Origin of the sequence: Nostoc sp. FACHB-190 (assembly GCF_014696905.1) — a bacterium.
GTDB lineage: Bacteria > Cyanobacteriota > Cyanobacteriia > Cyanobacteriales > Nostocaceae > Nostoc_B.
Genome location: NZ_JACJQW010000015.1, coordinates 1 through 57,671, shown reverse-complemented (window position 1 = coordinate 57,671; position 57,671 = coordinate 1). Strand labels below are relative to the sequence as shown.

The 57,671-nt window shown below is 41.0% G+C and carries 43 protein-coding genes and 1 pseudogene (1 of these 44 running past the window's edge); 24 read left to right on the top strand and 20 right to left on the bottom strand.

Features of this window, described 5'->3' with window-relative positions:
* Nucleotides 1–772: the 5' end (the start) of a tetratricopeptide repeat protein gene (locus H6G28_RS17345; protein ID WP_190672624.1), read on the bottom strand. It extends 1,277 nt beyond the left edge of the window; only the first 772 of its 2,049 coding nucleotides appear in the window; its start codon is at nucleotides 770–772; its stop codon lies beyond the left edge, outside the window.
* A 200-nt stretch (nucleotides 773–972) separates the two neighbouring features.
* A pseudogene (locus H6G28_RS17340) lies at nucleotides 973–1,602 on the bottom strand (Uma2 family endonuclease).
* 561 nt (nucleotides 1,603–2,163) lie between these two features.
* Between H6G28_RS17340 and H6G28_RS17335 the strand changes: the two are divergent.
* On the top strand, nucleotides 2,164–2,313 hold the full coding sequence (locus H6G28_RS17335) for a hypothetical protein (RefSeq protein ID WP_190590548.1): 150 nt from the start codon (nucleotides 2,164–2,166) through the stop codon (nucleotides 2,311–2,313).
* A 78-nt stretch (nucleotides 2,314–2,391) separates the two neighbouring features.
* On the opposite strand, the gene recQ is transcribed toward H6G28_RS17335, so the two are convergent.
* The gene (recQ, locus tag H6G28_RS17330) at nucleotides 2,392–4,548 is read right to left on the bottom strand and encodes a DNA helicase RecQ (protein ID WP_190672767.1); all 2,157 of its coding nucleotides are present in this window, start codon (nucleotides 4,546–4,548) and stop codon (nucleotides 2,392–2,394) included.
* A gap of 136 nt (nucleotides 4,549–4,684) precedes the next feature.
* On the opposite strand from recQ, the gene H6G28_RS17325 reads away from it, so the two are divergent.
* Both H6G28_RS17325 and H6G28_RS17320 read left to right on the top strand, forming a co-directional pair.
* Nucleotides 4,685–5,317 carry a Uma2 family endonuclease gene (locus H6G28_RS17325; RefSeq protein WP_190672622.1) on the top strand — a complete coding sequence of 211 codons (633 nt, stop codon included), beginning with the start codon at nucleotides 4,685–4,687 and terminating at the stop codon, nucleotides 5,315–5,317.
* A 265-nt stretch (nucleotides 5,318–5,582) separates the two neighbouring features.
* Complete coding sequence (locus tag H6G28_RS17320; RefSeq protein WP_190590546.1) at nucleotides 5,583–6,284, top strand: Uma2 family endonuclease; 702 nt, start codon at nucleotides 5,583–5,585, stop codon at nucleotides 6,282–6,284.
* 57 nt (nucleotides 6,285–6,341) lie between these two features.
* On the opposite strand, the gene H6G28_RS17315 is transcribed toward H6G28_RS17320, so the two are convergent.
* The 7 genes from H6G28_RS17315 to ctpB form a co-directional block, all read right to left on the bottom strand.
* Nucleotides 6,342–6,668 carry a type II toxin-antitoxin system RelE/ParE family toxin gene (locus H6G28_RS17315; RefSeq protein ID WP_190672619.1) on the bottom strand — a complete coding sequence of 109 codons (327 nt, stop codon included), beginning with the start codon at nucleotides 6,666–6,668 and terminating at the stop codon, nucleotides 6,342–6,344.
* A complete protein-coding gene (locus H6G28_RS17310) occupies nucleotides 6,652–6,942 on the bottom strand; it encodes a type II toxin-antitoxin system Phd/YefM family antitoxin (protein ID WP_190672616.1) in 291 nt (96 codons plus the stop codon). Before H6G28_RS17310 ends, H6G28_RS17315 begins: the two co-directional genes overlap by 17 nt.
* 551 nt (nucleotides 6,943–7,493) lie before the next feature.
* Complete coding sequence (locus H6G28_RS17305; RefSeq protein WP_190672614.1) at nucleotides 7,494–7,742, bottom strand: hypothetical protein; 249 nt, start codon at nucleotides 7,740–7,742, stop codon at nucleotides 7,494–7,496.
* A gap of 176 nt (nucleotides 7,743–7,918) precedes the next feature.
* Nucleotides 7,919–9,361 carry a tetratricopeptide repeat protein gene (locus tag H6G28_RS36885; protein ID WP_242054606.1) on the bottom strand — a complete coding sequence of 481 codons (1,443 nt, stop codon included), beginning with the start codon at nucleotides 9,359–9,361 and terminating at the stop codon, nucleotides 7,919–7,921.
* A complete protein-coding gene (locus H6G28_RS17295) occupies nucleotides 9,318–10,673 on the bottom strand; it encodes a P-loop NTPase family protein (protein ID WP_242054605.1) in 1,356 nt (451 codons plus the stop codon). Before H6G28_RS17295 ends, H6G28_RS36885 begins: the two co-directional genes overlap by 44 nt.
* Nucleotides 10,674–11,362: 689 nt before the next feature.
* Complete coding sequence (locus H6G28_RS17290; protein ID WP_190672611.1) at nucleotides 11,363–12,331, bottom strand: glycosyltransferase family 2 protein; 969 nt, start codon at nucleotides 12,329–12,331, stop codon at nucleotides 11,363–11,365.
* Between the two features lie 133 nt (nucleotides 12,332–12,464).
* The gene (gene ctpB / locus H6G28_RS17285) at nucleotides 12,465–13,802 is read right to left on the bottom strand and encodes a carboxyl-terminal processing protease CtpB (RefSeq protein WP_190672608.1); all 1,338 of its coding nucleotides are present in this window, start codon (nucleotides 13,800–13,802) and stop codon (nucleotides 12,465–12,467) included.
* A 326-nt stretch (nucleotides 13,803–14,128) separates the two neighbouring features.
* Between ctpB and H6G28_RS17280 the strand changes: the two genes are divergently transcribed.
* Nucleotides 14,129–14,881 carry a YdcF family protein gene (locus H6G28_RS17280; RefSeq protein ID WP_190672760.1) on the top strand — a complete coding sequence of 251 codons (753 nt, stop codon included), beginning with the start codon at nucleotides 14,129–14,131 and terminating at the stop codon, nucleotides 14,879–14,881.
* Between the two features lie 309 nt (nucleotides 14,882–15,190).
* On the opposite strand, the gene H6G28_RS17275 is transcribed toward H6G28_RS17280, so the two are convergent.
* Both H6G28_RS17275 and H6G28_RS17270 read right to left on the bottom strand, forming a co-directional pair.
* Nucleotides 15,191–16,537, bottom strand: a complete 1,347-nt coding sequence (locus H6G28_RS17275) for a pentapeptide repeat-containing protein (RefSeq protein WP_190672605.1) — start codon at nucleotides 16,535–16,537, stop codon at nucleotides 15,191–15,193.
* A gap of 247 nt (nucleotides 16,538–16,784) precedes the next feature.
* Complete coding sequence (locus H6G28_RS17270) at nucleotides 16,785–17,414, bottom strand: TetR/AcrR family transcriptional regulator (protein ID WP_190672602.1); 630 nt, start codon at nucleotides 17,412–17,414, stop codon at nucleotides 16,785–16,787.
* A gap of 477 nt (nucleotides 17,415–17,891) precedes the next feature.
* Between H6G28_RS17270 and H6G28_RS17265 the strand changes: the two genes are divergently transcribed.
* Entirely contained in the window at nucleotides 17,892–18,749 is an 858-nt protein-coding gene (locus H6G28_RS17265; RefSeq protein ID WP_190590574.1) for a tetratricopeptide repeat protein, read from the top strand.
* Between the two features lie 248 nt (nucleotides 18,750–18,997).
* Here the strand turns inward: H6G28_RS17265 and H6G28_RS17260 are convergent, their stop codons facing one another.
* Nucleotides 18,998–19,396, bottom strand: coding sequence for a response regulator (locus tag H6G28_RS17260; RefSeq protein ID WP_190590538.1), 399 nt, complete (start codon nucleotides 19,394–19,396; stop codon nucleotides 18,998–19,000).
* 227 nt (nucleotides 19,397–19,623) lie between these two features.
* Between H6G28_RS17260 and gyrA the strand changes: the two genes are divergently transcribed.
* Nucleotides 19,624–22,146: a DNA gyrase subunit A gene (gyrA, locus tag H6G28_RS17255; protein ID WP_190672599.1), complete on the top strand. Its 2,523-nt coding sequence runs from the start codon at nucleotides 19,624–19,626 to the stop codon at nucleotides 22,144–22,146.
* 510 nt (nucleotides 22,147–22,656) lie between these two features.
* Complete coding sequence (locus H6G28_RS17250) at nucleotides 22,657–22,839, top strand: CAB/ELIP/HLIP family chlorophyll-binding protein (RefSeq protein ID WP_190590536.1); 183 nt, start codon at nucleotides 22,657–22,659, stop codon at nucleotides 22,837–22,839.
* 242 nt (nucleotides 22,840–23,081) lie between these two features.
* Here the strand turns inward: H6G28_RS17250 and rpoD are convergent, their stop codons facing one another.
* Together rpoD and gyrB are read right to left on the bottom strand one after the other, a co-directional pair.
* Nucleotides 23,082–24,257: an RNA polymerase sigma factor RpoD gene (rpoD, locus tag H6G28_RS17245; RefSeq protein ID WP_190590535.1), complete on the bottom strand. Its 1,176-nt coding sequence runs from the start codon at nucleotides 24,255–24,257 to the stop codon at nucleotides 23,082–23,084.
* A 1,863-nt stretch (nucleotides 24,258–26,120) separates the two neighbouring features.
* Complete coding sequence (gyrB, locus tag H6G28_RS17240; protein ID WP_190590534.1) at nucleotides 26,121–28,058, bottom strand: DNA topoisomerase (ATP-hydrolyzing) subunit B; 1,938 nt, start codon at nucleotides 28,056–28,058, stop codon at nucleotides 26,121–26,123.
* A 356-nt stretch (nucleotides 28,059–28,414) separates the two neighbouring features.
* Between gyrB and miaA the strand changes: the two genes are divergently transcribed.
* Entirely contained in the window at nucleotides 28,415–29,308 is an 894-nt protein-coding gene (gene miaA, locus H6G28_RS17235; protein ID WP_190672596.1) for a tRNA (adenosine(37)-N6)-dimethylallyltransferase MiaA, read from the top strand.
* Nucleotides 29,309–29,372: 64 nt separating this feature from the next.
* The gene (locus tag H6G28_RS17230; RefSeq protein WP_190590532.1) at nucleotides 29,373–30,008 is read left to right on the top strand and encodes a type I restriction endonuclease subunit R; all 636 of its coding nucleotides are present in this window, start codon (nucleotides 29,373–29,375) and stop codon (nucleotides 30,006–30,008) included.
* A 3-nt stretch (nucleotides 30,009–30,011) separates the two neighbouring features.
* Here H6G28_RS17230 and H6G28_RS17225 read toward each other — a convergent pair whose 3' ends face one another.
* From H6G28_RS17225 to H6G28_RS17210, 4 genes are all read right to left on the bottom strand, one after another.
* On the bottom strand, nucleotides 30,012–30,689 hold the full coding sequence (locus H6G28_RS17225) for a DUF2834 domain-containing protein (protein WP_190672594.1): 678 nt from the start codon (nucleotides 30,687–30,689) through the stop codon (nucleotides 30,012–30,014).
* 21 nt (nucleotides 30,690–30,710) lie between these two features.
* Entirely contained in the window at nucleotides 30,711–31,448 is a 738-nt protein-coding gene (locus H6G28_RS17220; protein ID WP_190672590.1) for a tetratricopeptide repeat protein, read from the bottom strand.
* 214 nt (nucleotides 31,449–31,662) lie between these two features.
* The gene (hrcA, locus tag H6G28_RS17215) at nucleotides 31,663–32,760 is read right to left on the bottom strand and encodes a heat-inducible transcriptional repressor HrcA (RefSeq protein ID WP_190672587.1); all 1,098 of its coding nucleotides are present in this window, start codon (nucleotides 32,758–32,760) and stop codon (nucleotides 31,663–31,665) included.
* Between the two features lie 448 nt (nucleotides 32,761–33,208).
* On the bottom strand, nucleotides 33,209–33,568 hold the full coding sequence (locus tag H6G28_RS17210; RefSeq protein ID WP_190672584.1) for a rhodanese-like domain-containing protein: 360 nt from the start codon (nucleotides 33,566–33,568) through the stop codon (nucleotides 33,209–33,211).
* A 255-nt stretch (nucleotides 33,569–33,823) separates the two neighbouring features.
* On the opposite strand from H6G28_RS17210, the gene H6G28_RS17205 reads away from it, so the two are divergent.
* The 5 genes from H6G28_RS17205 (at nucleotide 33,824) to H6G28_RS17185 (ending at nucleotide 39,415) form a co-directional block, all read left to right on the top strand.
* Nucleotides 33,824–35,461: a DUF3352 domain-containing protein gene (locus H6G28_RS17205; RefSeq protein ID WP_199332874.1), complete on the top strand. Its 1,638-nt coding sequence runs from the start codon at nucleotides 33,824–33,826 to the stop codon at nucleotides 35,459–35,461.
* A gap of 262 nt (nucleotides 35,462–35,723) precedes the next feature.
* Nucleotides 35,724–36,215, top strand: a complete 492-nt coding sequence (locus H6G28_RS17200; RefSeq protein ID WP_190590527.1) for a hypothetical protein — start codon at nucleotides 35,724–35,726, stop codon at nucleotides 36,213–36,215.
* Between the two features lie 223 nt (nucleotides 36,216–36,438).
* Nucleotides 36,439–36,960, top strand: coding sequence for a CIS tube protein (locus tag H6G28_RS17195; RefSeq protein WP_190590526.1), 522 nt, complete (start codon nucleotides 36,439–36,441; stop codon nucleotides 36,958–36,960).
* Between the two features lie 73 nt (nucleotides 36,961–37,033).
* The gene (locus tag H6G28_RS17190; protein ID WP_190672581.1) at nucleotides 37,034–39,001 is read left to right on the top strand and encodes a VgrG-related protein; all 1,968 of its coding nucleotides are present in this window, start codon (nucleotides 37,034–37,036) and stop codon (nucleotides 38,999–39,001) included.
* A 126-nt stretch (nucleotides 39,002–39,127) separates the two neighbouring features.
* Nucleotides 39,128–39,415: a PAAR domain-containing contractile injection system baseplate protein gene (locus H6G28_RS17185; protein WP_190590524.1), complete on the top strand. Its 288-nt coding sequence runs from the start codon at nucleotides 39,128–39,130 to the stop codon at nucleotides 39,413–39,415.
* Here the strand turns inward: H6G28_RS17185 and H6G28_RS17180 are convergent.
* The gene (locus H6G28_RS17180) at nucleotides 39,328–41,121 is read right to left on the bottom strand and encodes an ATP-binding protein (protein ID WP_190590523.1); all 1,794 of its coding nucleotides are present in this window, start codon (nucleotides 41,119–41,121) and stop codon (nucleotides 39,328–39,330) included. The genes H6G28_RS17185 and H6G28_RS17180 overlap by 88 nt on opposite strands.
* A 359-nt stretch (nucleotides 41,122–41,480) precedes the next feature.
* Between H6G28_RS17180 and H6G28_RS17175 the strand changes: the two genes are divergently transcribed.
* The 10 genes from H6G28_RS17175 (at nucleotide 41,481) to H6G28_RS17130 (ending at nucleotide 57,520) form a co-directional block, all read left to right on the top strand.
* On the top strand, nucleotides 41,481–42,479 hold the full coding sequence (locus tag H6G28_RS17175) for an ankyrin repeat domain-containing protein (RefSeq protein WP_190590522.1): 999 nt from the start codon (nucleotides 41,481–41,483) through the stop codon (nucleotides 42,477–42,479).
* A gap of 237 nt (nucleotides 42,480–42,716) precedes the next feature.
* Nucleotides 42,717–43,118 (top strand): GPW/gp25 family protein, encoded by a 402-nt coding sequence (locus H6G28_RS17170; RefSeq protein WP_190672578.1) that lies wholly within the window; start codon nucleotides 42,717–42,719, stop codon nucleotides 43,116–43,118.
* 49 nt (nucleotides 43,119–43,167) lie between these two features.
* Nucleotides 43,168–45,333, top strand: a complete 2,166-nt coding sequence (locus H6G28_RS17165) for a putative baseplate assembly protein (protein WP_190672574.1) — start codon at nucleotides 43,168–43,170, stop codon at nucleotides 45,331–45,333.
* A gap of 34 nt (nucleotides 45,334–45,367) precedes the next feature.
* Nucleotides 45,368–45,751, top strand: a complete 384-nt coding sequence (locus H6G28_RS17160; protein WP_245894916.1) for a four helix bundle protein — start codon at nucleotides 45,368–45,370, stop codon at nucleotides 45,749–45,751.
* Nucleotides 45,752–45,766: 15 nt separating this feature from the next.
* Nucleotides 45,767–46,840 (top strand): phage tail protein, encoded by a 1,074-nt coding sequence (locus H6G28_RS17155; protein ID WP_190672570.1) that lies wholly within the window; start codon nucleotides 45,767–45,769, stop codon nucleotides 46,838–46,840.
* Nucleotides 46,841–46,885: 45 nt separating this feature from the next.
* Nucleotides 46,886–48,199: a DUF4159 domain-containing protein gene (locus H6G28_RS17150; protein ID WP_313949943.1), complete on the top strand. Its 1,314-nt coding sequence runs from the start codon at nucleotides 46,886–46,888 to the stop codon at nucleotides 48,197–48,199.
* An 80-nt stretch (nucleotides 48,200–48,279) separates the two neighbouring features.
* Nucleotides 48,280–50,448, top strand: coding sequence for a WD40 repeat domain-containing protein (locus tag H6G28_RS17145; protein WP_190672567.1), 2,169 nt, complete (start codon nucleotides 48,280–48,282; stop codon nucleotides 50,446–50,448).
* 74 nt (nucleotides 50,449–50,522) lie between these two features.
* Nucleotides 50,523–53,255 carry a hypothetical protein gene (locus H6G28_RS17140; RefSeq protein ID WP_190672562.1) on the top strand — a complete coding sequence of 911 codons (2,733 nt, stop codon included), beginning with the start codon at nucleotides 50,523–50,525 and terminating at the stop codon, nucleotides 53,253–53,255.
* An 82-nt stretch (nucleotides 53,256–53,337) separates the two neighbouring features.
* Nucleotides 53,338–55,680: a CHAT domain-containing protein gene (locus tag H6G28_RS17135; RefSeq protein ID WP_190672560.1), complete on the top strand. Its 2,343-nt coding sequence runs from the start codon at nucleotides 53,338–53,340 to the stop codon at nucleotides 55,678–55,680.
* An 85-nt stretch (nucleotides 55,681–55,765) separates the two neighbouring features.
* Entirely contained in the window at nucleotides 55,766–57,520 is a 1,755-nt protein-coding gene (locus H6G28_RS17130; protein WP_190590515.1) for a ShlB/FhaC/HecB family hemolysin secretion/activation protein, read from the top strand.
* Nucleotides 57,521–57,671 lie beyond the last annotated feature (151 nt).

Sequence of the window (57,671 nt, the reverse complement as noted above, 5' to 3'; positions counted from 1 at the left end):
TCCCTTGCTGCTGTAAAGCTAAACCTAAACTAGTATGAGCTAATGTATCAGCAGTGGTAGGAGTTCGAGATTTATCTTTTATTAAATTGAAACGCTGATATGATGAGCTTATCACGCTTACACGTGAGATTATACTCAATACATGTGAATATGATACGCCTAGATTGTTGTATGCTGCTGCATAGTTGGGATCAAGTTGAATAGCTTTTTGATATGCTGCTACTGCCTCATCCAGTTGCTTCTGGTTAGATAGCGCAACGCCCAGATTGTTGTATGCTGCTGCATAGTTGGGATCAAGTTGAATAGCTTTCTGATATGCTGCTACTGCCTCATCCAGTTTCTTCTGGTTAGATAGCGCAACGCCCAGATTGTTGTATACTACTGCATAGTTTGGATCAAGTTGAATAGCTTTCTGATATGCTGCTATTGCCTCATCCAGTTTCTTCTGGTTAGACAGTTCAACGCCCAGATTGTTGTATACCGCCGCATAGTTTGGATCAAGTTGAATAGCTTTTTGGTATGCTGCTATTGCCTCATCCGGTTTTTTCTGGTCAGATAGCAAGTTGCCCAGGTTGTAGTATGCACCAGCATTATAGGAATCAATTGCCAGAATGACACGCCAAATTGCTTCCGCTTTAGAATATTCACCAGTTTCTTGGGCAGTATTGCCTTGTTGAAATGGCTTATCAACAGGAGTTTGGGCAGATGCCAATTGTGGTGTTGTCGCTAGAGATAAGCTTAAAAATAAAGCAAGTAGCTTAGGGTTTCTCACAATCCACCCAAATAAATGTAAAACTTCTACTTTTAAGTATATACACTAGGTTTTGCTAAGGTAGCAGTCGTCAATCATCTTTACAACAACAAAATCCCTGATATTTTTGAGGATGCAACTAGCAAATAAGCAGTTGAGCGATAAAAAAGGTTTTCCGCGACATAACTTGATAAAGTCATACATTCTTAGTTAACGCTCTACTACGAAGCTAAATCAAAAATTTGCTGTGCGGTTAAATTAAATTGAGGCAAGGTAGGAGAAACAATAGTCATATTTCCTGTAAAGGTAGTCATCTGATACTCTTTATCAACCAAGTTACAAACAAAAATTGTGGGTTGCTTCGGATTACCAATGAATTTTCTCGCCCCTAGTGCGGTATAATCAATAATCCAATATTCCTCAATCCCCATTTCCTCATAATCCCGAAATTTATCGTAATAATCATCACGCCAATTAGTAGAAACTACCTCAACAATTAATTTGACAGAATCAGGATTTTGAATAATTGATTCGCTTTCCCATCAGGGTTCATCCCCAAGAATTTGTTTATTTAAAACGATGATATCTGGCTCATAACCTGATTTTTCTCGTTTAGGTTTGATAATCGATTCTCTGGGAATAAACCAAACTCCACTAAAGCCTATCTGTCTAATAATTATCAATAGTTGCTCGATTAGGGAACCTGTGAGATTTGAATGTTTTCCCTTTGGCTTTGGCATTTCGATAATTACTCCATCATGCAGTTCGTACCGAACTTCTGAATTTTCAGGATACCATTTGATAAATTCATCGAAACTGTATAATTTGGATTCGATTTGTGCTTGAGTCATATTATCGAACTTATACTTTAAGTGCTTGATGAACAGATAAGTAAGTAGACACAATTATTTAGAAGACGCATTTCGACTTCTCCCCAAGGGAGACGCTACGCGAACGCTCAATGCTCGATCCTTGAGAATAAGAGGGTTGAGCGCAGCGATGCACTGAGCTTGTCGAAGTGTCGAAACCCGGTATTTTTAAGTTAGGTTTAATTTAGTCCTACTACTTAAAATTACTCTAATTACAATTTATTTTAATATTTTTGGATTTTACTGCTTAATCCGTATCTAACATCCACAAATTCACACTTATATATAACTATTACCATACTGGTGAAGTACAGCAATATAAATTTAACCGCCGATTCAAGAGGATGAACGCAGATAAATTTTTACTTCAGCAGAGGAGAATCTGATCGTGGAATATCATTCTGGCAAAATTTTACAAAACTAAATATTGAACTAGCTTATGGAGATGAGAAGAAAATCAAAAGGACTAATGTAGTTCATTTGACAAAATATGTTTCACACTAGGTAAATAGCAAACAAAATTTTGCAAAAAGGGGCATATACATGAGCTTTACAGATGGTTTATTGCTGACATTGGTAAATACTGTGGCTTGTTTGATGTTGCCAAAGCTGTTGTCTGTGATTTTGACTGACAAAACCGAAGCTGAAGCTAAAGTAGCAACTCAACCTGTATCTAGTTCTGAAATTTCCTAAAATCCTGATTGCTGCTGTCGGGCGATCGCTCTGTAGAGAAACATGGAATAATATGTGTTGATGCGATCGCCAAAAAATTTATTTACGCTTTTCTTGTCGCCATTTTTCTTTGACTAAGCGAATTTCATCAAAGGTATAGGCTGTACCCAGTTGTTCTTTTAGCGGGGTGAGGGGAATATCACCGAGAACTTCTAGTACTTGCCAAATTTTTTGGTGATGTTCTAACGGTACAATTTGGTATAAGTCTACAGGCTGATTTTTCTCGATTAATCTTGCGAGATGGCTAACAATTGTCGTTGGGCTGAGTTTGCGTTGTTTGGCAATTTCCGCGACACTTAAACCTTGTTGATGTAAATGCAGTGTTTGTAATTCCGTTCCAGAAATTAAGCTGACTGAAGGTATCACATCAACATCAAAACTAGCTGAACTTTTCGCCTCGCGGTAAGTCCGAATTTCTGCTAAGAATTTTTCGCCATATTGGGCAAGTTTATGACTCCCGACACCAGATAGTTTACCAAATTCAACTAAGGTTTTAGGCTGTACCTGTGCCATCAACTTTAACGTCGAGTCATGAAAAATTACGTAAGGTGGAACAGACTGTTCATCAGCCAATTGCTTACGCAGCGATCGCAATTTATGTAATAATTCTTCAGCCTCAGCAGCTTTGGGACTTTCTTCGATTAAACTTAATTTTTGGGTTGCAGACACAGCAATTTCCACTTTGCGCTGTCGTCGCATCACTTCCCAACTGTGGGCGTTCAATTTTAAGACAGAGTAACCATCACTAGTTTGTTCTAGCAAACCTTGATGTAACAGCGATCGCCCCAAAATTCGCCATTCTTCCACACTTCTATCTTTGCCGATACCGTAGGTAGATAATTTGTCGTGTTCGTATTGAGTAATCTTCTGATTTTTTGCCCCCCGCAACACATCAATAATATGCAGCATTCCAAATCTTTCTTTGCAACGCGCCACACAAGATAAAAACTTCATCGCTTCAATTGTCCAATCTTCCACGGGTTTGGGATGACGACAATTGTCGCAGTTAGCGCAATTTCCGAGAAATCTTTCGCCAAAATAACTTAGTTGAATTGTCCGCCGACAATCTGTCCCCTCAGCATAATCTATCATTTGTCGCAGTTGTTGTTTAGCAATCAACTGTTCTTGGGCATCTGTTTTTTGGTTAATACTCCACTCAATAGTTTTAATATCACCAAAACTAAAAAAGATTGTACAGCGTGAAGGTTCACCATCGCGTCCTGCCCGCCCAGATTCTTGATAGTAACTTTCTAAATTGCGGGGAATATCAAAATGAATTACTAGCCGGACATCTGGTTTATTAATTCCCATCCCAAAAGCGATAGTCGCCACCATCACCCGCACATCATCTCGAATAAATCGCGTTTGATTATTGCTGCGTTCTTCGTCACTTAATCCCGCATGATAAGGCAAAACTGAAACTTTATCATTTTGCAGTTTAAAAGTTAATTCATCAACTTTTTTGCGAGTCAGACAATAAATAATCGCTGAACCGTCAATTTCTCGAATTAATTCTAATAATTCAGCGTAAGCATATTTAGATTTCGGGCGGACTTCGTAATACAGATTTTGCCGATTAAAACTCGCAATGTGAATACTAGGTTGCTTTAACCCGATTTGTTGAATAATATCAGAACGCACACGTTCAGTTGCCGTTGCTGTCAACGCAATCGTCGGGACATTGGGATAACGCGATCGCAACGAGCGCAACTGGCGATATTCTGGACGAAAATCATGTCCCCATTCCGAAACACAGTGCGCCTCATCAATTGCAAAGGTAGAAATCCCAACTTGGTGATGTACTAAATCGAGAAACGGCAAAAACCTTTCACTCATCAGCCGTTCTGGGGCAACATAGAGTAATCTTACCCTACCATTCAGGATGGCTTCTTCACGAGAGCGAACTTGATAAGGATTCAAACTACTATTGAGAAACGTGGCGCTAATATTATTATTTCGCAGTGCTTCTACTTGGTCTTGCATCAACGCAATTAACGGCGATACCACCACCGTCAATCCCTTCTTAATTAACGCTGGTAGCTGAAAGCACAAAGACTTACCGCCACCTGTGGGCATAACTACCAGCAAATCCCGATTTTGTAGCGCATCTTCGATAATTTTTCGCTGTCCCGGACGGAATTGATCATAACCGAAGTGATATTTTAGCGCCTGTTCGAGATTAGGATACTGAAGCATAGCGATCGCTTTTTTGGCTGCATTCCGCGTAGGTAGTTGATACAAAGATTATAAAAGCATAAAATCCTGTCTGCGGTGTGAATTAAAATATGTGCAGGCATGACCCCAACAAAACCTTACCAGGAGAAATCAAATTATGGTCAGTAGCCTGACAGAACTTTTAAACGATCCAGAGTTATCCCAAATTGATGACCCAGAGGAAAAATTTATCACTACTGGCGTAAACTGGCAAATGTATGAAGCATTACTAGCAAAACTAGAAGATAACTCTCATTACCGCGTTACTTATATAGATGGAATATTAGAAATTGTGTCACCGTCTATCAGGCATGAAAATCTTAAAAAACGTTTGGCAATTTTAATAGAACGCTATCTCTACTTAAAAAGAATCCGCTTCAGCCCAATGGGAAGTTCTACTGTTAAAAAACAACTCAAACAAGCTGGAGTTGAACCCGATGAATGCTACGCCATTGGCGAGAAAAAAGATATCCCAGACTTAGCTATAGAGGTAAATATTACTAGTGGTAGCCTGGACAAGTTAAAAATTTACCAACGTTTAGGAGTAGCTGAGGTTTGGGTTTGGCAATTCAATCAACTCAAACTTTATCATTTACGCGAAGAAATACCAACTCAGTTTTTAGATACTCACGGTTATGAACAGATTACTTCAAGTGAAATATTACCTGAACTCAATATTGCCTTATTAGAACAATGCGTTCAGATTTCTGATGATATCGAAGCCATCGACCAATTTGAACAAGATGCGTAATTTCTAATTAAAGATTGATTCTTCGTGGTTTTGCACTTCTGCGTGAGACAAAAATATTTCAGTGCGATCGCTCGCTTGGTGTAGATCCTGATACTTTAATTTATAGCAGTCGAAGTATAGGTTAGGAAATTTAAAAAGCCTGAATGCTAGGTATAGTAAAACTTTTACCTCCTGCCTCCTGCCTGCTTGGTGAGCGAAGCCGAACCACTGCCTCCTGCTATATAAAATAAAAATATACTCATAACAGAGGAACGGGAAATCAATCATGCTAAATTACAATCCGTTAGCTTGTTTGCCTTCATCTGAGGAACTACCAGACTCTGACGATACCCCCGTGGATAATGAATTACAAGATTTAATTCCTGGTTTACTCAAAGCCCTTCTAGCAATGGCTTGGCCAGAACGCATGGATTGGTTTTTTGGTGTAGATATGGGTATTTATTATGACCCAGATTTACCAGCTATAGTCCCAGATGGATTTTTGAGTTTGGGCGTAGAGCGATTTTATGATGAATACCTCCGTCCCAGTTATGTGCTTTGGGAAGAGAAGAAACTACCAATATTAGTATTTGAGGTGGTATCTCAAACTTATCGCGGTGAGTATTCGACTAAGAAAGCCGAGTATGCAAAATTGGGAATTTTATATTATGTAGTTTACAACCCACTGCGTCGCCGTAAACCGCGTTTAGAAGTTTATAAATTAGTGAATAATGCTTATGAATTATTGCATGATGGAAATCATGTTTGGTTGCCAGAAATTGGTTTAGGAATTGGCATCGAAAGAGGAACTTATTTAGGCATTCCCCGCGAGTGGGTGTATTGGTATAACGAACAAGGGGAACGGTTGTTAACACCAGAAGAACAAGCCCAGCAAGCAAAGCAACAAGCCCAGCAAGCCCAACAACAAGTACAATTACTAGCGGAACGGTTGCGATCGCTCGGCGTAGATCCTGATTCTCTCACCTGATTGGTGATTATTTAAGATGCTTGTCAATTACCAGGAAACCATATCCCCGAATTGTTCTCATTCTTCATCCACTTCATCAGATGTTAAGAGTGCTTGTGAAGTATGACGCATGTACAAAATATAAACAGTATCATCACGAATTGTAAAAAGAATGCGGTAGATATTTTTTGACTTGCCATAAAGAAGTTGACGCACTTCTTCAGAAAATATTTCATGTTCTACAGCTAAAGCGCACCGACGAGGTTTTTCTTGAAGAGTTGCTATTGCATTCATCAACCCCCGAAACCACTGATCTGCATAAGCTGGGTTATATTCTTTCAGCCATAAGTATGCTGATTCAATTTGAGCGTCCGCAGTCTTGGTGGTTCTAACTTGAAATACCATATTTCTGCTGCATTTCTTGCTCAAATGCACTTAATGGACGCGTATTTCCTGCTTCTATGTCTTCTAGTCCCTGTTTAATTCCTGCTATTGTTTCTAACTGTTCTAAAAGTTCTAAAAGCTTTTGGTATGATTGAGCATCTTGAACAACTAATTCGGCTTTACCATTGACAGTTAAAACTACAGGTTTTCCTGTCTGCTTCATTTGCTTAATTAAGTCAGATGTGTTGCGCTTGAAGTTTGAGAGAGAGTGAATATCTCGAATAATGTTGAGCATTGCTGTAATTATGCACTTAATTTGCACTCAATTTAATGCTATCATCTGGAACATTAAAAATTAAAGACTCGTGGTAAAGTGCGTAGGATGAGCATCATCGTAGACATCGCTTGGCGTAGATCCTGATTCTCTCACCTAAATTGCTATCAAAATCTATTACAGATAATTTTGAGAAAGCGATCGCTCGATGTAGATCCTGATTTAATCTAAGAGGATGTTTGAAAAGTCCTTAATCATGTATCAAACCACATTCTACACAGCATCTAAATGTGTATACAGGGTAGCTTTCCTTCTAGGGAAAGGGTCTACCGTGTACACACAAGTCGAAAATTTCCAGTCTGAAACCACATCCCGCCTAGAACTAAAGTTCCAGGCTGATAGCTAAAGTCCACAAAGCGTGGACTGGAAGAAATTTTTAGTTGAGTCATCTTCAGATGACTTGCGCTATGAGACTCGGAATTCATTCCGAGGCGGGACAGATGTACTACTCATTAATAGGGTTCAAAGCCTGATTAATGAAGTTCAAAGACTCGCCCACGAGTATCAAACACTCATCCGCGAATATCAAAGACTCGCCCACGAGTATCAAAGACTCTCCCGCGAGTATTAAACACTCTCGCGCGAATATCAAACCCTCGCCCATGAGTATCAAAGACTCTCGCGTGAGTATCAAAGACTCGCCCACGAGTATCAAACACTCGCCCATGAGTATCAAAGACTCTCGCGTGAGTATCAAAGACTCTCCCGTGAGTATCAAACACTCTCGCGTGAATATCAAACACTCGCCCACGAGTATCCAAGACTCGCCCACGAGTATTAAAGACTCATTCACGAGTATCCAAGACTCATTACAGCAACTTTCATTTACCTAAACCACACACTCACCCTCTTCTCTGCGCCTCTGGTTACTGAGCGCAGTCGTTCGCGTTAGCGTCTCCGAAGGAGAAGTATGCGCCTCTGCGTGAGACAAAAATCTTCAAGAATTACCCATCACCCTATCAAGACTCGCCCTCACACCTTCAGCATCCGGTGACTTCAATCGCTGCAAAATCTCTAAAGCTGGTTGCAAATAGGATATCGCTTTAGTGTATTCACCCTGCTGTTCTGCCAAATCTCCTAACCACCACAGAGTCATTGCTTTGCCTTGGACATTTCCAATGCGTTCTTGAATTTCCAAAGACTGATTGTAGAGTGCGATCGCTTGATCCACATCCCCTTTGTTGGCGTAGATACCTGCCAGTTGGTGCAACGTCGCCGCTTTGCCTTGGACATTTCCAATGCTTTCTTCAATTTCCAAAGACTGATTGTAGAGAGCGATCGCTTGATCCACTTCCCCTTTGTTGGCGTAGAGAATTGCCAGTTGGTGCAACGTTGCCGCTTTGCCTTGGACATTTCCAATGCGTTCTGTTATTTCCAAAGACTGATTGTAGAGTGCGATCGCTTGATCCACATCCCCTTTGTTGGCGTAGATACCTGCCAGTTGGTGCAACGTCGCCGCTTTGCCTTGGACATTGCCAATGCTTTCATCAATTTCAAGAACTTGATTGTAGAGAGCGATCGCTTGATCCACATCCCCTTTGTTGGCGTAGAGAATTGCCAGTTCATGCAGAACAATGGCTTTGATTCCTGCTAACTTTTCACCTTCATCAGTTAACTTCAAAGCTTTTTGCAAAAAATATTCTGCTTTCTGTACCTCACCAATACTCCTATAAGCTACCCCTAACTCCCTCAAAATATTGATGCGGGTACGTCCATTTGTTGATTGTTCCATTAGCAAGCGTTCAAGTAAATCAATCCGCTCTTGCCTTTCTGGTAAATCTAAACTTTCTAATATTCTCTCAGACTGAAGAGTTTTTTCAATAGCCGACTCTTGAGTAGACTGGACTGTTTTAAAATAAAATACTCCTTTTCTCCATGCCCAAAAATCTGGGGCATACTTTGCCAAACGTGTTAGTGCATGATCTGGCAAAAATATCAGTATAGGGTGAGGAACACTATCACTAAAAGCATCTCGCACAAAGTTCAAGTCTTGCAGTACAGGCGGATATTCCCCAGACAAGCCAATAGACTTTTCTAAACCGATAACAATTAAAACTAATTTTTTATCTGGTTCTAAATGAATTTCCTTTAAATCACGAACAATCTCATCCCTTAAAAAACGCAAATTAGGATCGGCACAATTGAGAATTTCAAACTGAATCTCATCACATTGAGGATGGTGTTTGAGGATTTCAATTAAATTATCTCTATCTTCAGCAAAATTCACAGCAACAAAACCAATCGTTAACTGCGTATCTGCAAAGTCAATAAAGGTCAACAATTCCGCTAATGACTGCTGATTGATTTCCACAAAAGTTTCTTTATCTAAATCCATTTCAGGGATTACTTGTGGCTGATTTAACTGCTTCTTGGAAAGCATCGATTTCCCTCACAACTGGATTAACATAATTCCAGCGATTTTTGCCGTTGTACTCAAAAACCCAAAGACTGAACAGCATTAACCTGCCGATATCATCTTTAGAAACATCCTTGTTGATATGTACCGCCGCCAAAGCAGAATAGTATTCTGTTGATATACTCCGCTCAAAATTAAACTGCTCTTGCTTAATCGCATAACTTATATCATCCGCAGTCACTTTTTCATGCCCACGAGTTGCGGCTGTAATCAATGCTTTTGATGTTATTTGCATCAATTGACGGATATGTCCACCACTTGCTTTTGCTAAATCTATTAATAGTTGACGCGATTCAAACACTGCGTCTACTTCAACTCTTTGTTCAATTAAACTCGTAATTGCTGTCATTCCATCATCATTATAATTTAGATCGGTTTTATCTTTGGCAAATTCATATATGTTCACCATCGGCACAATATTAGGCGTATCGAAAGTATTAGCCAAATTATTTTCCGAATAAACTATAGAAATTGGTGCTGTATAGATAATCGTACAATGTAGGCTTTGTAATTGAAATGCGTAATCACAAAACAAATGTTTAGCTACATTAGGAGGAACCCGATCTAAATTATCAAAAATAATTAAAAATCCTTTTTCATACTCCGGGTATTTAGATTTAAGCTTGACAAAAGCATCACCTAATAACAAATTTATATCAGCTTGTAAACGACCAATATCTTTTTGTAAATTCTGCCGAACCGTCTTTCTTTGTGTGTCAGCACCTTTAATTTGAGCTTGGATTTTACCCAAAAGCTTTGAAAGAAAGGGAATCTTGATACCTGCTTCTGCTTCCGCCTCGATACCAACTGACCTTTCAACTGTTTGTTCAGTTTCTTGAGTAATTTCTTTAAACCAAAACTCAAAATTATTTAAAAGTTTGGCATCAAAGTTTAATTGCGATTTGTATAAAACCTCAGCAACTTTTTTAATAATTACCAAATATAAATCTGTGTACTCTGCGTCTAATATATCTAATTCAGCGTCAGCTTCAATATAAATAACTTTATATTGAGATTCCCATTCTTGCTGAATTTTCCTTAATTCTGTACTTTTCCCGCATCCCCGATGTCCAGTAAATAAAAGGCTGCAAAATTCTGCTGGTTCCAGAAAATCCAAACGAGTTTTAATAGTATTAATTGCCTCTGTCTTGCGAACTTTTGATAAATCAACATAATAACGTTCAATATCTCTATTACTCACCAAAGGAGCTACATCACAAACACGAAAAGCAGCTTTGAGAGTATTAGCACGATTAAGGGGCAAAGAATTCATCATAGTTATTTATATAAATAAATTTATATATCCATATTTTACAGGAGCAGAATCTTAAAGCTTCTTGGTATTAGAGAACTTTTAGAAAGCACTGACGCTGATTGTCGGGGCTAAGTGCAAGATATGTGATTAGATTACCAACAGAATTGTATTGTGTCTCTTGCTCCTTGGCGAAGTGCGCTGCTGTGGCTGGTGCGTCTTCACCCTCAATTCCGAGATGTCATACCAATTCACAATTCGTAATGACCCTCGCAGGCTCGCTAAGGTAATTAACGCCGTGTGCAACTTTCTCTCAAACCTAACCCCCAACCCCTTCCCTACAAGGGAAGGGGAGCAAGATTCAAAGCCTCTCTCCGCTTGCCTAACGGCAGGCTAACGCCAACGGGGAGAGGTTTGGAGAGGGGTTTCAAGAATAAGTTGCACATCGCGTTAATTAAAAAACTTATACCATTTTGGATTTTAGATTTTAGATTTTGGATTGGGTAAGGGTTGATTGGTAAGCTTTTGAGCCATCCATTTGTCGCAATCATTTTTTAATTTGGTATTAGATGTAGCAAGGATTTTAGGGTTTACATCTGTGTCAGATTTCATGAAATGGTATAACAAGCAGTATTTTAAATAAAGGGACACCCATACAACTTGTCCGTGGAAAGGTTTAGCCACTTACTACAGCAAAAAATTGCCTTTGATTTTTACAACCAAGCAATCATCTTGGCATTCTCTGGTAATTTAGCGTTTTTCTGCCCAGCCGCGCGAGCTTGAATAACAAAGACACTAATAGGAGTATTCAATAAATCTACAAGAGAGGCTTTACCTGCGATCGCCTTCACCGTATTCTGCGGTACTTCCTTAAATATCCAACGTCCTAACCGATGTCCATATTCTGCCAGCGTCAATTCTGGCATCAGTTCTACCCCATGTAATTCATGCAAATAGCGATTTGAACGTCCATAACGTCGCCACTGACTAGCCAGTTCTTGAAGTGTAGAGCGATGGCGGTGCTGTACAGTTGCTTGGGGTGCAAACTCTAAACGCCCAAGATTTTGCCGCAAAATCCGCCAGCAGATGTCTGCATCACCACCAGTAGTTAAGTAAGGACGAAATAAGCCGGCTTTTTCTAAAGCGATACGGCGAATTGCTAAATTGGCAGTTTGTCCATAGGCGCAAAAGGGATGAGCTAATGTGTGCTTTTGCGATAAAACGTCCTGAAGTTCGGCGTATTGTTCTAATAAACTATTACCTGGAAGTGCTGTAATTTCGCCAGCAACAATTACCACATCAGAATTAACAAATGGTTGAATGAGTGATTCTAGCCACTGGGGTTGGGGATGACAATCAGCATCGGTAAAAGCAATAATTTCTCCGGTTGCAGCGCGAATTCCTGTATTTCTGGCAGCGTAGGAACTTTGAATTTGATTTTCGCTTAAAGCACTAATTTTAATTACTGAATTTGCCGCCGCTTCTTGGAGTAAAGCTAAGGTGCGATCGCTACTGTTATTGTCTACCAACAAGTATTCTACTCGGTCTTGGGGGTAGGTTTGCGCCGACAAACAAGCAATCAACGCTGATAAATCTGCTTCAGCATTATAAATAGGAACAACCACCGAAACCATTGGCAAAAATCTGGCGGCGGTGGTTGTATCAATTGACTGATGATTCATAAAAATTAGGGATTTTGGCAATTAGATTACTCATTATTATTCCCAATTCCCTAATTCTATGTAGATTTCATCAGGTAGTTTTTTTACTCCAGCAATTTAGATTAACAAACCCTCATACATGAACCTGAAATCACTAGAACTTCAAGGTTTCAGCACTCGCACTCACAGGCGGGATGTTTTGAATCACAGAAGACTGAGCAAAACTGTTACTAGACAAAGCTGCGATCGCTCTTGCATACTGTGGATCGCTAGAAGTGCCGATTAAACCGGGGTTAGATGCCAATTGACGCTCTTGTGCTTCCGTTAAATCAATCTTGATATCGGGAGTAATACCCTTATGGTTAATATCAGTTCCCAGTGGAGTGTAGTAATGAGCAATAGTCACCGCTAAACCAGAACCATCAGATAGTTCATGTACTGATTGGACTAAAGCCTTACCAAAGGTTTGACTACCAATAACTACGGCGCGTTTATTATCTTTGAGCGCCCCGGTCAAAATTTCGCTGGCACTAGCGGAGTTACCATCTACTAAAATTGCCAAGGGGAGTTTTGTTAAAGCAGTGCGATTTGCTCTGGTTTGTTCGCTGCTACCTTGACGGTCAACTGTGCGGACGATCGCACCATTATCCATCCACATCCGCGCAATCTCAATACTAGCTTGCAACAAACCACCAGGGTTGCCACGCAAATCTAAGACAAAAGCATCAACTTTCTTACCATTTAAATCTCGAATGGCTCGACGCATTTGATCGGCGGCGTGACCACTAAACTCTCTTAAGCGGATATAACCTACACGGCGATTACCTTCTTGCTTGAGGTTATAACTAACAGTCGGGACTTCAATGGTTGCTCTTGTCAGTTTCAAATCAAAAGCACCTTGTCCACTTCTTTCCAAGCGTAATGTGATTGGTGTACCTGCTTGACCACGAATTAGTTTAGAAGCATCATCCACCTTCAGCTTCACAGTGGGTTTTCCATCAATTGCTAATATTTCATCCCCAGCTTTAATCCCTGCTTTCAACGCTGGCGAATTCTCTATGGCTTCGACAACCGTCAGCCGTTGAGTTTTTTCGTTCACTTCCATCCGAATACCAATACCAGAGACTTCCCCAGAAGTTTGACTGGTGAGAGCTTCATACTGTTTAGGGTCCATAAATCTTGTATATGGATCGCCCAATCTTTGTAAAGCTTCGCGGATAGCGATGTAGGCTTCTTGTTTAGAAGCATAATCTTTACTTAATAAGCTCTGCCTAGTTGCTTGCCAATCTTGTTGATTAAAATTACCATCAACATACTCACGATTTACCAGTTGCCACACTTGGTCAACTAAGGCTTTGGGGCTATCTTGTAGGGCGGCACGAACGCAACGAGTCCAAGCAGGGCCGAATACGGACACGGTAGCGGTTGTGGCGATCGCTCCACCAATCATGGCCAGTTGGAGGGGCGAGTAACGTTTCGCAGATTGGTTCATGTATATTAGCTGGAATGGTTGTTTTGTTGAAAGTTTAGCAATCAGACTTTTCAGAGACTTTTAAGTTTTTATAATCTATTTTCAGTTAAGCTTTCTTCATTATTTTCCCCTCGGAATTATCTTGATAATTTTGCCTTACTTACCATTAGTGTCGTAGCCATACTTCTGCTAAATAACTTAGCAGTCTTATCGAGTCCTATACAAGTATTGTGACACTTTTAACCGTGTCATATTTACACCCTATATTAATTTTATAAGATAGCATTTTGTTGAATGGACTGCTGGCATTTTGGATATTATTTAACTTAGCTTTTTTTAGCTATGACATGAGACATAAATTTACTCGTATTTCATCAATTCTTGACCAAAGAAAAATCAGACAATGGTTGCAATTGTTACAAAAAATATTACGTACTTTATGCTTAATTTTGGGCTGCTGGCTAATTTTCATCACTATAACCTTAGTTCCGGCATCCTCCAAGCCAGTGGACGCTTTATTTGTCCTTGGTGGTAGCATTCGCCGTGAAATCTATGTTGCCCAACAAGCCAAAGAAAATCCCAAAATTCCAATTTTAATTTCTCGTGGTTCGCTCGACCCTTGTATAAAGCTGATTTTTGAAAGGGAAACAGCAGATTTAGAAAACGTGTGGTTAGAAAATTGCGCCAATTCCACCTTTGATAATTTCTATTACGGCATTCCGATTCTCAAACGCTGGAAAGTACATAAAGTTAAGTTAATTAGTTCACCAAGTCACTTTCCGAGAGCCAAATGGATGGCGCAGATCCTTTTAGGGGCGCATGGTATTTGGGTAGAACCAGAAGTCGTCAAGGAAAAAGGTCGTCCCGCAAATCAGGAATATTGGTGGAAAACAGTATTTGATATTACACGCAGTTTATTTTGGGCTGTGATCAGTCAATTTTTCCAACCACAATGCTCATCTGTCATTGAACTCACCGATGTAAATATGCAGTTTTGGCAACGCCAAGGTTTTGTCTGTGAACGACAAGGCGATTTGGGAGGCAGAGGGCGAGGAGGTATTGGGGGTGTAGGGGAAGGGGGGACAGGGGAGATAAGGTAGATAAGGGAGGAGATGAAGTTTGACTCAGTAAGTTGGTGCAATAAGAATAGGGAACAAAGATTGTCGGTGAAGAATGGGTGTAAGGGTTTGAGGGTGTGAGGGTTTTGAACACCTACACCCGCATTTCTCACAAGCTTCAGGCGTTTGATGGGGCAGAGGTGCGGAGGGGCAGGGGAGAGAGTACCTTCATTCTCCCCTGCTCCCCTGCACAGGCTTTGAAAGGTGTGGTGAGAAATCCGTGCTACACCCCTACGGAGAAGCCAAAAGATAGAGAATTTTTGACTTTTAACTTTTGACTTTTGACTTGATTTATCTCCCCAATAAGTTGGGAATACCTTCACAACCGCCGGGAATGGTGGCTCTAGTTGCTTCTCCACCCCAAGCACAGCAGTAGTAACGGTTAGTTTCAGAAATTCTTTGGGCGTTGGTGAAGTCGGCATTTTCAATAACAGCGCCTGTGTGTTCACCAGTTTCGTAGTTGGGTGGTTCTGAGCGGCTACGGGGTGAGGCTTTCTCTAGGGAGCCATAAAATAAACGTACTCCATTGAGGTCTGCGCCCCTAAGATTGGCATTATACAAAATGGTGCGCGAGAGGTTGGCTTTTACCAAGTCGCAATCACTCAGGTTGACACGGACTAAATTCGCTTCACTCAAGTCAGTCCAGCGTAAATCTGTTGCGGAAAGGTCGGCTGCGGCTAACATTACACCTAAGTCAATTACACGCACACCTTCTAGGCGGTCTTCTTCATAACCACCCATACCGTTGAGAATGGCTCGACCTAAGCGCCGATCGCGTTTTAAGGGTGTGAGTAGCTTAGAACGGGATAAAAAGCGGAGAATTTTGGCTTTACCACTACCATCAACACTACTAAAAATGGCTGCTGTGCGACCTTCTGCGATCGCTCTTTCTTGGGGCCAGTCCTCTAGTAAGCCTTCTTCATCTAACACCAAGTCAGAAACGCCCTGGAAATAAGAATCTATGGTCTGCTGTTGAGTAATGATATTTTGTTGAACTGTCAGCAAATTTTGTTGAATGGTCAGGTCTTTGGAAATTACATACTGTCGCCAAGCTACATAAACAGCAATAATGGCAATTAAAATTTGCCCCAATGCTCCAAACCATTCTGCTAATGTACCAGAAGCTTCCCAGTTGATTTTTTGCCCAAACATCAGTAAGCGATCGCCTGTACCAGAAAATTTGATCAAGCCTACCAATGCAGCGATTAATCCCAAAAAACCAACAAACAAGGTTCTGTCTTCTGGTGTAAACCATTCTTTGAGGACATATTGCAACCAAGGCAAGAGCATCGCTAGAGATAATACCAAAGTCACCAAGGTTCCCAAAATTCCAATTATCCAGTTATTGATGATCACTCCCAGCAAAGTCATAGCGATCGCTGCTACCGTGACGATTAATGCCCTGGGTTTAACTGTAAAGTGCGGAATAGAGCGTTGTAGTACCTGAGAACGGGCTTGCTGCATAACGGCATTATTTTGCGATGATTGCAAAGATGAAATCGCCGCTAAAGCTTGTTGTGCCGTCAGTGCTTCGGGATTGACATGATTATCCATCAAGCCATGATCGAAATCGTTTGGTTCCTCTTCGGTTAAAGGTTCTGGGTTTTGGGGTTTGGGTGAGTTTGATTCAATGGACATGCTTTCTATTCTGCCCCAGTAGACTCAGTTCAACAGCTGTTTTATGTTAACTGCTAACAGGTAGAATTCGGCACAGGGCGATCGCTAGTATAGTAATTTGGTGTGATTATCTGTGCAGGACGGGAGTTGGGAGTGGGAAGTGTGGGAGGATGGTAAAGAAATCTTTCCCCCCACACTCCCCACACTCCCCACACTCCTACACCCCTACACCCTTGATTTTCATCTCACCGCCTAAGCCCTATTTGGATTAAATCGGTGCAATCCCCAACCAAATTGCTTCTATCAAACCCTGTACAAATGAAAACTCTACTTTTGGTTGCTGTTTTAAATCAAAGTCTGGAATAGCTTCTGTTTGGCAATGATTTGGCGAGAAATGTAGTTGTTCTGAGAGGGCGTAGTTCATCAGAGTTCCTACTAAAATATGAGCAATTATTTTGGCATTAACTGGACGCAATCTACTGAGACTAATTTCTTGTTCTAGAAAATCAGTAAGTACTTTTACATCTTGTACTGGCCCTTGTTCTTTGGTCATACAATTTTCTGGAATGGCATTGCCACGAGAACGCAACATCATAAACCGGGGTAGGACTTCACTGTAAAATTCCAGAATTTGAAAACAGACCTGAATCAGATTTTCTTTGAGATTACCCTTGCCGCATAAGTTTTCCAATTCTTTCATCCACAAAGCCTTTTCTGGAAGCCCCATTGCCGCAAAAAACAATTCTTCTTTTGTAGAAAAACGCTTGAAAATTAAAGCCTCAGAAATACCAGCCAACTGAGCAATTTCGATTGTGGAACCACTAAAACCTTGCTGAAAGAAAACTTGGCGAGCAGCTTCTAAAATTTGCTGATTAGTAATTTTAGGTTTACGAGCCATACAGAAGTAACTACATACTGATGAATTTATGCTTGGTTCATGCTGATGTCAATACTGGGGAGATAGGGAATGGGGAGTAGGGAATAGGGAAGGGTGCATCCACTTTCAGCACATAGCCCTCAGACTGAAGTCTGGGCTGGGGTTATACAAACTAAACTCGCCTGCGCGGGTTTTTAGATAGTCCTCGAAGTGTGTTCACTGAGCGAACTTGTACTGAGCGCAGCCGAAGTAGCCGAAGTGCGGTCACTGAGCGAAGTCGAAGTGTGGACTTTGTTTGTGTGCAAGATAAACGGCGATTTCCAATCGTCTGGTGTTTCTCCCTAACCTTCACCACTCCCAACTCCCCACTCCCAACTCAATTAAGCTAAGGTGATGAATACAGCCATTGCTAACGACTGTAAACTTGGCCTGTCAGCTAAAGTGGAGATCGTTTAAGCTAACTGACAGATGATTCGATTTGTGGTAAGAGGCGGTAGTGTGCCTAAACACGTTGGTTTGATTTCATTTCTGGTTGCCTGTAGTTTGTTGAGTTTACCCCAAGTAGCTCATGCACAGGCACTCGTTCCCCATACCCTGCAACTAGATCCAGCAAAACTGGAGAAGCAAGGTTTGGCTTTAGCTCAAGAAGCAGCGCAACTCGCTCAGTTTCAGCAGATTGATTTAGCTTTACCAAGAGCGCGGTTGGCCAGCCAACTGGCTCCCAAAAATGATAAAGTTTGGTTGCTGTTGGGTGGTTTGCATTTACAAAATCGGGAATTTGAGCCGGCGCTTGCAGCTTTGAAAAAAGCACAATCGCTCAACCCTAAAAATGCCGATGTTTTTTTTGCGATGGGTTCGGCTAATTTTCAACAGAAACAGTATGATGCGGCAGTTACTAATTATCAAGCAGGTTTAAAGCTCAAACCCAATGACCCAGAAGCTTTGTTTGATTTAGGTAATGCCTACTATATGCTGGGTAAATTACCAGAGGCGATCGCCCAATATAATCAAGCTGTTGCCCAAAATAAAAAATTCTGGGCGGCAATTAATAACATTGGCTTAATTCAATACGAACAGGGTCAAACTGATGCTGCCATTAAGCAATGGCAAACGGCTATATCTATCGATAAGCAAGCGGCTGAACCTTTATTAGCTTTAGCAGTCGCACTATATACTAAAGGCGATCGTCAACAAAGTTTGACATTGGGAGAAAACGCTTTACGTATTGATCAGCGTTACGCTGATTTAGATTTTTTAAAAGAAAATCTTTGGGGTGAACGTTTACTAACTGATACTAAGAAATTTTTAGAACTGCCCCGCATTCAAGCAGCTCTACAGCAACAGCCAACGCAGTAAGGAGTGCTGAGTGCTGAGTTGAAAGTGCTGAGTCAAAAGACCGCTACGCGGTGTAGGGCATTTACCAAATATGATGGTTCTGATGATTAATCTCGACTCTTACTCAGCACTCAGCACTTTTTTCTCACTACTACTTGCGGAAAAACGTATCTTATAGTACACATATACTAGATAAAAGGAAAATATTCGCCCAAAAACACTGTGCTTTCGGGCGAATATTTTCACAGAGTCTAGTTAATTCCTAGCGGTCATGAATGGGGAAGCAGTGCCATGATTTGGTCAACAAATTGTTGGTGGTCAACAACAGGCTTAGAGATGTAACCGTCAGCGCCGCTTTGCTTGAGGAAGTTCTCGCGATCGCCTTCCATCGCGTGTGCAGTCACTAAAATGATCGGTAATTTGGCTGTTTGTGGATCAGCCTTTAACATTTGGGTAATTTTGATACCATCAACAGATTTACCTTGATAGACACTTCTAGACAAAGAAACATCCATTAAAATTAAGTCGGCGTTCCCAGACTGAGCAATTTGGATTACTTCTTCGACATTTTCGGTATGTTTTACATCTAGTCCACCGCGCTTAGTCAAAATTTTGGAAAAAACGCGAGCATTAATTAGATCGTCTTCAACAATTAAAACTGTTTTCATGAGAATTTTATTAATAGAGGTTAAGGGAAGAATGCACTGAGCAGCAAAGTTGTCTAGCTCTTTTTTAATCACTAATGTATGTTCCCGTCATCAAGGATAATACTACTGCCGTTTATCCTGTGGCTAACAAGATTGTGTTAGGAATGTCTTTTCATCCGTTATGCTGTGTTTGCTGCATTGTTCAGTTATAGAGATTTTTGTGTAGTTAACTTTCAGGGAAAAAACTCATGGCAAAACAGTTAAACCTTCTCTCAACGGGACAGGTAATTACAACAGCCTTGCACACCGAGATGCAAAGGTCTTATCTAGAATATGCCATGAGTGTGATTGTTGGGCGAGCTTTGCCAGATGTCCGCGATGGCTTAAAGCCTGTGCATCGGCGCATTTTATATGCCATGCACGAACTAGGTTTAACACCAGACAGACCGTATCGTAAATGTGCGCGTGTGGTGGGTGATGTACTAGGTAAATACCACCCCCACGGTGATCAAGCAGTTTATGATGCTTTGGTGAGGTTGGTGCAAGATTTTTCCAGCCGTTATCCTTTACTAGCAGGACATGGCAATTTTGGCAGCGTGGATAATGACCCACCAGCCGCCATGCGTTACACCGAAACTCGTTTAGCATCCATTAGCCATGAGGGGATGCTGACAGAAATCGGTGAAGAAACTGTAGAATTTATCGGCAACTTTGATAATTCCCAGCAAGAACCCACAGTATTACCTGCACAGTTACCCTTTTTGTTACTCAATGGTTGTGCGGGAATTGCTGTGGGTATGGCCACGAATATTCCGCCGCACAATTTGGGGGAAATTGTTGATGGCTTAATTGCTTTAATCGACCAGCCAGATTTAGCGGATGAAAAGTTATTAGAGTTAATTCCAGGGCCAGACTTTCCTACTGGTGGGGAAATTGTGGGTGATGCAGGCATTAGAGAAGCATACACCACAGGTAAAGGTGGAATTATCTTACGGGGTGTTGCCCAAATTGAAGAAGTTGCTGGCGGGAAGGGAACAAAGCGCCGGACAGCCATTGTAATTACGGAATTGCCTTATCAAGTGAATAAGGCTGGCTGGATTGAAAAGGTCGCAGAGTTAGTTAACCAAGGACGCTTGCAGGGTATTTCTGATATTCGTGATGAAAGCGATCGCGAAGGGATGCGGGTAGTCATTGAACTCAAACGTGATACAAATCCCCAAGAAGTATTGCAACATTTGTATCATCAAACTGCTTTACAAACTAATTTTGGGGCAATTTTACTGGCAATTGTCGAAGGACAACCCCGGCAATTAAGCCTGCGTCAATTGTTACAAGAGTTTCTCAATTTCCGAGAAGCAACCCTCAACCGTCGCTATAGTTACGAATTAGCTAAAGCTGAAAGTCGCTTGCATATAGTTGAGGGTTTACTCAAAGCCTTATCTCAAGTCGATGAAGTGATTAGCATTTTGCGCCAAGCTGCTGACGGTAGTACAGCCAAAATGAATTTGAGTAGCCAGTTAAATTTAAGTGAGACGCAAGCAGACGCAATTTTAGCTATGCCTTTGCGGCGCTTAACAAGTTTAGAACAACAGAATTTGCAGCAAGAATTTGAGCAACTCACTTCACAAATTGCCTTATTGCAAAACTTACTTAGCGATCGCCGGGAATTGTTAAAGTCACTGAAAAAAGATTTGCGATCGCTCAAGCGCAAGTATAATGATCCGCGACGTACTAAGCTAGGTCTCAGCGTAGCCGAGGAATTCCCAAAAAGCAAAACAGCAGAAGGTTCTAGAAGTCGTAAAACCGAAGAAACTGAAGAAAGTCCCGCCATCGAACAGCCTGCGGAAGACGCAATTCTGGAGTTTACCCAACGGGGTTATGTCCGTCGCCTAGCCACCACTGGGAAAAAATCAAAAGTAGAAAATGGTCTACCAGACAATGATTTCCTCATCCAAACGGAATTAACCGATACAAACCAAGATTTACTCATTCTGACCAGTGGTGGCAAAGTTTATCCTGTGCGAGTCGGCGACATTCCCTTAACTACGGGTCGTTCTCCACGGGGAACACCATTAATTACCACACTCACCACTACAGCCCAAGGCAGTCAAGAACCTGTTGTCAGCCGCTTTTTATTACCAGCAGATTTCGACTCCAAGCAAATGATTCTCCTGACAAAACAAGGCAGAATCAAGCGGTTATCTTTGGCAGAATTTACTAACCTGACTCGTCGCGGAATCACAATTGTCAAACTCAAAGACGATGATGAATTGTTATTTACTCAGTTCACCACCACAGGAGAACATTTAATTTTAGCTAGTTCCGGTGGGCGATTATTGCGGTTTGCTGTCAATGACGAACAGTTAACCGTTATGGGTAGAACCGCGATGGGTTTGCAAGCCTTTCGACTGTTGCGAAATCAGCAGATGGTTGGCTGTGCAACTGTGGGTAAAGATGACCAATTGCTGTTAGTGACTCAACAAGGATACGCCAAGCGAATGCCCGCAAGTCAATTAAGAGCAGCGAACCGTGGCGATTTAGGTACACAAGCACTGAAGTTTGCGAGTAAAACCGACAACTTAGCCAGTATGCTGAAGGCAACTACCCCAGAAGTCGCACTCATCACCAATAAAGAGCGTGTAGTCCGGCTAACTGTAGATACAGTCCCGGTTTTGACTAGAGATACAACAGGCGAAAGCATTCTGCAACTCAATCGAGATGAGAAAATTATTGCTGTTGTTGATGTGCGCTCTCATCTGGTTCAGTCTTGATTCGTAAGAATTCAGTAGTCAAAATATAGGAAAAATCAGAAAAAATTATTGAAGAAGAACTCAGCAGTCAGAATTCACAAATCAGAACAAGAGTGTGTAGCGGATTTATGATTGCGGAACTCCCATAGCAGTGCTAAATCATTCGTGAAATTTCCTTTCTTTTCCTTCCTCTCTTTCTTTGTGTCCTTTGCGTCCTTTGCGGTTCGTTAAAAAGAATACTTTTTCACAACTCAGATAGGATTGCTATATCAAATTTACAGATTAATGATCAACCGGAAGAGAGATTTTTCCGGTTATTTGTTTTGTTAACTAATACATAATCTGCCCCATACCTTCATTGTTTATCAGAGCAAACAGTTTTTTGTCTCTACACAATTTATTGGTATGAGAATAGTTCGGTGCGATCGCACTTTGGTGAATATCAACAAATGTTGCATTTCTTAAAAAAGTTGTTATATTAGTTTACATAAGGCAATAAATCTTGAGTAAATCCAGTTTGGAGTTTTAACAATGACTAACACAACCACAAAAATCACCGCTCCTGTAGTTGAAGATCGTAATGCTTGGCGTTGGGGTTTTACTCCACAAGCAGAAATTTGGAATGGTCGTTTAGCAATGATTGGCTTTTTAGCTGCGGTGTTGATTGAATTATTTTCTGGTCAAGGCTTCCTACATTTCTGGGGAATTCTTTAAGTTTTAAGTAACGAACTCACTTTTTTAAGAATATGAAAAATAAAAACCTGGTAGCAATTAACTACCAGGTTGTTTATTCTTGTTATTTGTCCTTAGTCAATAGTCATTTGTTAGAAACTGATGACTATTAATTGTTGAATCTCCAAATTTGAGATTTTAAATTTTGGACTTTGGATTATTAGTTCAGACCCCTTTCCTTGGAGTTGGAGTAAATCTAAAATCCAAAATCTAAAATTGGTTGACTACCGAATATATTCCTTGAGGACACTATTACGGTTGGGGTGGCGTAATTTGCGGAGGGCTTTGGCTTCAATTTGACGAATACGTTCGCGGGTAACGTTGAAAATTTGGCCAATTTCTTCCAGGGTTTTCATCCGTCCATCATCCAAGCCGTAACGCAGTCTAAGAACATCGCGTTCGCGGGGGCTGAGGCTATCCAGAACTTTTTCTAAATCTTCCCGCAACAAGTTCTTAGAAACTTGATCTTCTGGGGTTTCACCATCAGATTCAATAAAATCACCCAAGCGAGAATCTTCTTCTTTACCAATGGGGGTTTCTAAGGAAATTGGTAGCTGTGCAGATTTAGCAATAAAGCGCAGTTTCTCGATGGTCATTTCCATCCGAGTCGCAATTTCTTCTTCTGTAGGTTTGCGACCCATTTCTTGAGAAAGTAGCTTGGTGGTTTTCTTAATCCGGGATATAGTTTCGTAAAGGTGAACTGGTAGGCGGATAGTCCGAGATTGATCAGCGATCGCTCTGGTGATGGCCTGACGAATCCACCATGTAGCGTAGGTGGAGAATTTATAACCTTTTTCGTGGTCGAATTTTTCCGCCGCACGAATCAAACCAAGGCTACCTTCTTGAATTAAGTCTTGGAATGATAAACCACGGTTCATGTATTTCTTCGCAATCGAAACCACCAACCGGAGGTTTGACTGCACCATTTTATCTTTTGCTCTCCGGCCAATGTGCAGACGATAACGAAAAGCTGGCAACGGCAATTGTACTGCTTCTGCCCATTCACTATCACGGGGATCGCGATCTAACTGTTCTGAGAGTCTTTCTCTGACTCTTTCTAATTCCAGTAAATCGGCGATTTTCCGTGCTAATTCAATTTCTTCATCAGCCCGCAATAAGCGAATTCGCCCAATTTCTTGCAAGTAAAGACGAATTGAATCTTCGGTGTAATGCTTTTTCTTGCTTTGTGTGCGACGACGCGATTTAGCGGCTTTTCCAGACTTTGCGTCGTCCTCATCAGACTGAGGCTCTAAAAATTCATCCATGTCGCCGTCATCAACGAGAAGCAAGTCATCCTCTTCTTCGATCAGGAGGTCTTCTAACTCCTCGAAATCAGGCTGATTTATTATTTCTAGGTCAGGCTGATAATTGCTTTCGAGTACGTTGTTAGCCTGGTTCATGCCGCGTTCCTCATGCTCCTTGCAGAATCAATTACTTCAATTACTCAAGATGTATTTAGCACTCTTTTGGCGAGGGCTATTTAACAACCGAAAAATCGGGTTTTAGGCTGTTTTCCCTGAAAACTTTTCGGTGGTTTTACTCCATTTTGGAGGAGTTATTTATTGAAGTGTGAAAAGTCGCGTTGACTGCTGACTTACTCACTTTATTAATAGTCGCGTGTTGCTGTCGCACACAACTTTTAACTTGTTTGTTTAAAACAGGACTTGTCTTTGTGTTGCTCAAAAATTCACCACTTCATATAAACAATTATGATTGCTGGCATATTTTCTTACAAAGACTGTTCCGATTGTAGCCTGTTTCACAAAAATTGCACTCTTTTTGTGTGTTAATCATGAAGTCATTAAGTAAGTTAAAGCCACTATTATCAAAAAGATATAAGAAAGGCTAGGTATTCCCTTAAATTTTCTTTAAACCTTTTTGGAATTACAGTGGACTCATCTTTACATTCAAAGGAAATTACTCTCACCTTCACACAATTTTAGGTATTAACTACAACATTAATTACCGAGAAACAGTGTGTTTTATATTAACTTAGGCAAGAAGTCTTGAGAGGCATATTTTTACATTTCCTTTATAAATGACTCATCCCAAACAGTTATGCAGTCATGCTAGATAAAGCAGTCATAAAGATGCTGCTAATATCAAGACACTAAACTTTGGTTGATGCCAGTTACCTTAACTGAGGAGTTGAGAGTAAGGCAGAATCTGCCAGATGGCGTTCAATAAAGTTTTAACTGAGTTGGTCTTATTCACACATTAGCGCACAGATGAGATTTCAACCCTATGAATCTTGACAAACTGCTCCTATTGTATACAAGGATATTTTAATCAATTTATAAAGAATTTGACAGTTGCTAATTTAGATATTTATCTGTTCACGGCAAAAGTTTATTGGATACAGACAAATTAGCTATGTTAGCAAGACAACATCAAGATGTTTGCATGTACTATATTCCACAAATTTTTGCCGCTAGTAACTGGTAAGTTGAACATAGGTGAAGTTAGCGCCTTGGTGGAGAATCTAGTTAGTTAATTTTGCTCACGTACGCATATGTTAAATATACTACTGGTTTATGAAGAAAATGATGACTTTGTGTAATCTTCAACATCCTTAAACACTTAACCAATTTTGTTGGTATACAAGATGAAGCTTCGCACCTTAAGGATAACAAATGCTTTTCCGGCTAGAAGGAAATTTGACTACACAAATTCTTGATTAGGGATTTTGAATTTTGGCTAAATGCCAATGAAGTTGGGATTTAGGTATTAATCCCACTTGACCACTAACTTGACAAAAAAAACTTTTTATGCACTTTTATGACAAAAAGAAAACTAATAACCTTATTAATTAATAATTATGTATTTTATCAAACAACTTTTAGAACCAGGAAATAATACTTATCACAAATTTACGTAGGGATAGAGGCTAGAGGCTAGAGGTTAGGGGCTAGGGGATAGAGGCTAGAGGTTAAAACTCTCTAATGGCCTGCTTTTGGTCGTCGGGTCGAGGTGCTACCTCCGGTTCTGTCTTAATGATAAGTCTTTCCGCAACACGATATAATCCAATAAAGTTCAGTTAAGAGAATAGTAGGTTGGGTGTAGCGATCGCGGAACCCAACAAAGTATGCGTGAATGTTGGGTTCCGTTCCTCCACCCAACCTACACCAGTCTAAGTTGTTGCCTTAACTGAACTGTATTGGGATATCGTCAGCCAGAATCTGATCGGACATAAAAAAAGGTAATGAGCGATCGCCCATTACCTACCATTACTGCACATCAGGATAATTGATATTAGCTTGATATTATATATCAAGTTCTGCTAAATTGAGTTTAGAACCGTAAGTTTCGATAAACTCGCGTCGAGGTGCAACGCGATCGCCCATTAAAATGGTAAAAATGCGATCAGCTTCGGCAGCGTCTTCAATTTCAACTTGCTTGAGGGTGCGGGTTTCTGGGTTCATTGTGGTTGTCCAGAGTTGTTCGGGCATCATTTCACCCAAACCTTTGAAGCGTTGAATGGTATAGTTCGCATTAGCCGGGAACTTGGCAATTGCTTGTTGTAGTTCTCGTTCGCTATAGCAATACTCGTGATTTTTGCCGCGTTCTACTTTATATAAAGGAGGACAAGCGATATATATGAAACCTTGCTCAATGAGCGATCGCTGGTATCTGTAGAAGAATGTTAACAGCAATGTGCGGATGTGCGCCCCGTCTACGTCCGCGTCGGTCATGATAATAATGCGGTGATAGCGCAGCTGGGTAGAGTCGAATTCTTCACCTTTTACGCCTAAACCCAAGGCTGTGATTAGTGCCTGAATTTCGTTGTTTTTATAGATTTTAGAATCGTCAGTTTTTTCGATGTTCAGGATTTTACCACGCAGGGGGAGGATGGCTTGAGTGCGGCGATCGCGTCCTTGTTTGGCGCTACCACCCGCAGAATCACCTTCCACAATATAAATTTCAGATTCGCTAGGATCGCGGGAGCTACAATCTGCTAATTTACCAGGTAATGGCGAGGATTCCAGTACAGATTTACGCCGTACTAACTCCCGTGCGTGGCGTGCGGCTTCTGCGGCTTTAAAAGCTTGGATGGCTTTATCTAAAATAGAGTCTGCTATCCCCGGATGAAATTCGAGGTATTCCGTGAGAACTTCGCCTACCAAAGAATCAACAATCCCGCGCACTTCAGTGTTACCAAGTTTGGTTTTGGTTTGTCCTTCAAATTCAGGATCAGGGACTTTGACAGAAATGACTGCGGTTAAACCTTCACGGACGTGTTCACCACTGAGGTTGGGTTCATTTTCTTTGATTTTATTTCGTTTACGGGCGATCGCATTTAAGGTTCTCGTTAAAACTGCCTTTAAACCTTCTAAATGCGTCCCGCCATCAACGGTGCGGATATTATTAGCAAAACCTAGAACGTTGTCTGTGTAAGCATCAGTACACCACTGCAACGCCACCTCGATTTGAACGTTACTGCGTTCTCCCTGGACATAAATAATTTCTTCATGGAGTGGCTGCTTCTCCCGGTTCAGGTAAGCGATATATTCTTTAATCCCACCCTTGTATTCATAAGTTTCGACCTTGGGTGTATCGCTTTTGAGAATTTCTAAACGATTGTCTGTGAAAGTAATCTTCACCCCAGCATTCAGATAAGCCAATTCTCGCAGACGGCCTGCTAGGGTGATGTAATCAAACTCAATACCAGTAGTAAAAATTTGAATATCGGGTTTGAAAGTTACAGAAGTCCCAGTTCGCGCTTCTTTATATGGCTTCGCTACCAATTCAGTCACTGGTACACCCCGTTCATAGCGTTGGGTGTGAACCTTTTTATCGCGCCAGACTGTAACTTCTACAACTTCAGACAAGGCATTTACTACAGAAATCCCAACCCCGTGCAATCCTCCAGAAACTTTGTAGCCGCCACCGCCAAACTTACCGCCAGCGTGCAGCACTGTCATTACGGTTTCCAAAGCCGATTTTCCAGTCCGCGAATGAGTATCAGTAGGAATACCCCGACCGTCATCTGTTACAGTCAAAGAACCATCCGCATTAATCTCTATCTCTATATGCGTGCAGTATCCTGCTAATGCTTCATCAACAGAGTTATCTACCACCTCATAAACTAAATGGTGGAGTCCTCGCGGCCCGGTAGAACCAATGTACATCCCCGGTCGTTTGCGGACGGCTTCCAGACCTTCCAGAACTTGAATCTGATCGGCACTGTAACTGCTCGTCATGAAAATTCTCCTGATGCGTGGGGTTGAAATCGCCAAAAGGCTGAAAAAGTAAAAACACACCAAAATTTTAACACAAAAGCCTTAGTGACGACTGTAGGGCATTTTTGTGAGAAGTTTATCTAGGGGATGTATCCCCATAAGTTTTCCCGATAGATAATCTAATTTTTTCCGAAATCACTTCTTTCAGCACTTATGGACACAGAGCATTTTTAAAGATGACTTTATAAAACCTCAATAAAAATACTTCTTTGAGAGGTTAACATGGTTCTCAACTATTGAGAATATAGTACAAATATACCATTGTTGGAGAGTAACGAACTATTGACTATTGACCAATGACAATTGACCATTAATCAATGACTAAATTAATTGTGATTTGTGGTGCGACTGCCACAGGTAAATCTGGTTTAGGTTTAACTTTAGCGCAAAGATTGGGTTCTGTGATTCTCAGTGCAGACTCCCGTCAGGTTTACCGAGAGTTTAACATTGGCACAGCTAAACCAACGTTAGCAGAACAAAAATTAGTGCCACATTATTTAATAGATATCTGCGAACCAACAGAAACAATGACGGTAGCAGATTATCAAGAACAAGCACAGGCTTTGATTGCGTCTTTTAGTGTTGAGCCAATTTTATTGGTGGGTGGAACTGGTTTATATATTCGTTCCATTGTGCAGGGGATGAAAATTCCCAGAGTCGCGCCTGATTATGAATTGCGATCGCAGTTAGAATCTCTCGGTCAAAATCAACTTTATAGTATGTTGCAACAAGTTGATCCCACCGCCGCACAAAAAATTCATCCCAATGATCCCGTTCGGACTCTACGCGCATTAGAAGTATTTTATATAACAGGAAATCCCATATCTGAACAACAAGGTGAAAACCCGCCAGATTACCCGATTTTGCAGATTGGTTTAGATTGTGATGTGGAAAGATTAGACACACGCATTCACAAGCGGACTGAACAAATGATTGCCGATGGTTTAGTGGCTGAAGTGGAATATTTATGTCAAAAATATGGTGCTGATTTATCATTGTTAAACACTTTGGGATATCAAGAAATCAAGCAATATTTATCGGGTGAGATTACTTTAAATACAGCACAAGAATTAACAGTTTTGCATACAAGACAATTTGCCAAACGCCAGCGTACTTGGTTTAGAGCATATCCGCAAATTAAGTGGTTTAATGCAGATGATGTTGATTTGATAGAGAAAGTTTGGCTGCATGTGAATGAGTTTGTGAATTAAAAAGCTTATACCAGTAAATTGCCTACAACTGCTACACTATAAAGTAATAAACAGATAACAACAGATGGTTTCTGGCGTTGGTATTACTGACACTATTAAAAGCTTGAGTGATTTACAAACTCGTTGTAATTTAACTCAAGCTGATAGCGATCGCTTTTTCTTTGAATGGTTTGAAGAATTAACCGAACTCAATCCCCAAGAACAGGCGGGTATTACTCGGATTAAGCAACGCTACGATTATCACCGGGTTGATGGGTTACTTTTAGAAGGTACGATTAATCTTTTAGTAGTTTCACCTTTACTAGAACTTGCAGGATTTCTCGATCCTCCATACCGAATTCGTTCACCTTATGGAGTCGCATTAGAACTTGAAGATCCTGAAGAAACAATTCGCGGCTTTATTGATACCCTAACTGTACAAGATAGGCTTTGGATTTTGGTTGTGGAGTCGAAACGAACTGGCATTCCTGTACCCGCAGCATTACCACAGTTATTAGCTTATATGCTGACTAACTCTGAAAGCAATAAACCTGTGTTTGGAATGGCGACAAACGGTGATGAGTTTGTATTTCTTAAGCTCACTTTCAATGAAAATCCCCAGTATGATGTATCACGAACATTTTCTTTATTTCCTAGAAGACATGAGTTAGCTGAAGTTTTGCAGATTATGAAGCGATTGGGACAAGTAGTGCTGAGTTGAATGTTAATTAACAGTCAATTTTTGCTTAGATATACCTGTTGTCTCAGCTTCCGGTAAAGCTGGACGGACACACAAATAAATTAACGGGCCAAATAACGGAACCAAACTGATTAACCAAAATATTTGATGATTTTTCCAACCCCGACGCGCCATATCATCTCCTAGCAACACCGGGAATAATAAACTCAGCAAGCAAAAATCTAAACTCATCACATGGATAAAGCGGTTAGTTTGCCACTGTTGGATAAAATCTTGCCAGTCTCCACCTTGCACACCATAAGCAACTAATATGCCTGCAATTACGGTGAGTATAATCCCAGTCACGCGAGCATCTAGCAACCTGATGAAAATATTTTTTTTGCCAACAAATTCTTGATTTGGCTCTCGGAGAAATAAATAAGGTAACAAAGCAAAAGCACCTACACCAAAAGATGCAGTCGCAAATGGCCAAGCTGGGATTTTTTGATTTCTACCATCAATAAATGCTAATGCACTGTAGGCAAGAGGCCAAATCCCCATCAGATTAAACAAGGAAATCACTAGAGGGTTGATTCCTTGCCATTGACCAAGAGAAAGTTTCTTGATTAACTCGAATGTATCAGGTTGATCAGGGGGTGCTAGGAAAAAAGCATAAACCACAAATCCCACCCACAGGGAAAACAGAGATACTTTCCTCAACATAAACTTAAAAATAAATTTATTTTAACGTTTTATGGTTCTTAAGAGTTTTGCTGCTTTATTGACCAGCCGTTTACGCTTGTAATGGAAGTAGGAAGACTCTTGAATTTTAACAATAATTGTTTCCAGATAATTACATGCAGTCTGGACATCTCCCTGGTGAGAGAGAATTTCCGCCAAGATGATATAGGCTTGTGGATGATTCCAATTTTGAATGTGGTTTTCTAGATGCTGTTTAGCGGCTTCAAATTCTTGTAAAGCAAACAATGTTTCGCCATACATTAAAGAAGCATCACCATATTTATAATCTGGGTCTATTTTTAATAGAGTGTGTAAATAAGACTTGGCAGAGGTGAATTTTTTATTTTTAATATCAATAAATGCTTCATGCCAAAGGGTTTGGAGATTGTCATCTTCGTTGTTAAAATCAGGCTGATTTAAGGCTGTGGGTTGATCAAAGCTTTCCACGTCATCTGAGAGATGATGACTGAAATTAACATACTGAGCAGCTTTTTTGATACTTTTTACTTTTAGTTTTGCTTTGCGTCGTTTATGAGAGCTTGTCAAGTTGCGCCAATGCTTCTGAACTGGGATATGTCCTCGCGGTATCCAACGTTGAAAACAGTAAGCGATCGCCCCAAAAAAGTTGACAATAATTAAAACCCACAGCCATAACCGCTTGTCTGGTTCATTGCGAATACAGTCATAAAGCATGAATAACCAAAATCCGGTCATTAACAACAATCCCACAACTTTGATCATTAACTGAATTCCCTAGCCTATCTGCAAGTTTGATTTTTCCTCACAAAATGCGTTTCACTCGTTTGGGAACAGTCCTAGTTTCCGAGATGATACCCTAGTATTTCTGTAAAGTAGAAACGTATGAGGTAGGAAATTCCATTAAAACCTAGATTCAGTCAAATCATCAAGGGTTAGTAAAGATACAAACCTAGTCCGTGGGATTGCGAGAAAGCATTTAACTGAAAGCTTCAGACAGGTAATCGGCGGCGGCGGCTACTACTGCGATCGCACTTTCGTAATCTAGGCGCGTCGGACCTAAAACCCCGACACTACCAATCGGTACAGAACCTCGACGGTAGGTAGAAGAAATTAAGCTGCAAGTACGTATCGGCTCTAAGGGATTTTCTGCACCAATTCGTACTGTCACCCTAGATTTACTTGCATCTTCTGTCTCTGGTTCATCAAAGATTAATTGGCATAATTTGTCTTGTTCTTCTTCTAGCAATTGCATAATTGTTTTGACTTGCTGCAATTGAGAAAATTCTGGCTGACGCAATACTTCTGTGACACCACGCACCATAATTTGTGTTGGGGTTGGTGCTTGAGTACGACGGCTTAATTCCGCAACTGAACTTTTCAAGAATTCGCCATACAGTTGAAATTCTTGGTCTAATTCGCTCCAATTTAAGTTAGCTATTTCTAATAAACTCCGCCCCCGCAAATGGTTATTTAAGAAGTTAGAAACTATCTGCAACTCCCGATCAATTACTTCAGCATCAAGTTGCAAATTTTCTTTTTCTGGTGGCAAATCCATCACTTTAGAATGGGTTTCATAGCCATCTGTGACTAAAATTAGCATGATTCTACCAGCTTCAATTTGCAACAGTTGTAAATGTCGCACTAAGGCTGTTGAAGTTTGGGGCATAGTAATCAAGCTAATACAACCACTTAATGTCGCTAAAATCTGTGCGGCTCCATGAATCAGGGCTTCCAAACTCCAATCTTCCCAATGCAGGCGTTGTTGGAGTGAAAGTTCTACTTCCTTGGCTAAGGTTTCTGTTCGTGTAGCGTCTCGCAAAGAAGGTGTAATTAACTGGTCAACATAAATGCGATAACCGGAGTCAGAAGGTATTCTTCCAGCTGAGGTGTGTGGTTGATAAAGTAGCCCAGATTTTTCTAATGCACCCATCACATTGCGAATTGTGGCCGAGCTAACGCCTAAGTCATACTCTTCCACCAAAACCTTTGATCCAACAGGTTCTGCTGTCGCAATGTAGTGACGTATTGTTGCCCAAAGGATGTGCTGTTGTCGATTGGTTAACTGGACTTCCATAAGGTGTGTATTACCGAAAGCAAATTTAAGAAAAGTTTGAAAAAAATTTTTTGAGCTAATGCAAAAAAAGATTAATATTGGTTAATTAAGATAGCAAAATTTTTATCTATATTATAGTTACTTGCAGCAACATTAATTGAGTTGCTAACTCTGAACGAATTAATCTTTTCAGCTAAAAAAGCTGTTTGACAATTTAAAGTTTTTTAATTATTAAGTATCTTCCCACAAATTTTACAAATAAGTTGTATTGGTAGATACTTATTTTTCTCACCATTTAAGTTAGATGTCGTCAGGATAAATGCTGATTGTGATGAGTGGTGGTTCGGCTCCGCTCACCAACCGGGAGTAGAGGTGTGGTTCGGCTACTTCGGCTGCGCTCAGCACAAGTGCGCTCACCAACCTTGGGTGTAGGGGGAAGAAGCCAGGACAAATGACCAAGGACTATTGACTAATATTGTGGGATTTCTGGGTCAACTAGTTGAGAATAAGCGGCGATACCACCTGTAATATTTTTGACATTTGTAAATCCTTGAGCAATCAACCACTGACACATCTGAGCAGAACGCACACCGTGATGACAAAGGACAAGGGTTTCAGCCTCTGGATTCAACATCGTGAAAATTTGTTCATTCCAGTTGGCATATTCACTCAACGGTAAGTTAACAAACCCTGGGAGGCTGGCGATCGCTAATTCTTGAGGTTCACGCACATCTACTAACTGAATATTTGCAGCGCCAGTAGCTAAACGTTCGGCTAATTCTTCAACGGTAATTTGAGTCATGGGTTGCCCAAAGGATTTATCTGTCATGAAGTTTTTGTAAACGATCCTATACATTTATGTTGACAGAAAATCTGACCCTTAGCATGAGCAATGATTCTCAGTGATTTTAGGCTTAGTCTCAAGATTGTCTGTTCAGGCGGGGTGTAGGGGGTTAAGGGTGTTGGGGTATAAGGGAAAATAATGATTCTATTCACCTAAACCCGCATCCCTATCTTTCACATCCTTACACCCTGTTCATTAATTCTGCTTAAATGGCTGTGAAAGTCAGTATTTAATAACTTTATGGTGAATCGGCAAAGCTCATTTTTTGGTTTTATAGTCGCTGGTGCGATCGCACTGGTATTAATTGCGATCGCAGGTTTTTGGTTCTTCACCAGAACTCCTGTTACCCTCGTCACTTCCACCACCTCTCAGCCTGGTGCAGCTATTTTTGTGTCGAAGCTTTCTCCGGTGATGGTGTCGTTACTCACCAACCCTGACCGTTTGCAGGCTTTGGAACGAGAAGGAGAAATTTCTAAAATCAAAACCAGTTTATTAGCTAAAAGTGGCATTGATTATCAAAAAGATATTCAGCCTTGGTTGGGTAACGAAATTACCCTAGCTGTCACCACCACAGATTTAGACCGTGATTCCGCCAATGGACAGCAGCCAGGATATCTCATGGCTTTAGCTACCAACAAACAAGACAAAAGCCGCGAGTTTGTCGAGTTGTTGTTTTCAAAACGAGTATTAGCTGGCGCTAACTTAGATACAGAAGAATATCAAGGTGTGAAGGTGCTTTACGACAGCCAACTTGCAGCCGCAGTGGTTGGTGATGGCTTTGTGTTATTTGCAAATAGTCCCAGCGTTGTCAAGGATGCAATTAACAACGTCCAAGCACCAGACCTCAATTTAACTAGTTCGCCCCAATACCAAAAAGCTCTCCAGCAATTACCCGAAGCTTCCTTAGCCGTGGCTTTCTTGAATTTTCCCATCATTGCTCAATGGCAAAGTTTAGAACTACCAGAACCAACCTACGACAGTGAAATTGTGTCTTTGGGCTTGAACTCCAAAGGTTTATTAGCAGAAACCAGCTTTTTAACAACATCCGAACTCACCCAAGCAGCCACGCCACTCACACAACCAGTCGAGGCGTTGAAATATATTCCAGCATCGGCGGGTTTGGCAATTTCTGGTGCAAACTTAAGCAACTTGGCTGACAGTGATTTAGCCAAATTCTGGACGCAAATTAAAACAGCCATTTCTGGTTCGGAAACAGATGTGATTTCCCGATTGGTACAACCATTAACAGAAGTCCAGAAAACCTGGGGGATGAACTTTAATCAAGATATTTTTAGCTGGGTTAAAGGAGAATATGCGATCGCACTTTTACCACGTACAGGCCAAGTTTTCCCCGATTGGATTTTTGTTGTGGAGAAAACTGAGGAATTACCAGCAGGAATTGCGAAATTAGATGCGATCGCCTCTGCAAAGGGACTTAGTAGTAGTACTCTGAGTTTAGATAAACAAAAAATCTCCGCTTGGACAGAGTTAACCGCTAAAAAAACAGCAAATAAAGACCAACCATCCTTCACCATTGAAGCCACAGCCCAAGGGATACACACCACCCTCGACAATTACGAAATTTTTACTTCCGACTTGGCGACAATGGATGAAGTTCTTGCAGGTAAAGAAAAATCCTTACTAGACAGTCGCAATTTTCAAACCAGCGTCGCGGCGATTCCCCAACCCAATCAAGGTTATGTATATCTAGATTGGGCAAAAAGTCAAGGAGTGTTAGAAAGGCAAATCCCCGTACTGAAACTCATAGAAGTCCTGGGTAAACCATTTTTTAACAGATTGCGATCGCTCACAGTCAGCAGTTACAGTAGCGAAACAAACGTACTCAAAGGCGGGATTTTCCTACAACTGCAAGAGTAAGAAAAAGTCTGAAGTGTAAAGTATGAAGTATGAAATGAAGATTCACCTCTTGCACCAAGCGACTGAAGTCGCTGCTACACGGACAAAACTTTTGACTTTACGCTAGTCCGCCTACGCGGACTACCCTTCAGACTTCAGACTTCACACTTCATACTTTTGTGTCACATCTTAATGTGGCACAGCCAAATCAAACTTTTCAGGAATGAACTAATTACAATATGTATATATAACTACATTTAGTCAAGCTTGTTGGAGAGCTACTATGAAAGACTGTCGCCCCCGACTTCAGAAGCGAATCGGCTGGGTTTTAGCTATCTTAGCAGCTGTTACAGCAGCACCAGCGATCGCCGAAACACCCAACTTTGGTAAATTCAATCTAGTACCAGGGTTTGAAACTGCCCAAGGTAGATTTTCGGGTTATACGGGTGGTTCTTTTTCCTTGTCGGCGATTAGTAACCGCGATCGCAATAAAAACGCTTGCATTGGCTTTGCAGATCCTAAACCAGATTACACAATGGTTTTAGAAAAAGACTTTGAGCAACTAACAATATTAGTTAACACGGGGAATACAGATACAACATTGCTGGTGAAAGGCCCAGACAATGACACAATTCGTTGCGGCGATGACACTGGTAGAAGTAAAGATGCTAGTATTAGCGATCGCAACTGGAAAAAAGGTATTTATCAAATTTGGGTCGGTACATTTAATTCTGATGCCAAACATAAGTATACTTTGACAGTCCAGCAGAAATAATCAAGAAAGAGGCTAGGAACTAGGGGCTAGGGGCTAGTACAGCAAGGCAAAAGTAAAAAGGCAAAAGTAAAAAGAAAGAATAACGATACCACAAGCCTTTTAGCAATTTCTTATGGTCTGTTTATTTCCGCCGACCTGTACTAGTTAATTTTCATGATCAGTACTTTTAACCCAAACTCCCCCATTTCTCCACTCCCCACTCCCCACTCCCGACTCCCCAAATATGACTAGTCGTTTAGTAAAAGCAAAACTCATCGCTACAGAACAAGCTGCGCCAGATATCGAGTTTATGTTTAACCCCAGCCAGTTAGACTTCTCGCAGCAAATTAATTTGACTAAAAGTAGCGGTGCGCGTACAGGACGAGGTTTACCGAAAGTTAGTTTTGCTTACCCAGAACCGTGCAGACTCAGTATTAGTAACATCATATTTGATACCTACGAAAGCGGTACTAGCGTCCTCACCCATCTGAAAAAATTTGAAAAAGCAGTTAACTTTGCTGAAGCTGGCGCAGGTCAAGAAAAACGCCCACCAGTGTATATATTTACCTGGGGCGACCAGCAATATTTACGCTGTTTTGTCCAATCTCTTAACTACAGCCTGACTTTGTTTTTACCAGACGGTACACCAGTACGTGCCAAAGTTAACCTCACCCTAGAGGAAGTGGATGAATCAATTTCTCAGCCAGGAATGGGGACATCTAGCAGCGTAGACCGGACTGGCGACAGCAGAAGTAGCCGCAGTTAATTCGACCTTTGGGGAATAGCGTGTAACACAATATCTTCACTAGGCTATTGGCAATCACCTCTTGCCAATATGTATGCCTGTCCTTTACATACCTGAGCCACTATTACAAATTGATGGCACTAATGCTTCTGCTGATTTGCTCAATGATATTTTGCAAATCACAGTCGAAGAAAGTTTGCATTTACCAGGAATGTTTACTTTAGTAATCCGTAATGATTACTTTCCAGGACAGACAACAGAAGCAACTTGGAAGCATCAAAGTTTATTTGCTATTGGTAAGAAAATTAAAATTGGCTTTGTTTCCAGCACGACGCAAAACGCAGATTTTGAAGATGCAGAGCAAGGTTACGTCTTAGAAGGGGAAATTACAGCCATAGAAACTGAGTTCACCAGTGGTTCTCAAGCTCCCATCATCATTCGTGGCTATGATATGTCCCACCGCTTGCACCGAGGACGCTACAATCGCTCCTTTCAAAATGTCACCGATAGCGATGTGGTCAACGAAGTTATCGGTGAAGCAGGTATTACAGCAGGTACAGTTACCTCTACCACTATTGTTCATGATTACGTCTTTCAAGAAAATCAGACCAATATGGAATTTTTGCGGGAACGAGCCGCCCGCCTCGGCTTTGAATTATATGTGCAGGATAGTAAATTAAACTTTCGCCAACCTGCCCAAAATGAATCTTTATCACTTAAATGGTTAGAAGATATCCATAACTTCCGGGTTCGTGTTAGCAGTGCAGAACAAGTCAGTTCTGTGGAAGTAAGAGGCTGGGACTACTCTACCAAAAAGCCAATTATTTCTACAGCCTCTACAGAGCAGGTTATTACCACCACAGATAACGGCAAAGGTAGTTCAACTAGCACAAAATTCAGTATCAAGCCGAAAATGATTGTGGTAGACCAGCCTGTGTTTAGTGTGAATGAAGCCCAGAAAATCGCCCAAGCGTTGTGTAATGAACTAGGCGGTGAGTTTGTTGCGGCTGATGCTGTAGGCGAAGGAAATCCCGACATCAGACCAGGGAAAGTAATTAAATTGACAGATATGGGTAGTTACAGTGGTAGCTACTACGTGACAGAAACTCGCCATCTGTTTCAGGAGCGAAAATTCGTTACAGAGTTTAGTGTGCGGGGTTTGCGTTCTGGAGATTTATTAGCAACTCTCTCACCCCAAACACATCTGCAAGCAGGACAAACTCTATTAGTAGGTGTAGTGAGTAACAACCAAGACCCAAAAGGTTGGGGTCGTGTGCGAGTGAAGTTTCCAACATTAACTGAAGAGCATGAAAGTAATTGGGCAAGAGTTGTGAGTGTTGGTGCAGGCCCAGGAAGAGGTTTTGACTGTTTACCAGAGATCAACGATGAGGTTTTAGTCGCCTTTGAACACGGCGATATTCATCGTCCTTACGTCATTGGCGGTGTGTGGAATGGCACAGACGCACCACCAGAAGCAGTTGCTGATACCGTTGTTAGTGGCAAAGTGCGCCTGCGGACATTTAAAACCCGCGTTGGTCATAAACTCCAATTCGTTGAAGAAGACAAAAGCACTACTAAAAAAGGTGCATATCTGCAAACAGTAGGCGGTCATAACTTACGAATGAATGACAGCGAGAAATTTGCTGAATTAGAAACTACAGGCGGTCACAAATTTCGCTGTGATGACAGCAATAAAACCATTAGCTTGACTTCCACAGGTGACATCACCGTTAAATCTGGCACAACCGGGACAGCCAATAAAATTAGTGTCAACGGTAGTGAAATTGCTTTAACTGCAATACAAAAAATTTCTTTAACTGTAGGAGGTACAAGTATTGAACTGACAACTAGTGGTATCACAATGAGAACGACGGGAACTGTGAGTATCCAATCTGGTAGTTCCATCAGTGTGCAAGCTGGAGGTTCTTTGAGTGCTAACGCTGGTGGCGCAATTTCCGCTAATTCTGGTAGTTCGGTCAGCGTCAATGCTGGCGCTACAGTCAGTATCAACGGTGCAGCTTCCGTCGGCATTTTAGGCGGGATAATTCGGTTGAATTGTTAATGGTCATTTGTCATTTGTCCTTTGTCATTGGTCATTGATTCTTCTGCCCCCTGCACCCCTGCACCTTCTTCCACTCCCCCTTGCACCCTTACTCCCCACTCCCCACTCCCTACTCCCTAAAAAATTATGTTTCCCGCAGCAAGATTAACTGATTTAACTGTCACAGGCGATCCAATTACTGGGCCTGGTGTGCCGAATGTTTTAATTGTAGGTTTACCCGCAGCTTGTGTTGGCGATTTAGTGGCGGGGCCTGTGGTGACTGGTAGTATTGTGCTGGGGTCTTTTACGGTTTTGATTGGTGGTAGACCTGCGGCGCGAGTTACATCTCAGGTAGCTGGGGTGAATACTGTCACTGGTGTGCCGTTGACTACAGTTGTGGGTATAGGTGCGCCGACGGTGTTAATTGGTGGCTGAAAGGTAAAAGAGCCTTTACTCAGCATGTTTTTTGGTACTTCGACATTCTTGCGAGCGGAGATGGGAATGTGAATGCAGAAAACTGTGCCTTGTCCGGGTTCAGAGAAGCATTCTATTTGACCGTTATGCTTTTCGATGATTTTGCGACAAATGGGCATTCCTAAGCCTGTACCTTTACCGATGGGTTTGGTGGTGAAGAATGGTTCAAAAAGGCGATCGCGCACATCTTGGGTCATTCCTGAACCATTATCTTGAATCCGAACCACTATATATGGAGAATGGGCAAATGATTTGCCATTTTCCAATGAGGTACTAATAGTAATCACCCCTTCTTTTTCTTGACCATCTAAAGCATCGATCGCATTAGCCAGAATATTCATAAATACCTGATTAAGTTGGCTGGGATAACACTCAACTAAAGGTATGACATCATAATTTTTGATGACTTCAATTCCAAAGTTGCTACGGCTTGTCTTTAAGCGATTGTCCAAAATTAGCAGAGTACTATCAATACCTTCATGAATATCGGCTGCGGTCATTTGTGATTGTTCGGTGCGAGAAAAGTTGCGTAAGGATAACACAATCTCACGGACACGCTTAATACCTAAACTCATGGAACTGATGAGTTTAGGTAAATCTTCCGAAACAAAGTCTAAGTCAATTTCTTCGCTGAGTTCTTGAATTTCTGGAAGATAATCACAGTTGTCTTGATAAATATGTACTAGACGCAATAAATCATCAACATATTGTTGAGCATGATTAATATTTCCACTAATAAAGTTGACCGGATTATTAATTTCATGGGCAATACCAGCGACTAATTGCCCCAAACTTGACATTTTTTCACTTTGAATTAACTGTGCTTGTGTTTGTTGTAATTCATGCAGTGTAGTTTGGAGTTGTTGCGCTTGGATTTGGGCAATTTTCGCTGCTTCACAACTTTGTTCATAAAGCAAGGCTTTTTCAATCGCCACTCCCGCCTGCATTGCCAATATACTTAATAGCTTTAAGTCTCGGCTAGTATAATTAACAGCAGTTTCGCTACCAATGACAATTGCCCCAACTACCCGTTCTTCAACATTTAACGGCACACAAATCAAGGAATTGAATTGTTTCTTTTCTCCAAGGTATCTGGGATAAGCAACAATATTGTTGACAATTTCCCCGCGTCCCATCTGTACTATATTACCAATAATGCCTTCGCCTAACTTGATTGGTTGCTGGAGATAACTGCTGCTGCCAATTTCAGCGAGAATTTCCAAGGCATTGGTTTTTTGATTTAATAATAAAATCGCGCCACCAGTAGAAGGGATTAATTGAGCAGCTTCTTGGATGAGTAATCGAGAAACTGGGCGGAGATTGAGACTGGCAGTTACTTGAATGGAAATATCATGGAGTAAATCAATTTCTTGATATCTTTCTAGCAGTTCATGGGCGAGATTTTTCTTTTCAGATTCTTGTTTGAGTGCATAGACAAGAAGTGAAACAACACCAGCCGCCTGTTGTGAACCATGTACCCAACCAATCAATTCACCAGCAAATTCTATTGGATGGGCGATCGCACCATTGTCTCCTGCTTGCCCGAAGAGTATTTCGCCTTCCGTATTTTCTATAGTAAACTGACAATCTATCGCTTTAGCAAAATCATTGAGAAGAGCTAATACATCCTTTTTTACAATCAGATTCCTGAAATTGCTTTTAACCATTTGCTCTCATCCTGATTTTATTTCAGATTTTGCTTAAGCATCAGTCTTGTATACCTAATAGCTGAATATTTTCATTTATTCTTGGCTATTTGTCACCCCTATAATTAGTGCCGAATAACTGCCATTTTTTAGGTATAGGCTGGAATTTTGTAAAATTATATTTTTAAATAAAGTTGATGCAACTCGATTATAAGTGACTCATTTCTGAGAGTTCACCGTAAATTCATTGATTTTTGTATATTCAGTAAATGTACTTAGGCAAAATACTATATATAAAGTGATACACTGAACAGAAATATCACGGCATTAAGTTGACATTGTTTGAATGTGTCTCATAGTCATCGTCATTAGTGACTTATATGAATTTTTCACAAGAATTTGAGCAAGCACTTACTCAAAGTGCTTCTTTAGAAAAGTTCACATCTTTACTGAAGAAAATTAGTAACTATAACTATGTTTTGCAAGGAGAGGAACCAGATAGCCTAATTCATTTGGCAGTAGTTAATGACCGATTAGATGTTGTCAAGCTATTAGTGCAGCAAGGTGCGTCTCTAGAACCATTAGAGATTCGCCCAAAATCAGAAAATCCACATCCTGAATTTGAAGTTTTTGGTTTTGATGATGATGAAAGATTTACTGGAGATCCCTTACTGAGTGCTGCTGCGACAGGAAAGCAAGAGATATTTGAGTTCTTAGCGCCACTGGCTTCCATCAGTCAACGTAGACAAGCAATGTTATATCTAGCTGATGGTCTCAAAAGTAATTCACTTTCGTATTCTGAAGATAACACTAGTTTTCAACAACTGATCAACTCTAAACCTAGTACAGATAATCCTGACTCTTTTGGTCAATGGCTTCATGATTTAGCTCAGTCAACGATTACAGAGCCAAGTCTAAACGACACAATACGATCTGCATCATTAAAATTCATCGAAAGATGTCAAGCGCAAATTTTGCAAGGATTGAATATTAATAGGATTGGTGATCATGGATGTACTCTTTTGTGGACAGCATCAAATAATGGATATCTTGAAGCCGTTCAAACCTTGCTGCAATTAGGTGCGACTCCTGATATTCCTAACCAGACAGATGGTTGGACTCCGTTAATGATAGCTGTTGATGCTCATATTCCCTGGCTATGTGGTACTAAAAGTATTTGGGGAACAGCCAAAAGTCAGCAGGTAAATATTGTTCGTCTCCTTTTAGAAGCAGGTGCAAATGTCAACTTTGCCGGAAAAAATGGGGAAACTGCTTTGTATTTACTTCATAGCTTTGACCGAGAGGAAATTTTTGATGAGGAAATCGACTTAGCAATTTGTGAAATGGAATCTGTTTTAAGAGATGCAGGTGCTAAGTAAGGATATAGGTCAATACGGTTCATTTAAGAGAATAGTAGGTTGGGTGTAGCGATCGCGTAACCCAACAAAGCCTTGAAAATGTTGGGTTCCGTTGTTGCCTTAACAGAACTGTATTGGGATATAGGTTAATCACAGACGATGTTGCCAAAACAAACGTTAACTCGACTTTTGGCGAATGGTATTAGTTTTAGCGATCGGCATAAAGTAGCGTAAACTGCTCATCACTATGTGCCTACCATGCCAGAACTCAATCAAAATCAACACCTGGGTGCGGGCTGGTCGTTTCCGTTGCGGGTGAATGTCCAAGGAGGTCTGCAACTTAGTAAAGCCGATCGCAATATTGAAGCGTCGATGATGCTGATTCTGCGTACCGAGTTGGGTGAACGGGTGTATCGTCCTAACTTTGGTTCGCGGTTGTCGGAGTTGACTTTTGCACCGATGAATACGCAAACTTTATTACTTTTGCGTCTACACGTCCAAGAAGCTTTGGAAATGTGGGAACCGCGCATTGTTTTAGATGCGGTGCGTGCTGACCCAGATCCCCTGCGAGGTCGTGTAGATATTGTTATTGAATATCATCCTAAAGATAGCCATGATTCGCGGAGTTTAGTATTTCCGTTTTATTTGAATGGTCAGTAGTCATTTGTTATTGGTCATTTGTGTGTTTTAACTAATTATTTTTAATATTGTGGAATTTGATTTTTTACCGAAGTTACCCAAGTCTAATCTAGACGATCGCACTTTTAAAGATTTAGTTGATGAGTGTATTCTGCGGATTCCCCGCTATTGTCCAGAATGGACGAATTATAACCCCAGTGACCCAGGCATCACGCTGATTGAGCTATTTGCTTGGTTAACTGACCAAATGTTGCTGCGGTTCAATGAAGTACCAAAGCGTAATTACATTACATTTTTAGAGTTATTGGGTGTGAGGTTGCAAGCGCCTGCGCCTGCTGTGGCGGATATTACTTTTTATTTGAGTGCGGCTTTACCTGATACTTACACAATTCCTGCTGGGGTGGAGGTGGCGACAATTCGCACGGAAACCCAAGAGGCGATCGCATTCACTACAGATCGGCCTTTAATTATTGATAAACCGCAAATTCGCCACTTTCTCACCTGTCCCACTGCTGATCAAAAACCGGAAATTTTGCGCGATCGCTTTACTAATTTATGGACGATGCGCTCTGATGGTGAGTGGTATGGTAGAGAGTTAGCACTGTTTGAAGAACAACCCCAACCCGGAAACAGTTTTTATTTAGTGATTGATGGGGAATCTCAGTGCGAAGGAAATGTTCTCGCCTTGCAATTAAAAGGAGAAGCCGCCACCGCCACAGGGATTAACCCTGACATTCCGCCGCGCCGTTGGGAAGCTTGGAACGGTGTGGAATGGGAAGCGGTACTGTTGCAAGAATCGGACGACAGCACCAAGGGTTTTAGTTTTAGCGAATTAGCTACCCAAGGAATTAACCCCTTACAGGGTGCGGATATAGTTTTGCATTTACCGCAATCTTGGCCTGTGACGACTTTCACCGCCTATCAAGGACGCTGGCTACGTTGTGTTTATACTGCGCCCCAACCCAATCAACCAGGCTATAGCAGTTCGCCGCGCATGATTGGTTTGGCGGTGAGATCAATCGGCGGAACTGTGGGTGCGAGTCAAAGTGAATTGATTCGCAATGAAATTTTAGGAGAAAGTGATGGTACGCCGGGACAAACTTTTCAATTACAAGGCGTTCCGGTGTTGAACCGTCGAGAAGATGAATATTTGCTGGTTTCGCCGCCAGGGGGAATCCCTCAACGGTGGTATGAAGTCAGCGATTTTGCTAATTCTCTTCCTCAAGATTTGCACTACACCGTCGATTCGCGTACTGGGACTGTGCAGTTTGGCCCGGTGATTCGGGAACCAGCCCAACTCCAGCAACAGACAGAATTAAGGAGGGGAGTAGGGAATTTTGCCAATATTCAGGAGTTAGAAAGGCAATATGGGTCTGTTCCGCCGCGTGGGTCGGTAATTCGGATGGTTGCATACCGCACTGGTGGCGGGCGTAAGGGGAATGTGCAACGGGGGACGATTACCGTAGCGAAAAATGCGGTTCCGTATGTGGCGAGGTTGATTAACCATACACCAGCCCGTAACGGTTCGGATGCGGAATCTTTGGAAGATGCGGTGATTCGCGTTCCGGCAATGTTGCGAACCCGCGATCGCGCTGTGACTCCCGAAGATTTTGAGGTGTTGACCCTACAAGCTGGTGGTGGTGCAGTGGCGCGGGTGCGCTGCTTACCACCGACAACTACACAAGAGGCTGGAACCATCAAATTATTAGTTGTCCCGGCGGCGAATACAGATGCAATTAATCGTGGCGAAGGTATCGAACCAGAATTATTTAGTCTGAGTCCGCAATTGCGTGACCAAATTATTGCTTATTTAGATGAACGGAGGTTATTAGGAATACAAGTTAAATTGCAAGCCCCGGAATATGTGGGGGTAGCAGTGCAAACAGAAGTTGCGCTGGAACCAGAATACAACCATCCTGCCGCCCAGCAAGAGATTTTAGGTAAATTACGGGTGGCGTTGTATCGGTTTTTGAATCCGATTACGGGGGGTCAGGATGGGAGAGGCTGGCCTTTTGGGCGACCTGTTTACCCTTCGGATATTGTCAATTTGTTTCAGCAATTTCCGGCGGTGCGGTATTTGGGGGTAGTGCAGTTATTTGAATTGCGCTATGTGGGTTCAACTTGGGTGCGATCGCTTCCCCAAAATCCGGTGATTGATCCGGGGGCGTTGGGTCTTATTTGTTCTTGGCAAAATACGCGGTTGCGTTCTGGTCATGTTGTTAATTTAATTCAGTAAGTAAGTGCTGAGTGCTGAGTGCTGAGTTATGGAGGTGAATCAGTTGAGTAAAGTAGAAAGATTTGAGGATTTAATTGCTTGGCAAAAAGCTAGGGTTTTGACTAAAGCAATTTATCAAATTACACAACAGGGAGCTTTTAGCAAAGATTATGGACTTTCAGGACAAATGCAAAGAGCATCAGTCTCAATAATGTCTAATATTGCTGAAGGATTTGAGCGTAATAGACCTAGAGAATTTCATCAGTTTCTTTCAATGGCTAAAGCTTCTTGTGCTGAATTACGTTCTCAACTTTATGTAGCTTTAGATGTTCAATACATCCAGTCACACGAATTTAATCAGATTTTAAATCAAGCACAAGAAGTTGGCAGAATTATCGGTGGTCTTCGTGCATCTATTGACAAAAATAAACAAGAATAAAAACCACACTTTTTTATGACTAACCAAATCCTGCACCTACAACTCACATCTATGCAACTACCTGATGCGGTACAGTCATTAGCAGTGAGTACAAGTGCAGCCGATTTTTCACACTCAGCACTCAACACTCAGCACTCAGCACTAAATACTCAGCACTCAGCACTCAGCACTCAGCACTCAAATTTGGTGATACATCCGCCGGAACCGAGTGAGATAGTTTTGCAACTAGAAAACTTGGGTAGTCGGATGCTGCGGTTGAATGTGCGGGTGGAGGGGAATTTTCCGGCTGAGTGGTGTCGCATTGGGATGGAGGGGTATGAACTCGCACCGCGATCGCGAATGGATGTGGTGTTATACTTCCAACTTTCTGCCGATTTTTTTGAAACTCCCGCGTTGGTGGCTGGTCAATCTTTGGTGTTGGATTATCACAGTCGCATTCATGTTAATTACACCGAGGAGGGGACTGGTAGACAGTTAGTTGAAACGGCTGGGTTAAATTTATATGTCCGTCCCCGCAGTCTTTATCCCAAGTTTTTACCTGCGGTTTATCGAGAAGTTGATTTTATTAGTCGCTTCTTGAAGATTTTTGAACAGGCTTTTGAACCCTCAGTGCAAACGCTGGATGTGTTGTGGGCTTATTTAGACCCCATGACCGCACCGCAAACATTATTACCTTTTCTCGCCCATTGGGTCGCTTGGCCGATTGACCGTCGTTGGACGTTAGAACGACAACGTTATTTAATTCGTTCGGCTGTTGAGCTTTATCGCTGGCGGGGAACACGTAGAGGTTTGCGTTTATATATACATCTTTATACAGATTTACCTTTAGATGGACACATTACTAGAGAAGTTGATAAACATATTTGTATTGAAGAAATTCGCGGCGAAGGTTTTGTGTTAGGAAATACACGCCTAGGTGAAGATGCGATGATTGGCGGCGGTCGTCCGTATCATTTTATCGTGCGCCTTCGTCCGCAACGTTCAAATCAGGTAGATGAACAATTAGTGCGACACATCATTGACCAAGAAAAACCCGCTTTTTGTACCTATGAACTTTATATAGATGAGTCAATAGTCAATGGTCATTAGTCATTTGTCCTTTGTTATTGGTTCTTCCCCCTAAACCCAAGGTTGGTGAGCGAACTTGTACTGAGCGCAGCCGAAGTAGCCGAACCACACCCCTACTCCCTACTCCCCACTCCCTACTCCCTAATTATGGAAATTCACCCCCTAGAACGACTACAAATTCAAGATGGTTTATTAATTAACGCTGAACGGTGGAAGCGATCGCATGATTATCACCGTCAGCGACAAAATATCCATTATCAATCGCTAAATGAACCAGGAATAGTTGAAGGTTTAGGGGTAAGTTTGATTCCTGCGCCGAAGGATGTACCATCACAATATAATGATGGGCGATGGTTACAAATTCAGCCAGGAATTGCTATTGATGTGAATGGAAATCCGATTGTGGTTCCGCAACCGATAGACTTTCATATTTCGGCTGATATTACGGAAGAAAAACCCCGCTTAATTTATTTAGTTGTGCGTTATGTAGATCCAGATACTTTACAACGCAAACAAGTTAGTGAATTTGAAACAGAAACTTTTCGCATTGATGAAAAAACAACGCCGCCTGATGTGTTTGAGGTGGAGTTATGTCGAATTTTATTACAGCCGGGATTAGTAACTTTAGAAAATCCCCCAGATGTATTTTATCCGAGTTTGAATAGTTTGGATTTTCGTTATCGGAAAATTGCGCGATCGCGTCCAACTGCTGTGGTACGCGCGGCGCATCTTGATAGTCAGGAAACTAAGGAAGGCAGTAGTTTTGCAAATCTCGCTTCTTTATTAAGATATACCGAAAGTCTAACCTGTACCCTCCAAGGAAATGAGCAAATTCCCCGCTTAAATTTTCCACTTTTAGACCCAACGATAGCAATTAATTATGATTTGTTATTTATTACTGGTAGTGAACCGTTAATTTTAAATGTGCAAGAATTAGCTAATCTCAAAAGTTATCTAGATGGTGGAGGAGTTTTGTTAGTTGAATCACCCACCGATGCAGTTGATAGATTAGAAAGTGTTTTAGAAATTACTGAAAGTTTAGCCACACCTTTAGAAGATTTACGCCGACTTGATAAACATCATCCATTAAGAACACAACCATTTTTATTTGCTGCTTTACCAGCTATAAATCAAAAGCCGATGCAAATTTTAGTTGCAGGTGGCATTGTTTTAGTAATTGGTGATTTATCACTGGCTTGGGGATTAGATGAAAAATTAACTTTACCACGAGAAACCATTCGCACCGCCCAAGAGTTAGGCATTAATATTCTCAATTTTGCTTGGAAGCGTAAGCGAATGACGCAATTACGGCAACAAACTGCAACACCTGTTTCAACTAAGCCTGATGCTTTAAAAAATATTTTTAATAAGTTGGAATAATTTTTTAACGCAAAGTATCGCAAAGGAACACAGAGTTTTAAATACTCAGCACTCAGCACTTTTAACTCAGCACTCTATTTATGGCAGTTAATCTCGTTAACACTAAAATTTCTACACAAGTATTGAACTTTCAACCGGGTGGTTTACCAGCTTCTTTTGAAGTGACTGTAGTGAATGAAAGCAATCAGTTTGCTTCGTTTCAAATCGAAATCATTGCGGCTGGTGGTGGTGAAAGTTTGGGGACTAATTGGTACAGTATTAAACCTGCGGTGAGCGCGAAAAATCCACCAGGAGATAGTACAAAATTTGAAGTCACAATTACTAATACACCTGTTGCCGGTTTTATCGGCAAAATGAACTTGATTGTGCGAATTTTTTCGCTAGAATTGCGGGATGAAGACAGACAATTGCTGCGGTTAATAGTTGAAGCAGGTGTTGGTGCTGTACCGATGCAGGTTGAGTTACCAATAAGAGAATTTACAACTCAACCACAGGGAACAATTGAGATTCCAGTACGAGTTTTTAATCCTAGTCAGCTACCTGCGAGTGTTTCTTTAAAACCGATTGGACTTAAACCCCAATGGTTTATTAATGGCGATGAAAAACTATTACCAGTTCCACCAGGCAATAAAGCAGAAACTTCATTTTTATGTCAGTTACCAATTGCTGAAGAAGTACCAAGTCAAGCATATCCTTTTACCATTGAGGCTAATTATCCGAATGGACTTCCATCTAGTAGTCGAGAAGGCGTAGTTAATGTTACTCCAGCAGGGTTTGTTGATTTTCAATGCACACCAGAAAAACAACAAATACCTGCATCTCGTCCTTGGCTACCACAATTAAAAGTTAACTATACTACTTATCAACTTGAATGCCAAAATCACAGCAATATAACTCAAAAGGTAAATATTGAAGTTAAAGAAGATGAGGAAACCAAGCGTAAATGTTTCTGGGAAGTGCAGCCAGAATTTGTAGAATTAAATCCGGGAGAAGTTAAGAATTTACAACTATTAATTAGTAAGCGGCGGTGGTGGTTAGGGTGGAAGGAAAAACGGGCATTTAAAGTTAAGGCTATTGTACCAGATAACCGCGTCAATATTAATAATGAGAATCAATATTTACAACTCATTATTCATCCAATTTTACATCCTTGGCTACAGATGGGCTTAGGATGTCTCTTACTATATTTACTTTGGTATATATCATGGTTAAATCCGAATAATCCGTTGTTTGGTCATCGTGATGCTGTGACATTTGTACAGTTTAATGGAGTAGGCGATCGCGCTGTGAGTAGTTCCCAAGACCAAAGTATTATTAGATGGAATATTGCAGGTTTTACTAATCCCTTGATTAACCAAGATGATGGCAGAATGGCTAAAAAGATTGGTAAATCTGTGCGAATTGTACGCTATAAACCTGTGAGTAATGATGTAGTCGCCGCAGGTTTAGAAAACGGAGAAATCCAAATTTGGGATGTACTTGGTGGGACAAAAAAACCAAAAGCAACTTTTTCACTTGAAGGTGAGAAATCAGACCGGGTTTTAAGCTTAGAATTTAGCCAAGATTCTCACTTTTTATTTAGCGGTCATGGTAGTGGTGTAGTGGCGCAATGGGATGTAAATAGCGCATTGTTAGATGATGAGAAAACTATGACTAACCCGATTAATAGTAAGAATTTCAACTTTCCTGTATATGCTCTTGCTACTGTTGGACATGATAAACAAAATTTAGTCATTGGTGGGAGATATAACAATTTAGCTATCTGGAATTTTACCAAAGATAAATTATGGAAAATTCCCTATAATCGCCCCGGTAGCCAAAATGATTATATTGTCAGTATGGATAGTCCTGAATACAAACCACATTTATTAGCAACAGCCGATAATATGGGACAAATTGCATTATGGGATATGAACCAATGTTTAAAAAATAGTAACAATCAATGTCAAATTTTAGAGAAATGGTCTGATGGTCATGGTGAGAAAGCAGTGCGTTCTGTGGCGTTGAGTCGAGATGGTTGTTATTTAGCTAGTGGGGGTGATGATAATCGCGTTATGCTATGGTCTTTAACTCAAGAAGGTAAAAGAATTTCTCCTGTTGGTCAAGAAATACGTAAAGAAAAACAACGATTTAATAGTGTAGATGTAAAAGTTGTGAAGAATAAAATTTTGATTATTAGTGGTAATGATGATCATAAAGTCAGGTTAGATATTAGAGATTTAAATAAAAATGTTGGTTGTAAACAATAATGATGAATACTAATAGACGTAGTTAAAATCTTTTTTACTTTTACCTTTTTACTTTTAACTTTTTGGGGGTAAACATGACTGCCATAAATTCAAGAACTAGTAATTCCCAACTCGGTTTGAGTATGGCAGATGTGTTACTGTTACCCCCACAGCAGCGCAAAATTGTCCAATGGTTGATTAAGCATCCTGATAGCGTTACCCTCACCCAAGTATCAATTCATTTAGATTTAAATCAACAAGCGACATTAGCTTTATTAGATGAATTAGTTGACGAAGGTTTTGTCCAGCAAATCTTAACTGGTGGTGAGGTGAAATATCGCGTTAATTTGGCAGCAAAACGCGGTATTCAACAACAAAATCTGCAACAAACCCTTGCGCCGGGAAATCCTCTGGCGATTATTTTTAATCCTTCTGGTGAGTATGCAGTCCAGGCTGGGGGAAAATTTGAAATTAATGTAACGGTTACTAATAAAGGTCAAGAAAGTGCCTTAATTGATATTTTTATTGATGAATTATCGCCGCAATTAATTCAATGGTGTGATGCACCGAAACAAAGGTTGGCACTAAGCCCTAATTCTGTGGGTGAGGTGTTATTTGAATTTCAAGTACCTGTAACAGCAATTCCCAGCACTTATAACTATGCAATTGTTGTTGATGCGCCGCTACATTATCCTGAAGATACGCCAATTCGACATGGGGCAAAAATTCAGGTTTTACCTGCAATTGAAACGGTTGTAAGAGTTAGTGACCCAACTTTTAGCTTAATACCTCTGACAAGTTCGCGATCGCCTGCCAAAATTCCCCCAGGCGGAATCTTGCAAGTTAATGTTAATGTCCACAACCGTTCGGATAGGGTAGACAGATTTCGCCTCAGTTGTCTTGATTTACCTGAAGAATGGGTGAGTATTCGCTATCCCGAAGGTTTGGAAACTGCGGGACTTGTTATTCCCAACATGGGTTTGAATCTCAACCCTGGCGAGAAAGGAGAAATCTTACTCCAGTTTCAACCACCACTAGGCGCAAACGCCGGACTTTATTACCCCAGCATCCGCTTGTATTCGGCGAATAATCCCGATTTGATGTTGTTGGATGTGATTTATTGGGAAATTTTACCCTCTTATCTGCTAAATGCAGAAATGCTGATAGTGGTAAATCGGGTGAGACGCAAAGGCGGAACTTTTGAAGTTAAATTCACGAATGCGGGTAATACTGTCAGGGAAATTACTTGTCAAGCGGTTCCTGTCGATGAAGATCAGGTGTGTACTTACGTAACTTCGCCAACGGTTTTACGTGTATTACCAGGGGAAAAAGCTGCAACCCAAGTGACAGTCACACCTGTGAAATGGTGGTATCGTCCCATGTTCGGTGCAGGAAGATTGCTGAATTTTCGCATTGAATTAGTAGATCAGCAACAAATACCTTTACCAAACCCCGCTTTACCGGGAAGCTTAATTTGGGAACCGCGTCCCTGGTGGCAATTTTTACTTGTATTACTGACGGCTTTAGGAATTATCGGTGCGATCGCATTTTTGATTTGGCTGTGGTTATTCCGTCCCCCAGCAGTTCCTAAAATTTTGCAATTTCTCTCATCCGACGCTACTTATCAAGCATCCAACAATGATTTTATTCGCCTAAGTTGGCAAATTCGCCACCCCAAAAAATTGCAAACTATATCTTTAACTGGCTTATTTGCTGATGGTACGGCGGCGGTACAACCAATAATTTATACCTTTAACGGTAAACTTCCCCAAGAACTACAACCATTTTGTCAAATGGGTGCAGTGTTAACTTGTTCTAATGTACCCACAGATGCGCGTAAACCAGGAGAATATACTTTTCAACTACAAGCATTTGCTAATAATAATCCCGACTTACCAGCCGACACAATTAAAACCAATACGATTAAAATAGTCCCCATTCCCCCACCGCAAATTTTAGAATTTTCCCCAGCACAATCTGTTTACCAAGAAGTTAAACCTAGCACTACCAAAATTAGTCCAGATACCATTCGCCTCAACTGGAAAATTAACGATTTAGATAAAATCAAAGAATTACGAGTAATTGGGCGATCGCCCGAAAATTTAGTTAACAGTCCACTACAAACTTATAATGTTACTCAAGGCATTCCCGACACACTCAAAGCCTTCTGTAACCAACAAGATAATCAACTAAATTGTCGTAAAATTCCTGCTAACAATCGCGGCGCAGGCGACTATATATTTGAACTGCAAGTATTTACCAAAACCGACACAGATAAACCAAGTATTACTCAAAAAACAGACTTAGTAAAAGTCCAACCTCTACCCAGCAAAATTCTCGAATTTAAAATTGATGGTAACAATCCCTTACCCAAATATCCCATAGTAATTAATCCCCTTAAACCAAATAAACCTCTCAACTTATCTTGGAAAGTCGAAGGTAGCAATAACATTAAAGTCGAACTTCTTCCCGCACCCGGAGACATCCCCCGTAACGGTACAATACCTTACCCAGTTAATCAACAACCCGGTAGCGAAACCATCACTTTACAAGTCACTAATTCCACTGGTGAAAAAGTAACTCGTTCCGTCACCATCGAAACTTTTTTACCACCTAATTCCGCAGCCAATCAACCACAACTACCACAATTAGAAGGCGCAAAACCAGAAATTCCCACCCCACCCACACCCCCAACAACCCAACCCCCCGGAACTTCTCCCGGAACCTCACCATCTCCAACCAACAACACCGCACCTAATCCTAACTCTCCCACACCTTCTCAACCAGATAAACTCTCACCCTTAGAACTCCCCCCAGGATTTGATTAAAACTCATCTCTCAATTTCCTCTCTGCGCCTCTGGTTACTGAGCGAAGTCGAAGTATGCGTCTCTGCGTGAGATAAAAAAATCATGAAACCCCATCTATTATTATTAACAATAACTCTCCTCCTCCTCTCCCCCCTTACCGCCAAACCATTAGACGCACAACAATATCGCGCCAACTTACTCTTAAACCTCGGTAATAGACAACTCACAAACGGACAATTTAAATCAGCCTTAGCATCCTTACAAGAATCACTCAAACTATATCAAATAACAGGCGATCGCACCGGAGAAGCCACTGCACTATTTCGCATCGGTGACGCTTACTTTACTCTCGGTAAATACCAAACTGCGATTAATTTTTACAACCAAAGTTTACAACTAACGCAAAATTTTCCTAACCAATCGCTGACAGTACAAATTTTTGAACATCTCAGCAATACATATATTAATCTTGGCGATGAAAAGTTAGCGAAAAAATATCAAACACAAGCCGCAGCACTTAAAAAAGAAATTGGTAATCCCGACAGAGAAGCAGCTTTTTTAGGTAATGTTGGTTTAGATCATGATGCGGCGACTGAGTATAAACAAGCGATTGCTTTTTATTCCCAACAATTTACAACCGCCAAGGATAATAATAACTATCAACTGCAAATTGATTCTTTACAAAACCTCGCTGCAACTTATCGTAAATTAGGGCAATTTACCCAAGCGATCGCAACTTATCAACAACAGTTAAAATTAGCCCAGCAATTAAACAATAATACCATCGTCAGCTTGACCTTTAAACAGATAGCAGAAACCTATCAAACTCAAGGTGACTTTCAAGCTGCGATCGCATTTTATCAACAACAGCTACAACTTACCGATAAAACCCAAAAATCTGAAGTCATCAGACAACTCGGACGCGCTTACACTTTTGCCAAGGAATACGAGCAAGCGATCGCATTATATCAAGAACAATTAAACTCTGCTAAAGCAAATAAAGATAATTACACTCAAGGTACAGCTTTAAATAACTTAGCCTTTGTATATCTCAACTCAAACAAATTCGATGAAGCTAAAACCACGCTACAAGAGAGTATTAAAACTTGGACATCGTTACGTTTAGATTTAGCTAACACAATTGATTACGCTGCGGAACAAAACAATACCTATCGCTTACTACAACAAGTTTTAATTACCCAAAATCAGCCAGAAGCCGCCTTAGAAATAGCTGAACAAGGCAGTATTATGACATTCTTACAATTAATGGGAATGCGGTTAGCTTCTGAAGCTAAAGATAATAATTTAAAAACTGCACACAAGTCAATTATTTTACCGACAATTATTGATATTCAAAAAATTGCTAAATCACAAAAAGCTACTTTAGTCAAATATTCTATTCTTCCTGATGATGGCTTATATATTTGGGTAATTCAGCCCACAGGTAAAATTACCTTCCGCAAAGTCAAACCCACACCAGAAAATACCTTCACTTCCACTAATTCCATCCCTGAAATAGTTGCTAGTGTTCCTAAATACCTGGGTGTGAATAGTCAAGAGACACAAACCCAAAAGCTTGTCAATCCGTTATTACAGTTACATCAACTATTAATTAAACCTATTGCTGATTTATTACCAGAAAATCCACAAGCCCAAATAATTTTTATACCCCAAGATGAATTATTATTTGTACCTTTCTCCGCTTTAATTGATATTTCTGGTAAATATTTAATTGAAAAACACCCAATTTCAACTGTACCAGCAATTCAAATCTTGCAGTTAGCTAAAGAACAACGTGGTAGAACAGGCGGAAGTAAAGTTGTGGTTGTGGGTAATCCTACCATGCCAAAAATTTCCCGCGCAATTAATCAAGCACCCCAACCTTTACCACAACTGATAAATTCCGAACAAGAAGCTTTAGCTGTTGCTGATTTATTTAAAACCAAAGCTTTCATTGGTAGTCAAGCAAGTAAAGCCGCAATACTTCCTTTATTACCCAAAGCTAAAATCATTCATTTAGCAACTTATGGTGTATTAGATGATATCAAAAGACAAGGTATACCCGGCGGAGTTGCATTAGCTGGAGAAAATAACGGACTCCTCACCGCCAGCGAAATTCTGAATTTATATAACCAACCAAAAGGTAAACGTTTACGTGCTAGGTTAGCTTTTATCAGTGCTGGTGAACCTGGACATGGTAGCATAGGTAACGGCTTACTGAGTTTATCGTTAGCATTGATGACATCTGGCGTACCTAGTGTGATTGTCTCGCAATGGGCAGCACCAGATACACCAACATCTGTGTTAACTACTGAATTTTATCGTCAGTTAAAGCAAAACCCGAATAAAGCCCAAGCATTACAAAAGGCGATGTTAGCCACTATGAAGCAGTACCCTAATCCCAAAGATTGGGCAGGATTTAATTTAATTGGAGAATTACATTAAAAAATAATAAAAAAGATACATAAAATAGCAAAACCAGAAACAATAAATCTTACATAGGAGTGATTTTTTATAACCAAAATTTAAAATGTCTAATTTAAAATCTACCGTTTATTTTGGGTCATTCAAAAAACACATACATTGGCTATCTATCAGCCTGATTTTTAGTTGTGCTTGTGTTATTTTAGCTTCGCCATCCTTAGCACAAGCACCAAATCCCCAAGGAAACCCCAATCAAGACCGCTTTCCCCAGCCAGGAACAACGCCAGAACCCTTACCGCCAGAATCACAACCCCCTATACAACCAACACCAACCCCAACGCCGGAAACTCCACCCCCAGAAAGTTCGCAAACGATAAAAGTAGAAAAAATTAACGTCACTGGGAGTACAATTTTCCCTCCAGAGAGATTCCAATCAATTATTCAGACTTTAGAAGGGCGGGAAGTCACAGTTGAAGAACTACGTAAAGCGGCGGATGCTATCACCCAACTGTACCTTAACCAAGGCTACATTACTTCTAGGGCAATTTTGGTAGACCAAACCGTTAACAATGGAATAGTAGAAATTCGCGTCATTGAAGGGACAATCGAAAAAATCGAAATTCAAGGTACAAAACGCTTAAATCCTGAATATGTGCGTAGTCGTGTAGCATTAGGTACAGGTAAACCGCTTTTAACTGCTGCATTAGAAGACCAATTAAGATTACTCCGGGCTGACCCTTTATTTTCTAACGTTGAAGCTAGTTTAAGGGCGGGTAGTGGTGTTGGTCAAAGTATTTTGATAGTGCGTGTTACGGAAGCACAACCCTTTAATGCAGCTTTAACTGTTGATAATTATTCTCCTCCTAGCATTGGTTCGGAAAGATTGGGTGTGAATGCTAGTTACCGCAACCTCTCTGGGCTGGGCGATGAATTTAGTGCGGCTTATTATTTAACCACTAGGGGAGGCGCAAATATTTTTGATTTTAATTATCGCCTACCACTGAACCCGATGGATGGGACTTTACAACTGCGAACCTCATTCAATGATACGAACGTTGTCGAAGAACCATTTGCGGGTTTCGATATCAGAGGAGAATCACAACTCTACGAAATTAGTTTTAGACAACCACTAATTAGAACACCCCGTGAAGAATTTGCCTTATCTTTAGGTTTTGCGGTGCAGAATGGTCAAACCTTTACCTTTGCAGGGCCGACACCCTTTGGTTTTGGGCCAGATGACGACGGGAACAGTCGCACCCGTGTAATTAAGTTTGGTCAAGATTATGTGGTGCGGGATCTAAATGGTGCTTGGGCATTGCGATCGCTATTTAGTTTCGGTCTTGGTATATTTGATGCTACCAGCAATCCCAGCCCTATCCCCGACGGACAGTTTTTTAGCTGGTTAGCACAAGCCCAACGAGTCCAACGCCTGAGTACAGATAGTGTATTAGTCGCCCAAGCAGAATTACAACTAACCCCCAATGCTTTGTTACCCGCCCAGCAATTTGTAGTCGGTGGTGGTCAGTCAGTACGCGGTTATCGTCAAAACGTCCGCGCTGGTGATAACGGTGTGCGCCTCACCGTCGAAAACCGTCTGACAGTTCAACGCGATGCGTCTGGTAATTCCACACTGCAAGTTTCACCTTTCTTTGATATGGCTTATGTCTGGAATGTGGATGATAATCCAAATACCTTACAACAACAAAAATTCATTGCCGGTATTGGACTGGGCATATTATTTCAACCCATACCACAGCTTGATATTAAACTTGATTACGGATATCCCTTGATAGACCTAGATGACCGGGGAAGCAACGCCCAAGATGATGGTTTTTACTTCAGCGTTGGCTATCGGTTGTAGAGGTTAGGGGCTAGGTGCAAGATATACAGTCCAATGAGCAATACCGTTGCCAAAATAAGAGCATGAAGAGGTAGGGCGTTTCGTAGTAGAGTTATTGTCTCTCACAACGACAACTCAGAAACTACTAGCCGCCCATGCCCGACATCTTATC

Bases quoted from the DNA above. Each gene is read 5' to 3' on its own strand.
- H6G28_RS17335 (WP_190590548.1), top strand. From the start codon at position 2,164: ATGAGCTTTACAGATGGTTTATTGCTGACATTGGTAAATACTGTGGCT.
- recQ (WP_190672767.1), bottom strand. From the start codon at position 4,548: ATGCTTCAGTATCCTAATCTCGAACAGGCGCTAAAATATCACTTCGGT.
- H6G28_RS17325 (WP_190672622.1), top strand. From the start codon at position 4,685: ATGGTCAGTAGCCTGACAGAACTTTTAAACGATCCAGAGTTATCCCAA.
- H6G28_RS17320 (WP_190590546.1), top strand. From the start codon at position 5,583: ATGCTAAATTACAATCCGTTAGCTTGTTTGCCTTCATCTGAGGAACTA.
- H6G28_RS17315 (WP_190672619.1), bottom strand. From the start codon at position 6,668: ATGGTATTTCAAGTTAGAACCACCAAGACTGCGGACGCTCAAATTGAA.
- H6G28_RS17310 (WP_190672616.1), bottom strand. From the start codon at position 6,942: ATGCTCAACATTATTCGAGATATTCACTCTCTCTCAAACTTCAAGCGC.
- H6G28_RS36885 (WP_242054606.1), bottom strand. From the start codon at position 9,361: ATGCTTTCCAAGAAGCAGTTAAATCAGCCACAAGTAATCCCTGAAATG.
- H6G28_RS17295 (WP_242054605.1), bottom strand. From the start codon at position 10,673: ATGATGAATTCTTTGCCCCTTAATCGTGCTAATACTCTCAAAGCTGCT.
- H6G28_RS17290 (WP_190672611.1), bottom strand. From the start codon at position 12,331: ATGAATCATCAGTCAATTGATACAACCACCGCCGCCAGATTTTTGCCA.
- ctpB (WP_190672608.1), bottom strand. From the start codon at position 13,802: ATGAACCAATCTGCGAAACGTTACTCGCCCCTCCAACTGGCCATGATT.
- H6G28_RS17280 (WP_190672760.1), top strand. From the start codon at position 14,129: ATGAGACATAAATTTACTCGTATTTCATCAATTCTTGACCAAAGAAAA.
- H6G28_RS17275 (WP_190672605.1), bottom strand. From the start codon at position 16,537: ATGTCCATTGAATCAAACTCACCCAAACCCCAAAACCCAGAACCTTTA.
- H6G28_RS17270 (WP_190672602.1), bottom strand. From the start codon at position 17,414: ATGGCTCGTAAACCTAAAATTACTAATCAGCAAATTTTAGAAGCTGCT.
- H6G28_RS17260 (WP_190590538.1), bottom strand. From the start codon at position 19,396: ATGAAAACAGTTTTAATTGTTGAAGACGATCTAATTAATGCTCGCGTT.
- gyrA (WP_190672599.1), top strand. From the start codon at position 19,624: ATGGCAAAACAGTTAAACCTTCTCTCAACGGGACAGGTAATTACAACA.
- H6G28_RS17250 (WP_190590536.1), top strand. From the start codon at position 22,657: ATGACTAACACAACCACAAAAATCACCGCTCCTGTAGTTGAAGATCGT.
- rpoD (WP_190590535.1), bottom strand. From the start codon at position 24,257: ATGAACCAGGCTAACAACGTACTCGAAAGCAATTATCAGCCTGACCTA.
- gyrB (WP_190590534.1), bottom strand. From the start codon at position 28,058: ATGACGAGCAGTTACAGTGCCGATCAGATTCAAGTTCTGGAAGGTCTG.
- miaA (WP_190672596.1), top strand. From the start codon at position 28,415: ATGACTAAATTAATTGTGATTTGTGGTGCGACTGCCACAGGTAAATCT.
- H6G28_RS17230 (WP_190590532.1), top strand. From the start codon at position 29,373: ATGGTTTCTGGCGTTGGTATTACTGACACTATTAAAAGCTTGAGTGAT.
- H6G28_RS17225 (WP_190672594.1), bottom strand. From the start codon at position 30,689: ATGTTGAGGAAAGTATCTCTGTTTTCCCTGTGGGTGGGATTTGTGGTT.
- H6G28_RS17220 (WP_190672590.1), bottom strand. From the start codon at position 31,448: ATGATCAAAGTTGTGGGATTGTTGTTAATGACCGGATTTTGGTTATTC.
- hrcA (WP_190672587.1), bottom strand. From the start codon at position 32,760: ATGGAAGTCCAGTTAACCAATCGACAACAGCACATCCTTTGGGCAACA.
- H6G28_RS17210 (WP_190672584.1), bottom strand. From the start codon at position 33,568: ATGACAGATAAATCCTTTGGGCAACCCATGACTCAAATTACCGTTGAA.
- H6G28_RS17205 (WP_199332874.1), top strand. From the start codon at position 33,824: ATGGTGAATCGGCAAAGCTCATTTTTTGGTTTTATAGTCGCTGGTGCG.
- H6G28_RS17200 (WP_190590527.1), top strand. From the start codon at position 35,724: ATGAAAGACTGTCGCCCCCGACTTCAGAAGCGAATCGGCTGGGTTTTA.
- H6G28_RS17195 (WP_190590526.1), top strand. From the start codon at position 36,439: ATGACTAGTCGTTTAGTAAAAGCAAAACTCATCGCTACAGAACAAGCT.
- H6G28_RS17190 (WP_190672581.1), top strand. From the start codon at position 37,034: ATGCCTGTCCTTTACATACCTGAGCCACTATTACAAATTGATGGCACT.
- H6G28_RS17185 (WP_190590524.1), top strand. From the start codon at position 39,128: ATGTTTCCCGCAGCAAGATTAACTGATTTAACTGTCACAGGCGATCCA.
- H6G28_RS17180 (WP_190590523.1), bottom strand. From the start codon at position 41,121: ATGGTTAAAAGCAATTTCAGGAATCTGATTGTAAAAAAGGATGTATTA.
- H6G28_RS17175 (WP_190590522.1), top strand. From the start codon at position 41,481: ATGAATTTTTCACAAGAATTTGAGCAAGCACTTACTCAAAGTGCTTCT.
- H6G28_RS17170 (WP_190672578.1), top strand. From the start codon at position 42,717: ATGCCAGAACTCAATCAAAATCAACACCTGGGTGCGGGCTGGTCGTTT.
- H6G28_RS17155 (WP_190672570.1), top strand. From the start codon at position 45,767: ATGACTAACCAAATCCTGCACCTACAACTCACATCTATGCAACTACCT.
- H6G28_RS17145 (WP_190672567.1), top strand. From the start codon at position 48,280: ATGGCAGTTAATCTCGTTAACACTAAAATTTCTACACAAGTATTGAAC.
- H6G28_RS17140 (WP_190672562.1), top strand. From the start codon at position 50,523: ATGACTGCCATAAATTCAAGAACTAGTAATTCCCAACTCGGTTTGAGT.
- H6G28_RS17135 (WP_190672560.1), top strand. From the start codon at position 53,338: ATGAAACCCCATCTATTATTATTAACAATAACTCTCCTCCTCCTCTCC.
- H6G28_RS17130 (WP_190590515.1), top strand. From the start codon at position 55,766: ATGTCTAATTTAAAATCTACCGTTTATTTTGGGTCATTCAAAAAACAC.